This is a genomic window from Caballeronia glebae (genome assembly GCF_001545035.1).
Classification (GTDB): Bacteria; Pseudomonadota; Gammaproteobacteria; order Burkholderiales; family Burkholderiaceae; genus Caballeronia; species Caballeronia glebae.
The window spans coordinates 53,827-111,050 of the sequence record NZ_FCOJ02000013.1 but is presented as its reverse complement, the minus strand read 5'-3'; the positions used below and the strand labels follow the sequence as shown (position 1 = coordinate 111,050).

Here is a 57,224-nt window from a genome sequence, read left to right as displayed (position 1 = left end):
AGGGCGAGGCCGACGGCATGATCTGCGGCACGGTGAGCACGACGCATCGGCATCTGCACTTCATCGATCAGGTGATCGGCAAGAAGGAAGGCACGAAGGTCTACGCGGCAATGAACGCGCTCGTGTTGCCGGGCCGCCAGATTTTCATCGTCGACACGCACGTGAACGTCGATCCGACGCCCGAGCAGCTCGCCGAAATCACGATGCTGGCGGCGGAAGAAGTGAAGCGCTTCGGCATCGCGCCGAAGATCGCGCTGTTGTCGCATTCGAACTTCGGCACGAGCAACGCGCCGACCGCGCAGAAGATGCGCGATGTGCTCGCGATCCTGCGCGAACGCGCGCCCCATCTCGACGTGGACGGCGAAATGCACGGCGATGTCGCGCTCGACGCGCGCTTGCGCAAGGAAGTGCTGCCCGAATCGACGCTCGAAGGCGACGCGAATCTGCTGATCCTGCCGAACATCGACGCGGCGAACATCTCGTACAACCTGCTGAAGACGGCGGCGGGAGGCGGCATTGCAATCGGGCCGATCCTGCTTGGCGCGGCGAAGCCGGTTCATGTGCTGACTTCGTCGGCGACCGTGCGCCGTATCGTGAACATGACGGCATTGCTGGTGGCGGACACGACGGCCGCGCGCTGATCGCGGTTCGATGTGACACACAACGCGGCGGGTTTTCCCGCCGCGTTTTCGTTTGGGCGAAAAAAAAAGCGTGCCGTATCTCCACGGCACGCCGCGAAAAAGCAAACGGGCGTCTGCTTTAGCGCAAAAGTGCGGGATCGTCGGCGGAGCGCGATGCCGGGAAGCTGGCGACGAGTGAGGCGACTCGTCCAGCGGCTTCCAAATCCCACGAGCAAATTATTATCCTGAGCAGGATAAAAATCTCTCAGAGTTAGGCTAATTCTTCGGACGATTTCATCATCAGAAATTGCATGCTTCTGGCAATCTGAGAAAAAATTTCCGATTTTCCGCCGAACGTTGCTTCGCCCTGTCATTAGCGATACCCTTACATCTTTCATGGTCGTCGAATTCTGGTGTACGCGAGGACAACCGTTTGGTGATACGCGCGAGGACGCTCTCCTTTTTCGTCGCCTTGTGCGTCCTGCTGGGCGCGTGCGGCAAGGATGAACCTCGAAGCGGCGTTCAGGATACGGTTGCTTCGGCGAGTCGGGCGCCGGTCCCACCGGCCGAACCGATCCGTGAGGCGCAGGTACGGCAACCGCAAGCGACCGGCGAGCAGGAGCGCGACGGGCTGGCCACCGTCCACATTGCGCAGTTGCCCAAGCAGGCGGTCGCGACCTTGCGGCTGATCGAAGCGGGCGGCCCTTTCCCTTTCGAGAAGGACGGCGTCGTGTTCGGCAATCGCGAGCGTTTGCTTCCGCGGCAAGCACGCGGCTACTACCACGAATACACCGTTCCCACGCCTCGCGCGCGGGATCGCGGTGCGCGCCGGATCGTGTGCGGCGGCCCGAGGAAGCAGCTCGGCGATTGCTACTACTCGGACGACCACTACGCCAGTTTCAAACGCATTGCGGATTAACTACGGGATTAACGGCATGAGCGACAACATCTACGCGCACGACCACAGCGTCGCGGGTGATCTTTTCGCCACCGGCGATGGCAACCTGTTCCAGCGAGTATTGCGGCTACGCATGACAGAACACGACAACAGACCCGACGACGAGACCAGGCCCGAGGAGTTTCATCCGCAAGAGGAACCCGAAGCGCTGTTCGCCACCGTGCGGCCGAACATCGTGCAGTCGATCCGCGCGTTCCGTGTGCAGGAGCTCGCGGACGAAGCGAACCGCCTCGGCCAGCATTTTCTGTATGCGTATCTCGGTCAGGCGCAGAGCAAGCAGGAAGTGCTCGAAACCATCGCTCTTTCGTTTCTCTTTCCGAAGCACTTCGGCAAGAACTACGACGCGCTTTACGATTCGCTCACCGATCTCGTTCACAAGGCCGGCTCGCAACCGGGTTTCGTGATCGTGCTCGAACAACTGCCGATCGCGCAGAAGTTCGACAAGGAAGGCCGCGAAGTGCTGCTCGACGTATTCCGCGACGCGGCGGAATTCTGGGCGGAGAGGAAGGTGGCTTTCCGCGTGTTCTATTCATTCGTCTGAACGCGCGCGGCCCGCGCGAGCACGCGGGTCAGCGGAAACAACAGCCCGATGGCGCGTCCATCGGGCTGTTTTCGTTTGCGGCGACGAAAAAGCCGCGCGCGATCACCAGCCGCCCCAGCGCGCGGCCAGCGCCGCAAGCACCGCGATGCCCGCCGTCTCCGTGCGCAACACGCGCGCGCCGAGCCCGAGCGCGGAAAATCCGGCCTCGATGATCGTGTTTTCTTCCGCGGGCGAGAAACCCGCTTCGGGTCCGATCACCAACGTGACGGGACTCGCCGGCGGATCGGCGGGCAACGACGCGAAGCTGACTTCGGCGCGCGGCGAGAGCAGGAGACGCAGTTCGCCATCGGCGGCGGCGGGGAGGCTTGCGAGCCAGGCGTCGAGATTGCGCGGCGGCGCGACATCGGGCACGCGGTTGCGTCCGCATTGCTCGCATGCCGCGCGCGTGAGCGCCTGCCAGTGCGCCTGACGACGCGCCGCGCGCTCGCCGGCAAGACGCACGACACCGCGTTCGGCCGTGATCGGCGCAATGCCCGACACACCGAGTTCCACCGCCTTCTCGACGAGCCAGTCCATCTTGTCGCCGCCCGCGACGCCTTGCGCGAGCGTCACGCGATACGGCGGCTCGGCTTCGCGATCGTTGTGCTCGTCGATGCGCGCGGTCGCCGCGCGTTTGGCGATATCGACGAGTTCGCCGCGATATTCGCCGCCGCGGCCGTCGAAGAGCGTGATTGCATCGCCCGTTTGCAGGCGCAGGACGTGGACGTGACGCACGACGTCGTCGGGAAGGGTGAGGGTTTGGCCCACGCAAAGCGGGCCGTCGACATGAAAGCGTGGCATGAATGATCGATCGCGAACGTCCGGTCCGCGGATAGTGGTGATGCCTGACGGCGATACGGCGATACGGCTCTTCAGCGCAGATGCCGCGCGATCGCCCAGCGATAGCCGTCCGGGTCTTCGAACTGCGCGAAGCGGTCGCCCCAGAACTGGTCCTGCGGCTCGATGAGCGCCTTCGCGCCGACGGCGAGCGCGTGCTGGAAGGTGGCGTCGACGTCATCGACATAAAGGTAGAAGGACTGCGGCGCCATGAGTCCCGCGCTCTTCGGCGTGCGCGCCTGCGAGCCATATGCGCCTTCGGGCGCGAACATCACGATCAACTGCCCGCGATACGTCATCTCGACATGGATGATCGTTCCGTCGTCGTGCACGCTGTCGCGCATCACGAAGCCTAGCGCCTTTTCATAGAACGCGACGCTCACGCGCGCGTCACGCACGGTGAGATAGGGAGTCAGCCAGGGCACGTCGGCGGGGCGAGGGTCGGTCATCGAAAGCACTCCTTGAAGCCTTGCTATGGCACAGTGAGAAACATTTTGCCATGAACCCGTACGAACAATGGACCGGCAAGGAACTTGCACTTCACGCCGCGCGTCGGACCGATTTCGCCAGATGAACGTCCGTCGGCGGCGCGCGTTACCGTGTAGTGTCACGAGTTGTCATCATGTCGTGACAGTGTTGTATCGATTGCGACGCACGCGGCGCGGCGCGGTTCCCGTGAATCGCCGAGGCGTGATTTGCACGGAACATGCCCGCGTCCCGTAACGCCCGGCCGCACCGGATTCGCGCCCTTCCCGGCGCGTGTCCATCGGACCGGTCTGTTAGAATGACGGCCTTCCGATCCTCGTCGTTTCTCGTCGTTTCAAGTCGTTCCGGTCCTGAAAACGCGGTGTCCTGCGGGTCCGGTTCGAGTGAGAAGCACTGCAAGAGAAGCACCGCGGATCATTTCAGGACCTGCCCCAGACCCAACATGACGATCCCGACCTCCAGCCAGACCGCCCTCATGGCCAACGCAATCCGCGCGCTTGCCATGGACGCCGTTCAACAAGCCAACTCCGGCCACCCCGGCATGCCGATGGGCATGGCGGAAATCGGCGTCGCGCTGTGGTCGCGCCATCTGAAGCACAATCCGACGAACCCGCACTGGTTCGATCGCGACCGTTTCGTGTTGTCGAACGGTCACGGCTCGATGTTGCTGTATTCGCTTCTGCACCTCACCGGCTACGACCTGCCGATGAGCGAACTGAAGAACTTCCGCCAACTGCATTCGAAGACGCCGGGCCATCCGGAAGTCGGCATGACGCCGGGCGTCGAGACGACCACCGGTCCGCTCGGACAGGGCATCGGCAATGCGGTCGGCATGGCGCTCGCCGAGGCGCTGCTCGCCGCCGAGTTCAACAAGGCGGACGCGAAGATCGTCGATCACCACACGTATGTGTTCCTCGGCGACGGCTGCCTGATGGAAGGCATTTCGCACGAAGCCTGCTCGCTCGCCGGCACGCTCAAGCTGAACAAGCTGATCGCGCTGTACGACGATAACGGCATTTCGATCGACGGCCACGTCGAGCACTGGTTCCACGACGACACGCCGAAGCGCTTCGAAGCCTACGGCTGGAACGTGATCCGCGCGGTGGACGGCCACAACGTCGAAGCGGTCGACGCAGCCATCGCGCAAGCGAAGAAGTCGGACAAGCCGACGCTGATCTGCTGCCGCACGGTTATCGGCAAGGGCGCGCCGACCAAGGCGGGCGGTCACGACGCGCACGGCGCGCCGCTCGGCGACAAGGAAATCGCGGCGACGCGCGCGGCCATCGGCTGGAACTATGGCCCGTTCGAGATTCCGCAGGAAGTGTACGCGGCGTGGGACGCCAAGGAACAGGGCACGCACGCCGAAGCCGCGTGGAACAAGGCGTTCGACGCGTACAAGGCGAAGTACGCCAGCGAAGGCGCCGAATTCGCGCGCCGCATGAGCGGTGAGTTGCCCGCGGACTGGGCGCAAGCAGCGGCGAAGATCATCGAGGACGCGAACCAGCGCGCCGAAACCATCGCGTCGCGCAAGGCATCGCAGAACACCATCGAAGGTCTCGCGGCGGCGCTGCCCGAACTGCTCGGCGGCTCGGCCGACCTGACTGGCTCGAACCTCACCAACTGGAAGGCGTCGAAAGCCGTTCGCGCGGCGGGCGACGCGGAAAACGCGAACCCGGAACACGCCGGTATCCAGTGGGGCAATCACATCAACTACGGCGTGCGCGAGTTCGGCATGAGCACGGCCATCAACGGCATTGCGCTGCACGGCGGCTATCGTCCGTTCGGCGGCACGTTCCTGACGTTCTCGGATTACAGCCGCAACGCGCTGCGCGTCGCCGCGCTGATGAAATCCCGCTCGATCTTCGTGTTCACGCACGATTCCATCGGCCTCGGTGAAGACGGCCCGACGCACCAGTCAATCGAACATGTTTCGAGCCTCCGACTGATCCCGAATCTGCAAACGTGGCGTCCGGCGGATACGGTCGAAACCGCAGTCGCATGGACGCACGCGATCGCGCATCACGGCCCGTCGACGCTCATTTTCAGCCGCCAGAACCTGCAATTCTCGTCGCGCGACGACATCCAGATCGCCAACATCGCGAAGGGCGGCTACGTGCTGCGCGACTGGAACGACGACATCCCCGCGCGCAAGATCATCCTCCTCGCGACCGGCTCGGAAGTGCAGCTCGCGATGGAAGCCGTCGAAGCGCTGGCGAAGGAAGGCATCGGCGCACGCATCGTGTCGATGCCCTGCACGAACGTGTTCGACAAGCAGGACGCCGAGTATCGCGAGCGCGTGTTGCCGAAGGGCGTGGCGCGCGTGGCGATCGAGGCGGGTGTGACGGATTTCTGGCGCAAATATGTGGGCCTCGAAGGCGGCGTGGTCGGCATCGACACGTTCGGCGAGTCGGCGCCGGCCGGCGCGCTGTTCAAGCATTTCGGCTTCACGGTGGAGCATGTTGTCGCGACGGCGAAAGCCGTCCTCGCCGCGCAGTAAAATCGCGGTCAGCGAAGCAGGTTTTTTTAGCCATCAGGAGATAGACCATGACGATTCGCGTTGCAATCAACGGCTATGGCCGTATCGGCCGCAACACGCTGCGCGCCCTCTATGAAAACGGCAAGAAGCACGACATCGAGATCGTCGCCATCAACGACCTCGGCGACGCCAAGACCAACGCGCACCTGACGCAGTACGACACGGCGCACGGCAAGTTCCCGGGCCAGGTGTCGGTCGACGGCGACTACCTCGTCGTCAACGGCGACAAGATCCGCGTGCTGGCGAACCGCAACCCGGCCGAACTGCCGTGGGGCGAGCTGAAGGTCGACGTGGTGCTGGAGTGCACGGGCTTCTTCACGACCAAGGAAAAGGCGAGCGCGCACATCAAGGGCGGGGCGAAGAAGGTCATCATCTCGGCGCCCGGCGGCAAGGACGTGGACGCGACCATCGTGTACGGCGTGAACCACAAAGTGCTGAAGGCTTCCGACACGGTCATCTCGAATGCATCGTGCACGACGAACTGCCTCGCGCCGCTCGTCAAGCCGCTGAACGACAAGATCGGTCTGGTGAACGGTCTGATGACCACGATCCACGCGTACACGAACGACCAGGTTCTGACGGACGTGTATCACGAAGACCTGCGCCGCGCGCGCTCGGCCACGCACAGCCAGATCCCGACGAAGACCGGCGCGGCGTCCGCGGTCGGCCTCGTGCTGCCGGAACTGAACGGCAAGCTGGACGGTTACGCGATCCGCGTCCCGACCATCAACGTATCGGTCGTCGATCTGTCGTTCATCGCCGCGCGCGACACGACGGTCGAAGAGATCAACAAAATCATGAAGGAAGCGTCGGAAGGCGAGCTGAAGGGCGTGCTCGGCTACAACGATGCGCCGCTGGTCTCGATCGACTACAACCACAATCCGGCTTCGTCCACTTTCGATTCGACGCTCACGAAGGTGTCGGGCCGTCTCGTGAAGGTGTCGAGCTGGTACGACAACGAATGGGGTTTCTCGAACCGCATGCTGGATACGGCCGTGGCTCTCGCCAATGCCAAGTAAGGCGAAATAAGCTTCAGCGCCTCTCGAAATGAACAAAGCCGCTCCTCGGAGCGGCTTTGTTTTTGGTGCTACAGGTTGTCTTACGCAAGCTTCTCGCGCAGAAACGCCACGACGTAAGGCGTAGCCGCTGCCGCGACCGTCGACGCCGTGCCGGGATCGATGCCCATGCGCCCGGCGATCGATTCGGCGATGCGTCCCGTCAGGATGCCTTCGCCGCCTTCCTCCATCGATTTAAGAAAGCCGTCGCCGCGCACGAGTCCGGCGGCGAACGCGGCGAAAAAGCTCTTGCCGGGATGATTTCCCATCAGGCCCGCGTTCTGTTCCTCGGCGTGCGCATGCGCGGTTTCCGCTGCGGTGCCGAGCATCTGCTGGCTGTCTTCGGTGCTGAAGCCCTGATTGGTCAGTGCTTGCGTGGCTTGCGCGCCGTGTTCCGACGCCAGAAATTCCGATACCAGTTGTTGCATGTCCATCGACGCTGCTCCTCTTGATGTTCGCTAATTGCAGGGCAGCGCAAGCGGATAGAAAACTCCATCACGCCCGGCCCTTGCTGAGACTGCGAACGCTTCGAGAAGTGCCGCGTTTTACCTGTGCGGGATCGGAAAATGCACGCCCGCGCGCTGGGCCGCATTGACGATGTGGCCTTCGATCGCGCGGCCAGCCTTTTCGCCGTCGCGCGCCTTCAACGCCTCGATGATCACCGCGTGCTCGTGATACGTCGACAGCACCAGTTCACGCCGGTAGAACGGCAGACGCTGGCTCTCCTTCATGATGTCGGCGCTGCCGCGCAGGATCGATTCGATCGCCGCGTTGCCCGCGAGATTCACGATGCGCATGTGGAACGCGAAGTCGAGTTGCGCGGCTTCTTCCAGCGCGGATTCCGTCAAGGCGGCGTGCAGCGAGCCGAGGTTGTCGTCGAGCCAGTCGATGTCCGCGTCGCCGATCGAATAGGCCGCGAGCCGCGCGACGAATCCTTCCAGCGCGAAGCGCATCTGATACGTGTCGGGCAGCGACGCCTGATCGGCGAAACGCCACGGATGCGCGTTGCTCGCCTGCGCGCCGCTCACATACACGCCCTTGCCCGGCCTGATAAGCAACATGCCGAGCGCTTCGAGCGTCGAGAGCGCCTCGCGCAGCGACGCCCGGCTGATCGACAGTTCCTCCGATAGTTGCCGCTGCGCCGGCAGCAAACTCCCAACCGGATATACGCTCGATTCGATGCGTTCGCGAATCGTCGCGATAGCGGCGTCGGTCACGGTATGCGGGACGTTTTTCATAAGAAGAAAACAGTATTGGCCGGTCTGACCGCCATTGTATGCGCGTGCCGGACCCGCGTGTGAACGACCGTGTTTCGGCCTTTTTCGTGCCCGCGCCGAACAGGGTAAACCGGTACGAACGCTTTCTTGACGGCGCTATATCGGCTTTCTAATATTCCCCATCACAGCACTGGTCCGACCAGTCGGAACAGTTGCTCGGGTCCTGAGACATTACACGAGGAGACGGTCGTGTCGAGATTTCTGAATTCGTTGTTCGGCAGGGTGATGATCGCGCTGGTCATCGGCGTCGTGGTCGGCGCGCTATTTCCGCATTTCGGCCAGTCGTTGCGGCCTCTGGGCGACGGTTTCCTGAAGCTCATCAAGATGGTGATCGGGCCGATCGTGTTCTGCGTCGTCGTGAGCGGCATGGCGAGCGCGGGCGATCTGAAGAAAGTGGGGCGCGTCGGGCTGAAGGCGGTCATCTACTTCGAGATCATGACGACGCTCGCGCTGGTGATCGGCGCGATTCTCGCGTGGGTCACGCGTCCGGGCGTCGGCATGAATATCGATCTGCACACGCTCAACGCCGCCTCGCTCGCGACCTACACGGAGCACGCGAAAAGCCTGAAGGACACCGCGGGCTTTCTGCTGAAGATCATCCCCGATACCGCCATCGATGCCTTCGCGAAAGGCGACATTCTGCAAGTGCTCGTGTTCGCGATCCTGTTCGGCTCGGCGCTCTCGATGCTCGGCGAGAAGGCGCAGCGCGTGACGGTCTTCATCGACGAGTTGTCGCACGTGTTCTTCCGCATCATGGCGTTCATCATCAAGCTCGCGCCGCTCGGCGTGCTCGGCGCGATCGCGTTCACGACCGGCCAGTACGGCGTCGCGTCGCTCAAGCAACTCGGTCTGCTCGTGATCGTGTTCTACGCGAGCTGCTTCCTGTTCGTGTTCGTCGTGCTGGGCATCGTGATGCGTCTCGCGGGCTTCTCGATCTTCAAGCTCGTGCGCTATTTGCGCGAAGAACTGTCGATCGTGCTCGGCACCGCCTCGTCGGACGCTGTGCTGCCGCAAATCATGCGCAAGCTCGAATGGATGGGCATCAAGGATTCGACCGTTGGTCTCGTGATTCCGACCGGCTACTCGTTCAACCTCGACGGCTTCTCGATCTATCTCACGCTCGCGGTGATTTTCATCGCGCAGGCGACCAACACGCCGCTGTCGCTGCATGACCTGATCGTCGTGGTGCTCGTGTCGCTGGTGACGTCGAAGGGCGCGCACGGCATTCCCGGCTCGGCCATCGTGATTCTCGCCGCGACGCTCTCCGCCATTCCCGCGATTCCCGTGCTCGGCCTCGTGTTGATTTTGCCGGTGGACTGGTTCGTCGGCATCGCGCGCGCCGTGACGAATCTGATCGGCAACTGCGTGGCGACGGTGGTCGTCGGGGTTTGGGAGAACGACATCGACCGGGCGCGCGCCAAGCGCGTGCTCGATCAGGACGCCGAGTATCGCTTCGTGCCCGCCGCGCCTCAATCGGGCGAAAGCGCCTCGCACGGCAACGAACACGCACACGCTTGAATCAACGCAACCGAATCAACGCAACTGAATTAAGGCAACTGAAGGACATTGAAATGGCCAACCCGATTCTCGACGCCGACGCACCCGCTTTCACCCGCCGCTACATGAACCTCGCGGACCCGCGCCTCGGCGCGCAGGCGCTCTTCGCCACCGACGAGTTTTTCGCGCCGAAGGAGCGCATGCTGGAGCCGCAACCGGCCGTATTCATTCCCGGCAAATACGACGAACACGGCAAGTGGATGGACGGCTGGGAGACGCGCCGCAAGCGCACGACCGGCTACGACTACTGCATCGTCAAGCTGGCGCGCGCGGGCGTGATTCACGGCATCGACATCGACACGAGTCACTTCACCGGCAATTTTCCGCCGGCGGCGTCGATCGAAGCGTGCAGCAGCGAAAGCGGCAACCCTCGGGAAGATGGCGACTGGCGCGAAATCGTGCCTTCGACGACGCTGCAGGGCAATCGGCATCACTATCTCGACATCGCCGATGCGCGCGCCTACACGCATCTGCGCGTGAACATTTATCCCGATGGCGGCATCGCGCGTTTGCGTGTGTATGGCCAGCCGAAGACGGACTTCTCGCGCGTCGAGCGTGGCACGCTGCTTGATCTCGCGGCCATCGAGAACGGCGCGTATCTCGTCGCGGCGAACAATCAGCATTTCGGTCCGGCGTCGCAAATGCTGATGCCGGGGCGCGGCGTGAACATGGGCGACGGCTGGGAAACGCGCCGGCGACGCGAGCCGGGCAACGACTGGGCGATCGTCGCGTTGGCGCATCCCGGCGTGATCCGCGCGATCGAAGTGGACACCGCGCATTTCAAGGGCAATTATCCGGACCGGTGCTCGGTGCAGGCGGCGCGCGTGGCGGGCGGCACGGACGAATCGCTCGTCACGCAGGCGATGTTCTGGCCCGTCGCGCTCGACGAACAGAAGCTTTCGATGGACAGCGTGCATCGCTTCGAGAAGGAAATCGCGGCGCTCGGGCCGGTGACGCACGTGCGCCTGAACATCTTCCCGGACGGCGGCGTATCGCGGCTGCGCGTCTTCGGAGAAATCGAATGAAGACGCTGACGCTGGAACCGCTCACGCGTGAAGCTTTCGCGCCGTTCGGCGATGTCATCGAGCTCGAAGGCGCGCGTCATTTTCCGATCAACGCGGGCACGACCGAGCGCTTCCACGATCTCGCGAACGTGGACGTCGGCTTCGAGAGCGGCGGGCGTCCGCTCATCAATGTGTTTCGCGGCCAGCCGCGCCCGCAGCCCGTCGCGATATCGATGATGGAGCGGCATCCGCTCGGCAGTCAGGCCTTCGTGCCGCTCGCGGACGTGCGCTATCTTGTGGTCGTCGCGCCGGCGGGCGAGTTCGACGCCGCCGGTCTGCGAGCGTTTTACGCGCGCGGCTGGCAAGGCGTGAACTACGCGCGCGGCGTGTGGCATCACCCGCTGATCGTGCTCGACGCGGCGGGCGATTTCATCGTCGTGGATCGTGGCGGCGATTTGCCGAATTGCGACGAAATCGACTTGCCCGAACGCTATACGCTGATCGAAGCGGCGGCGCGCGCCGCGTGAGCAACCTACGCTAATCGAAATGCAACTGCGAATCGATCGCAGACGCAAAACACAAAACGTACGGACGAAACGAAACCGCCGTCCATCGCGAGATGGACGGCGGTTTTTTCATCCGCTCGCCGAAGGCCGGCGCGCGAACCTCAATGCTTGCGGTGCGGGCAGTTTTCCTTCGTGCATGCGCCGTACAGCGCGAGCGCATGCTCGTGGATCTTGAAACCGCGTTCGCTCGCGATCGATTGCTGACGGCGTTCGATCTCGGCATCGAAGAACTCTTCTACGCGGCCGCAATCGATGCACACCAGGTGATCGTGGTGCGATCCCTCGTTGAGTTCGAAGACGGCCTTGCCCGATTCGAAATTGCTCCGCGACAGCAGTCCGGCTTGCTCGAACTGCGTGAGCACGCGATAAACCGTCGCGAGACCGATATCGAGTTCTTCGTTGAGAAGGCTTCGATACACGTCTTCAGCGGTCAGATGGCGCACCGTGCTGTGCTGAAAGATTTCGAGAATCTTGAGGCGGGGCAGGGTCGCCTTGAGCCCGATATTTTTGAGATCGGCGGGATTGGTCATGGCTAGGCATCCCTAGAGTACAATTCAAGGTTCTCATAGTAATGCGTTTTGCCCATTCCTGACATCCCAAGCGGCGTCAAGGCGAATCGGACGAAAAGAGTGCGGTCTGGGAGCGCCACGCGTGAAAGGTGAAATGTTTTCAGAATCTTTATCGAATTGCAGGGAGAGCCGTCGCATGCGGGGAACCGTAATAGCAGCAACCTTGGTCGCATTGCTCGCCGGCTGCTCGACGTACGACAGCGTCACGCAGAAGATCGCGCAAAGCATCACACCGTATCGAATCACGGTCGTGCAAGGCAACTTCGTTTCGGCGGAAGCCGCGGCGCAGATGCAGGTCGGCATGTCGCGTGACCAGGTGAAACAGATCCTCGGCACGCCACTGTTGTCCGACATGTTCCACGCCGATCGCTGGGACTACGTGTTCTATTTCAAGCGTGGGTCGACATCCGTCGTTCAGCAGCGTGACTTCGTCGTGAACTTCGCGAGCGATCGCGTCGTGAGCTGGTCGGGCGGCGAGAATCTGCCGTCGAATCTCGAATTGCTCGCGGAAATCGACGGCGACAAGGGCGTCAAGGTCGCGAAGGCCGCGACACCCGCGGCGGCATCGGCGGTGGCGTCGGCGTCCGGAGTGAGAGCGCCGGTCGGCGAGCCGTCTACGCAGCCGAACGCGGCGGCCGCATTTGCGGGCGATGCGAACCAGGAGGCCGCGCAGGCCGCGAATCGTGCTACGGCGCAAGTCGAGATGCCGGAGGGGCGTCAGCGCTCCTCGGCATTCAGCAGCGCGCCGACGAGCTCGGGCGGTGCGCCGGGTTCCACCAACAGTTCGGGCACCAACTCGCAGATCCAGCTGCATCGCCGCCCGCAGCCGATCAACATTCCGGACAGCAGCGCGGTTGGCCCGGCGGGTTCGTCGCCGACGCCCGCCAACGCGAGCGGCCAGGCGCAGTTCTATGTGCCGCCGCCGAGCCAGTAAGCAGTTAGCCGAAAAAGGATGAAGCCGCGCCGGGCGTGCCGACCCGGCGCGGCTTCAACCGCACAGCCCATTCGCATCATCCATCGCGCGTGCCGCGCGCGGTTCAACACGAGACTGCCATGAAGATCGCCATTGCCGGCGCGTCGGGCCGCATGGGCCGGATGCTGATCGAAACCGTTCTCAACGATCCCGAAGCGCAACTCGTCGGCGCACTCGACCGCCCCGGCGTGCCGCAACTCGGGCAGGACGCGGGCGCGTTCCTCGGCAAGACCACGGGCGTTGCGCTGACGGACGACATCGAGCGCGTTTTCACCGACGCCGAATACCTCATCGACTTCACGCGTCCCGAAGGCACGATGGCGCATCTCGAAGCGGCGCTGCGCCACGACGTGAAGATGATCGTCGGCACGACCGGCTTTTCGGACGAGCAGAAGGCGCAACTGAAGCAGGCGGGCGAGAAGATCGGCGTCGTGTTCGCGCCGAACATGAGCGTCGGCGTGAACGTCACGCTGAAGCTGCTCGAATTCGCCGCGAAGCATTTCGCGACCGGCTACGACATCGAGATCATCGAGGCGCATCATCGTCACAAGGTGGATGCGCCGTCGGGCACCGCGCTCGGCATGGGCGAGGTGATCGCCCGCGCGCTCGGCCGCGATCTGAAAGACTGCGCCGTGTACGCGCGCGAAGGCGTGACGGGCGAGCGCGATCCCTCGACCATCGGCTTTTCCGCGATTCGCGGCGGCGATATCGTCGGCGATCACACGGTGCTCTTCGCGGGCATCGGCGAGCGCGTCGAGATCACGCACAAGTCGGCGAGCCGCCTGTCTTACGCGCAAGGCGCACTGCGCGCCGCGCGGTTCCTGCAAGGACACGACAAGGGTTTCTTCGACATGCAAGACGTGCTCGGCCTGCGCTGATCATTTATCGACGATGGCGGCAACGGGCGTTCTCCACTATCTGCAATCCGGCGATGCCGTGACGCACGCGGTCGCGGGGCTGCTGCTCGCGATGTCGCTCGCGAGCTGGTGTTTCCTGCTCGTGAAAGCGTGGATTCTCGCGCGCGCCAAGTGGCAAGGTCCGCGCGCATTGCAGCGTTTTTGGCAATCTCCGAGTCTGAAAGACGGTATCGGCGCATTGCAGCGCGCGGATCGCGAGCGTGTGTTTCTGCCGCTCGCCGAGGCTGCGTGGCGCGCATCGGAAGCTGAAATGCCCGGTGCCTTGCTCGCGCGCGTCGAGCGCAGCGAGCGCGTGCTGCGCGCGCTGCGTCATGCATTGCTGCGGTCGCAACGCAGGCTCGAATTCGGTCAGGTTCTGCTCGCATCGGTGGGCAGCACGGCGCCGTTCGTCGGCCTGCTCGGGACGGTCTGGGGCATTTATCACGCGCTTTCGAGCATCGCGGCGAGCGGGCAGGCGATGATCGAGAACGTCGCCGGACCGGTCGGCGAGGCGCTCATCATGACGGCGTTCGGGCTCGTCGTCGCGATTCCCGCCGTGCTCGCGTACAACATTCTCGGTCGCTACGTGCGGCAGATTTCCGAGGAGCTCGACGGCTTCGCGCACGATCTGCATGCATTCGTGTGCGGTCCGTCCGAATAGGCGCGGCGATGGCCTTCGGCGGACTCGACAAGCAATCCAACGGCGCGCCGATGGCGGAGATCAACATGACGCCGCTCATCGACGTCATGCTCGTTCTGCTCGTCATCTTCATCATCACCGCGCCGCTTTTCACGCACGCGATCCGGCTCGATCTGCCGAAAGTCGCGTCGCAACCCGCGCGCGAGACGCCGCAAACCATCACGCTGTCCATCGACGACGCCGGCAAGCTTTTCTGGAACGAGACGCCCGTCACGTTCGATCAGATGCGGGCGCGTTTCTCCGACGCCGGCAAAGGCGCGCAGAAGCCGGAACTGCATTTGCGCGCGTCGAGTGCGACGCGCTATGACGTCATCGCGCAGGTGATGGGCGCGGCGCAGCAAGCGGGTCTCGCGCGCATCGGCTTCGTCACGCAGCCCGCCGCGGCGGCGAAACCGTAGCGCTGACACGCGTTTTCTCAGATTCGGCCTAGGCCGAACGGCCTAATTGCGGTTCGCCCGCGCGATGCGCAAACTTTGCTTCAGTAGCGTGAATCGCGCGTCGCGAAAGGGCGGCAGTGCGCCGGTGCGGGTGAGCAGGACGGTATAATCGCCCTTTGCCCGTCCGGCCAAGCCTTGCAACAGCCAGCAGGCCCGAATCCGACGATGCGCCGTTCGCGTCCTCCGGGAAACCCGGCGCGGCGCGCGGGCCGTCCGCTCGAAGTAGATCGAGTCGAAAGCGGCAGGCCCGAGGTCCGTTTCCAGCATTAGCGTAAAGCCACCACACCATGCACGATAAATACGTACCCGCCGACGTCGAATCCGCCGCGCAGAGCAACTGGCGCGCGAACGACGTCTATCGGTCGATCGAGAAGTCGGACAAGCCCAAGTTCTATTGCGTGTCGATGCTGCCGTATCCGTCGGGCAAGCTGCACATGGGGCACGTGCGCAACTACACCATCAACGACGTGATGTACCGTTATCTGCGCATGAACGGCCACAACACGCTCATGCCGATGGGCTGGGACGCGTTCGGCATGCCCGCCGAAAACGCGGCGATGGCGAACAACGTGCCGCCGGCGAAGTGGACCTACGACAACATCGCGTACATGAAGAAGCAGATGCAGTCGATGGGCCTCGCCATCGACTGGTCGCGCGAAGTCGCCACCTGCTCGCCGGACTACTACAAGTGGAACCAGTGGCTGTTCCTGAAGATGCTGGAAAAGGGCATCGCGTACAAGAAGACCGGCACGGTGAACTGGGACCCGGTCGACCAGACCGTGCTCGCGAACGAGCAGGTTATCGACGGGCGCGGCTGGCGCTCGGGCGCGCTCGTCGAAAAGCGCGAAATCCCGATGTACTACCTGCGCATTACCGATTACGCGGATCAACTGCTCGACGATCTCGAAGGCCTCGGCTGGCCCGAGCGCGTCAAGATCATGCAGCAGAACTGGATCGGCAAGAGCTTCGGCGTGAATTTCGGCTTCCCGTATGAAATCGATGGCGAAGCGAAGCTGCTGCGCGTGTTCACCACGCGCGCCGACACCATCATGGGCGTCACCTTCGCGGCGGTCGCGGCTGAGCATCCGCTCGCCACGCGCCTCGCGCGCGACAACGCGGAGCTTAAGGCGTTCATCGACGAATGCAAGCGCGGCGGCGTGGCGGAAGCCGACGTCGCGACGATGGAAAAGAAGGGCTTGCCGACCGGCTTCTTCGTCACGCATCCGCTGACGGGCGCGCAGGTCGAAGTGTGGATCGGCAATTACGTCCTGATGTCCTACGGCGAAGGCGCGGTCATGGGCGTGCCGTCGCACGACGAGCGCGATTTCGCGTTCGCGAAGAAATACGGCTTGCCGATCAATCAGGTGATCGGCGTCGAGGGCAAGACCTATTCGACCGACGCGTGGGAAGAATGGTACGGCGACAAGACCGCCGGCCGCCTGATTAACAGCGGCAAGTACGACGGTCTGACGACGGAAGAAGCGATCGACGCGATCGCCGCCGATCTGAAAGCGAAGAACTTCGGCGACAAGCAGGTCACGTGGCGTCTGCGCGACTGGGGCATCTCGCGCCAGCGCTACTGGGGCACGCCGATTCCGATCATCCACTGTCCGTCGTGCGGCGACGTGCCGGTGCCGGAAAAAGACCTGCCCGTGGTGCTGCCGGAAGACCTCGTGCCGGACGGCACGGGCAATCCGCTCGCGAAGTCCGAAGCGTTCCTGAACTGCGCGTGCCCGAAGTGCGGCGCGCCGGCGAAGCGCGAAACCGACACGATGGACACCTTCGTCGATTCGTCCTGGTACTTCTCGCGCTACACCGCGCCGGACGCGCAGACGATGGTCGACGAGCGCACCGATTACTGGATGCCGATGGATCAGTACATCGGCGGCATCGAACACGCGATTCTGCACCTCTTGTACTCACGCTTCTGGACCAAGGTCATGCGCGACATGGGCCTCGTCAAGTTCGGCGAGCCGGCGAAGAACCTGCTCACGCAGGGCATGGTGCTGAACGAAACGTTCTATCGCGAGGACGCGAGCGGCAAGAAGACCTGGTACAACCCGCTCGACGTCGCTGTCGCGCACGACGACAAGGGCCGTCCGACCGGCGCGACGCTGAACGCGGACGGTCAGCCGGTCGTGCTCGGCGGCGTGGAGAAGATGTCGAAGTCGAAGAACAACGGCGTCGATCCGCAGACGCTCATCGATCAATACGGCGCGGATACCGCGCGTCTTTTCGTGATGTTCGCCGCGCCGCCCGAGCAGTCGCTCGAATGGTCCGGCGCGGGCGTGGAAGGCGCGAGCCGCTTCCTGCGCCGCGTGTGGCACTTCGCGCACGACAACGCCGATGCGCTGCGCCAGCACGCAAAGCTCGATGCATCGAAGCTCGACGACGCCGGCAAAACGCTGCGCCGCGAGATCTACACCGTGCTGAAGCAGGCCGATTTCGACTACGGCCGTCTGCAGTACAACACGGTCGTGTCCGCCGCGATGAAAATGCTCAACGCGGTCGAAGGCGCGAAGAACGCGGGCGCGGGCGCGCTGAACGAAACCTTCGGTGTGCTCTTGCGCGTGCTGTATCCGGTGGTGCCGCACGTCACGTTCCAGTTGTGGTCGGAACTCGGCTACGAGAAGGAATTCGGCCCGCTGCTCGATGCGCCCTGGCCGAAGGTCGACGAAGCCGCGCTTGAGCAGTCGGAGATCGAACTCGTGCTGCAGGTCAACGGCAAGGTGCGTGGCTCGCTGACGGTCGCGAAGGACGCGTCGCGCGAAGACATCGAAAAGGCCGCGGTCGCGCACGAAATGTTCGAGAAGTTCGCGGAAGGCCGCGCGCCGAAGAAGGTGATCGTCGTGCCGGGGCGTCTCGTCAACGTGGTCGTCTGATGCGCAAAACCAAGGGAGTGGATGTGTCCGGCAAAGTCAGCACGAGCAGGCGCTCGTTTCTCACGCTGCTCGGCGGCGCGGCGATGCTGTCCGCGTGCGGCTTTCAGCTTCGCGGCCAGCAGGACTACGCGTTCAAGCGGCTCGCGATCAGCGGCGGCACGCCGCAGATGGTCGCGCGCCTGGAGCGCATGGTTCAGGGCGGCAGCGACACGGTGATCGTCAAGCCGTTCGAGAAGCCGGACGCGACGCTCAACCTGTCCGAAGGCACAGGATTGCGCACGCTGAGCCTGAACGCGCAGGGCGTCATCCAGGAATACGAACTCGTCCTTACGCTGAACTACATGTTGCTCGGCGCCGACGGCACCTTGCTGATTCCGCCCAGCGTGATCGCGCTGAATCGTTCGATGACCTACAGCGATCAGTACACGCTCGCCAAGGCACAGGAATCGACACTGCTCTACAACGACATGCGCAACGACGCCGTCGACCAGTTGACGCGCCGTCTCGCGACAGTGCGTTCGCTGCATCCGACGCCGAGCGAGCAGACACCGGGCGTCGCGCCGCGCGCGCCGCTGCCGGTGCCGCCGCTTTGATCGTCCGCGTTCGCCCGGCATCATGCAACTGAAGCTCGACGCGCTCGAAGCGCATCTCGCGAAAGGCCTGAAGGGGCTGTACGTCGTCTACGGCGACGAGCATCTGCTCGCGCAGGAAGCGTGCGACCGCATTCGGGCCGCCGCGCGCGCGGGCGGGTTCACGGATCGCTCGGTATTCACCGTGGAGCGCGGTTTCGACTGGAGCGCGCTCATGGGGGCGACGCAGTCGATGTCGCTGTTCGGCGACCGTCAACTGATCGAATTGCGCATTCCCACGGGCAAGCCGGGCAAGGAAGGCGCCGAAGCGCTGAAGACGCTCGCCGATGCCGGCAATCCGGACGTCGTGACGCTCGTCACGCTGCCGCGTCTCGACAGCGCGACGCAAAAGTCGGGCTGGTTCACGGCGTTGCTCGGCGCGGGCGTCGCGATGAAGATCGATCCGGTCGAGCGCGCGCAATTGCCGATGTGGGTCGGCCAGCGGCTCGCGCAACAAGGCCAGCGCGTGGCGCCAGACGAGGAAGGACGGCGCGCGCTGTCGTTCATCGCGGAACGGGTGGAAGGCAATCTGCTCGCCGCGCATCAGGAAATCCAGAAGCTCGGGCTGCTGTATCCCGAGGGCGTGCTGACTTTCGAGCAGATTCACGACGCCGTGCTGAACGTCGCGCGCTACGACGTGTTCAAGCTCAACGAGGCGATGCTGACGGGCGATGTCGGCCGCCTCGCGCGCATGCTCGATGGTCTCAAGGGCGAAGGCGAGGCCGCGGTGCTCGTGCTCTGGGCGCTCGTCGAGGAAGTGCGCACGCTGCTGCGCATCAAGCGCGGCGTCGCATCGGGCAAGCCGCTCGCGACGCTCATGCGCGAGAACCGTGTCTGGGGACCGCGCGAACGGCTGATCGGCCCGGCGCTCTCGCGCGTGACGGACGAAGCGCTGGAAAAGGCGCTGTCGCTCGCGGCGCAACTGGATCGGCAGGTGAAGGGACTTTCGGGCAGCACGGGCAAGCGTGGCAGCGAGCCGCCGCCGGACCCGTGGGCCGGCATGTTCGAACTGGCGATGGCGGTCGCGCACGGCGGCAAGCCAGCGCAATCCGCGCCGGCGCCACGACCTCGTCGCTAGGACGCTTCTGTCACGCGCTGTTGCAATCTTCGCGACAGCTTAGAATGAGCGCATCGACGCTTCGGCCATGAAAGCGGCCCGGAAAGCGCATACGGAAGAGACTCACGATGAACATCGATCAATACATGACCGACCTCGGCCGCCGCGCACGCAAGGCGTCGCGCGCAATGGCGCGGGCGTCGACGGCGGCGAAAAATGCGGCGCTGATCAAGGTGGCCGACGCCATCGAGCGCGAGCGCGAAGTGCTCAAGGAAGCGAATGCCCGCGATCTCGCCCGCGCGCGCGCGAAGGGCCACGACGCGGCGTTCATCGACCGCCTGACGCTCTCCGACAAAGCGCTGCACACGATGGTCGAAGGCTTGCGGCAGGTGGCCGCGCTGGCCGATCCGATCGGCGAGATCAGCGGGCTCAAGTTCCGTCCGAGCGGCATTCAGGTCGGGCAAATGCGCGTGCCGCTCGGCGTGATCGGCATCATCTACGAATCGCGGCCGAACGTGACCATCGACGCCGCCGCGCTGTGTCTCAAATCCGGCAACGCGACCATTTTGCGCGGCGGTTCCGAGGCGCTCGAATGCAACACGGCGCTCGCGAAACTGATCGGCGTCGGGCTCGAAGCGGCGGGCTTGCCGCAGGACGCGGTGCAGGTCGTCGAGACGGCGGATCGCGCGGCGGTCGGCAAGCTCATCACCATGACCGAATTCGTCGACGTCATCGTGCCGCGCGGCGGCAAGAGCCTGATCGCGCGTTTGATGGAAGAAGCGCGCGTGCCGATGATCAAGCATCTCGACGGCATCTGTCACGTCTACGTCGACGACCGCGCCGATTTCGAAAAGGCCGCGGTCATTTGCGACAACTCGAAGACGCATCGCTACGGCACCTGCAACACGATGGAAACGTTGCTTGTCGCGCGCGGCGTCGCGAACGAGGCGCTGCCGCAACTGGCGCGCGCTTTCCAGGCGAAGGACGTCGAGTTGCGCGTGGACGGTCAGGCGCGGGCGGTGCTCGAAGCGGCCAATATCGGCGGGCTCGTCGATGCAACCGAAGCGGACTGGAGCACGGAATATCTCGCGCCGGTGCTGGCGATCAAGGTCGTCGCCGATCTCGACGAGGCGATCGAGCACATCAACAACTTCGGCTCGCATCACACGGACGCGATCGTCACCGAAGACCACGACCGCGCGATGCGCTTTCTGCGCGAAGTGGATTCGGCGAGCGTGATGGTCAACGCGTCGACGCGCTTCGCCGATGGCTTCGAGTTCGGGCTCGGTGCGGAAATCGGCATCTCGAACGACAAATTGCATGCGCGCGGACCGGTCGGGCTGGAAGGCCTGACGTCGCTCAAATACGTCGTGCTCGGGCGCGGCGAAGTGCGCCAATAAGCGAAAACTTACAACAAGAACGATGCTCTGGATCAAATCGCTGCATATCGTGCTCATCGCTTCATGGTTCGCGGGACTGTTTTATCTGCCGCGTATTTTCGTGAACCTCGCGATGGAAACCGACCCTGCCGCCACCGCGCGCCTGCTGCTCATGGCGCGCAAGCTTTTCCGCTTCATGACGTTCATCGCGGTGCCCGCGCTCGCTTGCGGGCTGTGGCTGTGGCTCGTCGTGGGCATCGGCGCGGGGCAGGGCTGGCTGCACGCGAAATTGACCATCGTCGTTTTGCTGATCGCCTATCACGCGTATTGCGGGCGCTTGCTGCACACGTTTCAGCGTGGCGAGAACAAGCGCTCGGACAAGTGGTACCGCATGTTCAATGAACTGCCGGTGCTCGGGCTTCTCGGCGCGACGCTGCTCGCGGTCGTCAAGCCGTTCTGATCGTTTCGCGTGGGCCGCGCAGCCGGCTCACGTTCCCACTCTCCGGCTCTCCAGCACGTCTTTCGCTTCCGCCAGCTTCTCCGCCAGTTCGGGTCCGCGGGCCAAAGCCAGTCCCACCGCCAGAATGTCGCCGATCGCGAGATGCGAAACGCGCGATGTCATCGGCGAAAAAATATCCGTGTCCTCGTCGACGTTCGCAAACAGGCCGACGCTCGCCGCGCGCGCGAGCGGCGAGTTGCCGTGCGTGATCGCGATGACTTTCGCGCCGCCGTTCAGCGCCGATCTGCACGCGTCGAGAATGTCCTTGGTGCGGCCGGTGTTCGAGATGGCCACGACGACATCGCCCGCGCGCAATAGCGCCGCCGACGTCGTGTACGTGTGCGGGTCCGAGTACGCGACGGACGGCACGCCCAGCTTGAAGAATTTGTGCTGCATGTCGAGCGCGACGATGCCCGAGCCGCCCGCGCCGTAGAACTCGATGCGGGTAGCTTCCGCGAGAATCGCGATGGCGGCCGCCACGCTGTCCGACGACAGGCTGTTGCGCACCTGGATCAGCGCGCCGATGGTCCGGTCGAGCACCTTGGCGGCCACGCCGGCGGCCGGCTCGTCGGTGCGCACGTCGCGATAGACGGTGGGAACGTCCGCTGCTACCCCTTGAGCAAGACGGATCTTGAATTCGCGAAAACCCGAAAAGCCGAGCGCCTGACAAAAACGCGCGATGGTCGGCTGGCTCACGCCCGCGCGCGCGGCGAAATCGGTCATCGACAGATCGAGCACCTCGCGCGGCGCTTCCAGCACGTAATCCGCCAGCTTGCGCTCGGACGGGCGCAGTTGCTCGCGCATCGCTTCGACTTGGGACAGCAACATCGGAAATCTCGCCTATGCTGAAAATTGCTTGGGACTATAGCTGATCATCAAGCTTGTACAAATACTACATGACGGTGTTCGAGAGACTTAGGGAAATCCCTGAAAAGCATGATGGAAAGGTGTTTGGTCTAGGTGATCGCTTAATAAACAATGCAAATTCGACGTTGAATCCATGTAGTTTTTCTACTAACATTGCAACGCACGGCTACACGACGAAAAACGATCCGAGACGCCGTTCCTCGCAATATCACAACCCAACCTCGACGGCAGGCGCGCCGGGAGTGAGACGAAGGAGCATCGATGGTTTCCCCGCATTCGCAACTCAAAAAAGTCACCGACCGCATCATCGAGCGTAGCAAGCCGACGCGCGCGGCCTATCTTGCACGAATCGACGCCGCCCACGGCAAGTTCCCGGCGCGCGGCGCGCTGTCCTGTGCGAATCTGGCGCACGGCTTCGCCGGTCTCGAAGGGCAGGAGAAATTCGCGATCAAGGCGGTGCGCGAGCCGAACATCGGCATCGTTTCGTCTTATAACGAGATGCTGTCGGCGCACGCGCCCTACAAGAGCTTCCCGGACATCATCAAGCAGGCGGCGCGCGAGCATGGCGGCATTGCGCAGTTCGCGGGCGGCGTGCCGGCGATGTGCGACGGCATCACGCAGGGCAATGCGGGCATGGAACTGTCGCTGTTTTCGCGCGAAGTCATCGCGATGAGCACGGCGGTCGCGCTCACGCACAACATGTTCGACGCCGCGCTGTGCCTCGGCGTGTGCGACAAGATCGTGCCGGGACTCGCCATCGGCGCGCTGCAGTTCGGCCATTTGCCGACCATTTTCGTCCCCGCCGGTCCGATGACGAGCGGCCTCACCAACGACGAAAAGGCGAAGGTGCGTCAGGAATTCGCGACCGGTCAGTGCGATCGCGGCGCGCTGCTCGAAGCCGAAGCGGCGGCGTACCACGGCCACGGCACCTGTACGTTCTATGGCACGGCCAACAGCAATCAGATGCTGATGGAAGTGATGGGCCTGCATCTGCCGAGCGCGGCGTTCGTGCATCCGCACACGGAATTGCGCGATGCGCTCACCGCCGAGGCGGCGCGCCGCGTGCTCGATCTGACGCTCGAACGCGGCAACTACACGCCGATCGGCCACGTTGTGGACGAGAAAGCCATTGTGAACGGCATCGTCGCGTTGCTCGCAACCGGCGGCTCGACCAATCACACGCTGCACCTCGTGGCGATCGCGCGGGCGGCGGGCATCATCATTGACTGGAACGATTTCGACGTGCTCTCGCAAGCCGTGCCGCTGCTCGCGAAAATCTACCCGAACGGCAAGGCCGACGTGAACCATTTCCACGCGGCGGGCGGCGTCGCGTTCCTGGTGCGCAATCTGCTCGAAGGCGGCCTGCTGCACGAAGACGTGCAAACGGTCGTCGGCAAGGGGCTGTCGCTCTACACCCAAGAGCCGAAGCTCATCGACGGCAAACTCCAATGGGTCGACGGTGCCGCCGAAAGCCACGACACGAAGGTGCTGCGCGGCATCGGCGAGCCGTTCCAGCCGGACGGCGGCTTGCGGCTGATGCAGGGCAAGCTCGGACGCGGCGTCATCAAGATTTCGGCGGTCGCGCCGGAGCATCGTGTCGTGAAGGCGCCGGCTATCGTCTTCAATTCGCAGGAAGAAGTGCAGGAAGCGTTCGACAAGGGCGAGCTGAAGCGCGATTTCGTCGCCGTGGTGCGCTTTCAGGGCGCGCGCGCGAACGGCATGCCGGAACTGCATCGGTTGACGCCGCTCCTGGGCGTGCTGCAGGATCAGGGCTTTCATGTCGCGCTGGTCACGGACGGGCGCATGTCGGGTGCGTCGGGCAAGGTGCCGGCGGTGATTCACGTGTCGCCCGAGGCGCTGTTGCAAGGGCCGCTCGGCAAGGTGCGAACCGGTGACATGCTCGTGATCGACGCGCCCGCGGGCGTGCTCGACATCGAAATCGAGGCGAAGGAATGGGACGCGCGCGAAGTCGAAGCGCCGCTGCATCAGGCCGAGAACGAAGCCGGTTTCGGCCGCGAATTGTTCGGCGTGTTCCGCGCCGCGGCGCTGCCGGCGGAAGAGGGCGCCTCGGTGTTCGGCGCGTTGATCGGCGCGGCGCCTGCCGATGGCAGCGAGACGCACGGCCCGGCCTCGCGCGGAAAAAACCCGCTTCGTGACAATGCACGCGCGGCGGCGTCGGCGCTGAACAAGGCGCATGCGACGCATCACTGAACGAATGGCCGCTGGAGCCTGAGAGAAACCCGCGGACAAATCGAAGAGATGCCGCACAAAAACCAGGAGTTGCATCAAATGAAAACGGTAAGCGAAATCGTGCGTCTGGGACCGGTGATTCCGGTCCTCGCTTTCGAAACGATCGAGCAGGGCGAGCATGTGTCGCGTGCGCTTCACGCGGGCGGCGTGAAGGTGCTGGAGATCACGCTGCGCACGCCGGCGGGCATCGGCGCGATCGAGCGCGCGAGCCAACTGGCGGACGATATCGTCGTCGGCGTCGGCACGATCACGAAGCCCGAGCATTGCGCGCAGGCGAAAAAGGCGGGCGCGCAGTTCGGCGTGTCGCCGGGCCTAACGAAGGACATGCACAAGGCCGCGCAGGATGCCGGATTGCCCTTGTTGCCGGGCGTGATGACCCCTTCCGACATCATCACGGCGCTGGAACTGGGTTACGAGATCGTCAAGTTTTTCCCGGCGCAGCAGGCGGGCGGCATTCCGATGCTGCAAGCGTTCTACGGGCCGTTCCCGAACCTGAAGTTCTGCCCGACGGGCGGCATCACGGCGGAAACCGCGACGCACTTCCTCGCGCAACCGAACGTGGTGTGCGTGGGGGGTTCTTGGCTCACGCCGAAGGCCGCGCTCGCCGCGCAGAACTGGGAAGAAGTCACGCGTCTCGCGCGTGCCGCGAGCGAGCTGGCTCCGCACAAGTAAGACGGTCATTCGTGGCCGGCGCGGGCGGCGATGCGGCCGCCCGTTTCTTCTGGAGATCGTCGAATCCGAAACGACGATTTTCCGCACGCCGGAATTTCTTCGACCGTGCGTTCGCAAATAGCGTTCGCCAGAATCACATAGATTGGTACTCCTATCAATCTGGACGGCGCGACTGACCGTGGCAAGCCCCGGCTCGTGCGGCGAAATCGCGGCTTTCCGCCCGCCGCCTCAATCGACTTTCAGCCACCGCCCGCCCCGCCAGCGGCTTTTGCACACCGGCCGCCCGATTCTCCGCCTTACAAAGTAAAATTCCGTTGCCCACCGCCTTGTGCGCGTTTGCCGGACATTGCCGATGTGTGCAGCGCAGCGACGGCAAACGCGCCCATGGCGCGAAAAACAACCTCAACGAAATCAAAGGAGGCGTCATGCCAGCCGTCCACGGGAGCATGCTTTTGCTCTACGCGGTGATCGCGATCGCAGTTCTGATCCTGATGATCGCGCGCTATAAGGTTTACCCGTTCCTCGTTCTCATGATCGTGTCCGTTTTGCTGGCCCTCGCGGTCGGCATGCCGATGGACAAGATCGTCAAATCGTTCGAAACCGGCAACGGCAACACGCTCGGCCACATTGCCGTGGTCGTCGGTCTGGGCACGATGCTTGGCAAGATGATGGCCGAATCGGGCGGCGCCGAGCGTATCGCCAATACGCTGATCAATCTGTTCGGCGAAAAGAACATTCACTGGGCGATGATGGTCGTCGCGATCATCGTCGGCTTGCCGGTGTTCTTCGAGGTCGGCTTCGTGCTGCTGATTCCGATTGCGTTCAACGTCGCGAAACGCACCGGCAAGTCGCTGCTGCTGATCGGTCTGCCGATGGTCGCCGGCCTTTCGGTCGTGCACGGCCTGATTCCGCCGCACCCGGCCGCGTTGCTCGCGGTGCAGGCGTATCACGCCGATATCGGCAAGACGATCGCCTACGGTCTGATCGTCGGCGTGCCGACGGCAATCGTCGCGGGTCCGCTGTTCGCGCTGCTGATTCACAAATACGTGAAGCTGCCGGACGCCAACGCGCTCGCCGACCAGTTCACCCAAAAGCATGGCGACACCGCGAAGAAGCGCGAACTGCCGAGTTTCGGCGTGACGCTGTTCACCATTTTGCTGCCGGTCATCCTCATGCTGATCGGAAGCTGGGCGGATCTCGTCTTCACGCCGAAAACGCTGCCGAACGATCTGCTGCGCTTTATCGGCCAGTCGGATATGGCGCTGCTGATCGCCGTGCTGGTCAGCTTCTGGACCTTCGGCGCGAAGCAGGGCTTCAACCGCGAGCAGATCCAGAAGTTCTGCGGCGAATGTCTCGCGCCGATCGCGGGCATCACGCTGATCGTGGGCGCGGGCGGCGGCTTCGGCCAGGTTCTGCGCGATAGCGGAATCTCGCAGCAGATCGTGTCGAGCGCGTCGTCCGCGAGCTTGTCGCCGCTGCTGCTCGGCTGGTTCGTCGCCGCGCTGATCCGTCTCGCGACCGGTTCGGCTACGGTCGCCATGACCACGGCCTGCGGCATCGTCGCGCCGATCGCCGCGGCTGCGGGCGGTCACACGAGCCCCGAACTGCTGGTGCTCGCCACCGGCTCCGGCTCGCTGATCTTCTCGCATGTGAACGATGGCGGCTTCTGGCTGATCAAAGAGTATTTCGGGATGACGGTCGGTCAGACGTTCAAGACATGGTCGTTGCTCGAAACGATCATTTCCCTGTTGGGACTGGGTTTGACCTTCGCGCTCGCGGCGGTCGTGTAAGGAGACTTCGATGATTCTGATCGCAATGGGCGTGTCGGGCGCCGGCAAATCCCTCATCGGCGAGATGCTGGCGGAGCGGCTGCACTGCGCCTTCACCGACGGCGACGCGTTCCACAGCGCCGCGAACAAGGAGAAGATGCACAAGGGCATCCCTCTGACCGACGACGACCGCTGGCCGTGGCTCAAAACCATCCGCGCCGCGATTGTGGAGAAGCAGCGCGCGGGCGAGACGGCGGTGTTCACGTGCTCGTCGCTGAAACGCTCATATCGCGACGTGCTGCGCGACGGCGACCGCGACGTGTGCTTCGTCTATCTGCACGGCACGATGGATGTGCTGCGCGAGCGTCTGGGTTCGCGCACCGGACATTTCTTCGATCCGTCGCTGTTGCAGAGCCAGCTGGACACGCTGGAAGAGCCCGGCGACGACGAGGCGATCACGGAAAGCATCGAACTCACGCCCGAGCAGATCGTCGATAACGTGCTTGAGAAATTGAAGACGCGTGGATGAAAAAAAGCCCCGGATTTTCCGGGGCTTTTCACTTCCAGCCGACTTACGCGATGCGCTTCGCCAGCTCCACCGCTTTGCCGATATACGACCCCGGCGTCATGTCCAGCAGCAGCTTCTTCGCGTCGGCCGGAATCGCCAACCCGCCGATGAACGTCTGCAGCGCCTCGCGCGTGATGCCCTTGCCGCGCGTCAGCTCCTTCAACTGCTCGTACGGATTCTCGATGCCGTAACGGCGCATCACGGTCTGCACCGGTTCCGCGAGCACTTCCCAGGTATTGTCGAGATCTTCGTTCAGACGCGCGGCGTTCACTTCGAGCTTGTCGAGGCCGCGAATCAACGCGTCGTATGCGAGCAGCGAGTAGCCGAACGCGACGCCGATATTGCGCAGCACCGTCGAGTCGGTCAGATCGCGCTGCCAGCGCGAGAGCGGCAGCTTGTCGGCGAGATGGCGCAACGTCGCGTTCGCCAAGCCGAGATTGCCTTCCGAATTCTCGAAGTCGATCGGATTGACCTTGTGCGGCATCGTCGACGAGCCGATTTCGCCGGCCTTCGTCCGCTGCTTGAAGTAGCCGAGCGAGATATAGCCCCAGACGTCGCGATCGAGGTCGAGCAGGATCGTGTTCGCGCGCGCGACGGCGTCGAACAGTTCGGCCATGTAGTCGTGCGGCTCGATCTGGATCGTGTACGGATTGAACGTGAGCTTCAGGCGATTCTCGACGACATCCTTCGAGAACGCTTCCCAGTCGAATTCCGGATACGCCGACAGATGCGCGTTGAAGTTGCCGACCGCGCCGTTCATCTTGCCGAGCAGTTCGACCTTCTCGATGCGCTGGATCGCGCGCGCAAGACGCGCCGCGACGTTGGCCATTTCCTTGCCGAGCGTCGTCGGGCTGGCGGGCTGGCCGTGCGTGCGCGAGAGCATGGGCTGCTCGGCGTGCAGGTGCGCGAGCTTCACGAGGCGCTCATACACCGAGCGCAGCGCCGGCAGAATCACGCGTTCGCGCGCGCCGGCGAGCATCAGGCCGTGCGACGTGTTGTTGATGTCTTCCGATGTGCACGCGAAGTGGATGAATTCGCTCGCGCGCTCCAGTTCCGGCTGGCCCTTGACCGATTCCTTGAGCCAGTATTCGACGGCCTTCACGTCGTGATTCGTGACGCGCTCGATGTCCTTGATGCGCGCCGCGTCGTGCGCGGTGAAGCGTTCGGCGAGGCTCAGCAGGAATTGTTCGGACGCCTCGGAGAAGCGCGGCACTTCCGCGAAACCCGCGCGCGACAGCGCGATCAGCCAGTGAATTTCGACCGTCACGCGATGGCGCATGAACGCGGCTTCGGAAAGCCAGTCGCGCAAGGCTTCGGTCTTGGCGGCGTAACGGCCGTCGAGCGGCGAGAGCGCGGTGAGCGCAAAGAGGGTATCGGGACGGATATCGGACATGGTCGAGGCGCAGCCGGAAGGAAAAGACGGAAGAACCGCGCATTTTACCATCGGATGCGTCCCAATCCCTGACGCTCAGCGTGCGCGCAGTTCCTCGTCGAGCGTCCGGAGCTGCGCGGGCGTGCCGACGTTTTCCCAGCGGCCTTCGTAGAGTTCGCCGCTCGCGCGCCCGGCCGCGATGGTTTCGCGATAGTACGGCGTGAGCGCGCGGCGCGAGCCCGGCGCGAGATCGTCGAACATGCGCGTGTCGTAGAGACCGATGTTGCCGAAGGTGTAGCGCGGCTCGCCGTCGAGCGCGAGCGCGCCGTCGTTCAGCGCGAAGTCGCCTCGCGGATGAAACGGCGGATTCGGCACCATCACGAGATGCATGCCGGGCGCGTTCATCGAGGCGAGTTTCGCGGCCCGCTCGCGCAAGCTCGCGTAATCGAAATCGCAGAATACGTCGCCGCTCACCGCGATGAACACGCCGTCGCCGATCAGATGTCGCGCCTGCGCGATACCGCCCGCCGTTTCGAGCGCTTCGGTCTCGGCCGAATAGCGCAAATCGACGCGCCATCGCGAACCGTCGCCCAGCGCGCTTTCGATCTGCTCGCCGAGCCACGCATGATTGATGACGACCGTTTCGACGCCCGCCGCCGCAAGGCGCTCGATCTGCCACACGATGAGCGGCTTGCCGCCGACCGCGAGCAATGGTTTCGGACAGGTGTCGGTGAGCGGGCGCATGCGTTCGCCGCGTCCGGCGGCGAAGATCATCGCCGTGTTCAAAGCGTGCGTCATCGTGGATTAAAAGGTGTAGCCGACTTCGGCCGCGCGGCCTTCGAGCGAATCGAGCAGACGCGCGAACGGAAACAACGGCGCGTAACGCTCCGCGACCTTGCGCGCATAGCCGATGAAGCGCGGCAGGTCGGCGAGATAACGCGGCTTGCCATCGCGATAATGAATGCGCGCGAACAGGCCAAGCACCTTGATGTGCCGCTGCAGGCCCATCCATTCGAGCTGGCGATAGAACTCGCCGAAATCCTCATCGACGGGCAGTCCGGCCTTCCTCGCGCGTTCCCAGTAATAAGCGACGCAATCGAGCTGAAACTCTTCGTCCCAGCTGATGAACGCGTCGCGCATGAGCGAGGCCATGTCGTAGGTGATCGGGCCGTATACCGCGTCCTGAAAATCCAGCACGCCCGGATTCGGCTCGCACACCATCAGATTGCGCGGCATGTAATCGCGCAGCATGAAGGTGCGCGGCTGCGCGAGCGCGCTTTGCGCGAGCAGCGCGAAGGTGCTGTCGAGCGTCTTGCGTTCCTCGGCGGAGACTTCGCGGCCCAGATGGCGGCCGATGAACCACTCGGGCATGAGTTCCATCTCGCGGCGCAGGAACGCCTCGTCGAAGGGCGGCAGCACGCCTTCGCGCGCGGTTTGCTGAAAGCGGATGAGTGTGTCGATTGCGGCGCGCATCATCGGTCGCGCGTTCTTTTCGTCGAGAACCGAGATGTAAGTCGTCGTGCCGAGATCGGTGAGCAGCATGAAACCGGCGTCGAAATCCGTTTCCAGAACTTTCGGCACATGCACGTTCGCCGCTTCCAGCAGCCCGGCGACTTGCGCGAACTCGCGGCACTTTTCGGGCGGCGGCGCGTCGACGGCGATGAGCGTCTTGCCGAACGGCGAATCGCTCTGCACGCGGAAATAGCGGCGAAAGCTGGCATCGGTGGAGGCGGGAGCGAGACTCGCGACGTTCAGCCGGTACGGTCCGGCGACGTTTTCGAGCCAGGAGCGAAGCTGATTGAGGCGTGCGTCGGAAGGAATGTGGGTCATAAATTCGAGAGGCCAAACATCTTGCCATATAATACCCCACGACTTTTTTAAGCAATCCGTTTCACGCCTGGCACCAGGCCCCGACGACTTTGAGCGTCACCGTTCGAGCGCGTTTCGTCCCTGCTTGGCAACGGACCGTCAAGTTCGTGACTGCGCAAAGGCGCGGCTGCCTGCCCGGCGGCATCGGGCGCGTGAGACGCGAACGGGATCGAACCGCCACCCATACATGCCGCCACGACAGTTTCCCGTTTCGAAATTCAAAGGCAACGCTCAGCCACGCAGGCGGCGGCTCGTCGCCGCGCTTCTATCCGTTCCGGGCCTGATGCCCGCTCTTGCGCACGCCCAGCTCGCCGGCTCCGCTGCCGACGCTCAGCCGCTCGACGGCCCGGGCAGCCTGCGTCTCGCGCCGCAACTTGAGGAACGTCCGCTGCAAGGCGGCCAGCAGCCTTCGAGCTTCCTTCTGGGCGACAAGGCGACGGGCACGACCGACCAGGACATGGCGGCGAAGGGCTCGGCGGAGATCCGGCGCACGGTCACGGTCATCAAGGGCGACGCGCTGCACTACGATCAGGACACGGACATGGCCGATGCTTTCGGCCATGTCAGGTTGATCAACAACGGCGTGTCGTTCGTCGGTCCGGAAGCGCATCTGAAGGTGGAGGCGAACGAAGGGTTCATGACGAACCCGAAGTACCGCTTCAACCTGACGGGCGGCTCGGGCAGCGCCGCGCGCGCCGACATGATCGACGACGAGCGGGCGCGGATCGATCACGGCACGTACACGGCCTGCCAGTGCGAGTCCGATCCGGCGTGGTACATCAAGGGCTCGTCGTTCGATTTCGACACCGGCGCCGAAGAGGGCATCGCGCACAACGGTGTGCTGTTCTTCCAGGGCGTGCCGGTTTTCGCGAGCCCGTGGTTGTCGTTTCCGCTGACGGGCGATCGTCGCAGCGGCCTGTTGCCGCCGACCTTTTCGGTCGGCTCGACAACCGGCGTCGAAGCGACGATCCCGTACTACATCAACATCGCGCCCAATCGCGATCTGACCATCACGCCGCGCATCATGAGCAAGCGCGGCGTGCTGGGCGAGGCGACGTTCCGCTATCTGTCGCCGACGTACTCGGGCTCGCTCGACGTCAACTACCTGCCCGACGACCGCGTAACGCACTCGAACCGCTACGCGATCTTCTGGCAGCACCGTCAGAATTTCGGCAGCGGTTTCGGCGGCTACGTCAATTACAACAAGGTTTCGGACAATCAGTATCCGGAAGACCTGGGCAACGCGTCGAACCAGTTCCTGAACGGCACGCAGTTGCTGTATCAGCAGGAAGCGGGGCTCACGTACAACAACGGCCCGTGGACGGTGCTCGCGCGCGAACAGCGCTGGCAGACGCTGGCGCCCTCGACGCCGCCGTATGCCCGCGAGCCGCAGGTCAACGTTCAGTACAACAAGTACAACGTCGGCGGTTTCGACTACGGCGCGGAACTGGACGCCACGCGCTTTACGATCACGCAGACCGGCGCCACCGACGGCAACCGGCTGTACTTCAATCCGTACCTGAGCTACGGCGTCAATGCGCCGGGTTATTTCGTCACGCCGAAAGTGCAGTGGCACTTCGCGTCGTACGATCTGAACCACATCGCCACGAGTCAGGTTGCGGGTTCGTCGCCGCCGGTCGCGGGGCAGCCCAAGAATTTCACCGAATCGATCCCGACGCTCAGCTTCGACACGGGACTCGTGTTCGACCGCTCGGTGCGGCTTTTCGGCCAAGATTACATCCAGACGCTGGAGCCACGGCTCTACTACGTCTACACGCCGTATCACAATCAGGACTTCGCGCCGATCTTCGATACCTCCGAAGCCGACTTCGGCCTCGCGGAGATCTACACGCCGAACACGTTCGTCGGCAACGACCGCATCGCGGACGCAAATCGCGTCACGGCGGGCCTGACCACGCGCTTCATCAACCCGGCGACGGGCGACGAGCGCGCGCGTTTCGTCATCGCGCAGCAGTATTATTTCCAGAGCCAGCGCGTCACGATCACGCCGGGGCAACTGCCCGATCAGGCGAAGCACTCCGACCTGATCGCCGGCGCGGCCATCAAGCTGGGCGCTGGTTTCGCCTCGGAAACTGCGTTCCAATATAATGTGGACAACAACCAGCTCGTGCGTTCGAGCGTCGGTTTCGCGTTCAGCCCCGGCGAACGCAAGGTGATCAACGTCGGTTATCGCTACACGCGTTCGAATCAGACGACGCTGGTGAACGAGCCGATCAACCAGGTTCTGTTGTCGGCCGAGTGGCCGCTCTCGAACCGGCTCTACGCGGTCGGCCGCGTGAATTACGATCTCGCGAGCCATCGTCTCGTCGACGGGCTTCTGGGCTTCCAGTACGATGCCGACTGCTGGGCGTTCGGCTTCGGCATGCAGCGTTATGCCAACGGCGTGAACACGCAGGGCCAGCCGTCCTCGGGCACGCGCGTGCTCGCGCAACTGACGTTCAAGGGCTTGTCGAACGTCGACAACGGGCTCGTCAGTGCGTTCCGCGCGAGCGTGCAGGGTTATCAGCCGCCGCCGCCAGCGGCAGCGCCGCTCTCCCGGTACAGCGATTACGAGTGAGAACGGAACGGGCGCGCGCGGCATCTCGCGACGAGCAGCGAAGAGCGGCGTCGGTGGCCGCGCGGAGCGCACACACAAGCAGGACACGAACGGGTGAAGTCCGTATTTGATGGAGTATCTGTGGCAAACATGAATATGTTTCGATCGACGGCAATTGCAGCGGGCGTACTCGTCGGCGCACTGATCCTGAGTTCGCCGGCCGGTGCGCAGGCGTTGTCGAATAGCCGTGCGCAGGTCGTGGATTCCGTCGTCGCGGTGGTGAACGATGGCGTCATCACGCGGCGCGAACTGGAAGAACGCACCGCGCTCATCGTCAAGCGTCTCCAGCAGCAAAACGCGCCGGTGCCGCCCGGCGACCAGATGCAGCGGCAAGTGCTCGATCAGATGGTGCTTGAGCGCATCCAGCTTCAGAAGGCGAAGGACGACGGCATCGTCATCGACGACGCCACCGTGAACCGCACGCTCGCGCGTCTCGCGCAGCAAAACCAGATGACGCTCGACGTCTACCGCTCGCGCATCGAAGCGCAGGGCGTGCCCTGGTCCACCTTCATGCGCGACGCCCGCACGGAGCTTACGCTCTCGAAGCTGCGCGAAAAGGAAGTGGATAGCAAGATCACCGTGTCCGACGGCGAAGTGGCGAACTACATCGCCAGCCAGCGCGGTCCGGGCGCACGCAATACGAGCGATCTGCATCTGCAGCACATCATGTTCAAGGTTCCCGCTGACGCGCCGGACAGCGACGTCGCGAAGGTCCAGGCGCAGGCCGAGGCCGTGCTCAAGCAGGCGCAAGGCGGCGATGACTTCGCCAGGCTCGCGAAGCAGAACTCGCAGGACACGGACGCAGCCAAGGGCGGCGATCTCGGTTTCCGCGCGCCCGCCTCGCTGCCGGCGGGCATCGTAACGGCGGTGTCGACGCTGCGTCCCGGCCAGGTTGTGCCGTCGCTGCTGCGCACCAGCGGTGGTTTCGAGATCATCAAGCTGGTGGATCGCCGCGCAAGCCAGGGCACCGCGGCCGATGCGCCCAAGCTCGTGCAAACGCACGTGCGCCACATTCTGCTGCGCGTGTCGGACGGCATGTCGGAACAGGCGGCGCGCCAGAGGCTTCTCGAAATCAAGCAGCAAGTCGCGAACGGCGGCGATTTCGCCAACTTCGCGCGCACGTATTCGCAGGACGGTTCGGCCTCGCAAGGCGGCGATCTCGGCTGGATCAGCCCGGGCGAGACCGTGCCCGAGTTCGAGCGCGCGATGAACAACCTCCAGGACGGCGAGGTAAGCGATCCGGTGCGAAGCGAGTACGGCTATCACCTGATTCAGGTGCTCGCCCGTCGTGACGCGGAAGGATCGGCGTCGCAGCAGCTCGACATCGCGCGGCAGGCGATCGGCCAGCGCAAGGCAGAGCAGGCCTATTCCGACTGGCTGCGCGAACTGCGCGACACCGCTTACGTGCAGTACAAGGGCATCGCTGCCCCGCAGGAGTAAGCGCATGAGCGCCGCCGACGTCCGACCGCTCGCCATCGCCATTACGACCGGCGAGCCGGCCGGCGTCGGCCCGGAGCTGACGGCGGCGGCGCTCAGACAGACAATCGGGCAGACGCGCGAGCGCTGGCCATCGGCGCACTTCACGGTGCTCGGCGATCGCGATCTACTGAGCTCACGCGCGGGCGGCGCATGGCCCGACGCGGTGGACATCGAGCATCACGCGCTCGCTACGCCCGCCGAGCCGGGCAAACTGAACGCGGCCAACGGGCGCTATGTGCTCGATCTGCTCGATGCCGCCATCGACGGCGCGGTCTCCGGCCGCTTCGACGCCATCGTCACCGCGCCGTTGCAAAAGAGCACGATCAACGATGCCGGCGTGCCCTTCACCGGCCACACCGAATATCTCGCCGAGCGCACGCACACGCCGCGCGTCGTAATGATGCTGGCGGGTTCGGGCGAGCGTCCGTTGCGCGTGGCGCTTGCGACCACGCATCTGCCGCTCAAGGACGTCTCCGCCGCGCTCAGTATCGACGGAATCGTTGAAACGCTGACGATCATCGATCACGATCTACGCGCGCATTTCGGCTTGCCCGCGCCGCGCATTCTCGTGACCGGACTCAACCCGCACGCGGGCGAAAACGGTTATCTCGGCCGCGAGGAAATCGACGTCATCGCGCCAGCGCTCGAACGCGCCCGCGCGCTCGGCATCGACGCGCCCGGCCCGTATCCCGCCGATACCCTGTTCCAGCCGCGCTATCTGAAAGACGCCGATTGCGTGCTCGCGATGTTCCACGACCAGGGCTTGCCGGTGCTGAAGTACGCGACCTTTGGCGAGGGCATCAACGTGACGCTCGGCTTGCCGATCATCCGCACGTCGGTGGATCACGGCACCGCGCTCGATCTCGCCGGCACGGGCCGCGCCGATCCGGGCAGCATGATCGCCGCCATCGACGCCGCCGTAAGCATGGCGCGCCACAAGCGCCGCGCCTGAATTCGCGCGCATTCATTCGAACGAGTATGACCACCAAACATCAAGGCCACTTCGCGCGCAAGCGCTTCGGGCAAAACTTCCTCGTCGATCGCGGCGTGATCGATTCCATCGTCGATGTAATCGCGCCGAAGCGCGGCGAGCGCATGGTCGAGATCGGGCCGGGCCTCGCGGCGATCACCGAGCCGCTGATCGAGCGTCTTGCCACGCCCGAGTCGCCGCTGCATGCGGTGGAACTGGACCGCGATCTGATCGGCCGTCTGGAAAAGCGCTTCGGCGACAAACTGGTCGTGCATTCCGCCGATGCGCTCGATTTCGATTTCGCGTCGCTCGCCCTCGTTGGCGAAAAGCCGAGCCTGCGTATCGTCGGGAATCTGCCGTACAACATTTCCAGCCCGCTGCTGTTTCATTTGACGACGTTCGCGCCGAAGGTCATCGATCAGCATTTCATGCTTCAGGACGAAGTGGTCGAACGCATGATCGCGGAGCCGGCGAGCAAGGACTACGGCCGTCTTTCGGTGATGCTGCAATACCGCTACGTGATGGACAAGCTGATCGACGTGCCGCCGGAGTCGTTCAATCCGCCGCCGAAGGTGAATTCCGCGATCGTGCGCATGATTCCGCTCGCGCCGCACGAGTTGCCGGAAGTGGACGAACGCGTATTGAGCGAAGTCGTGAAGGCCGCGTTCGCGCAGCGCCGCAAGGTGTTGCGCAACAATCTGGGCGCGTATCGCGACAGGATCGATTTCGACGCACTCGGCTTCGATCTCACGCGTCGCGCCGAAGAAGTGCCGGTCGCGGAATTCGTCGCGCTGGCGCAAGCGGTTCAGCGCTCGAAAGCCTGAACCCAGCCGGCATCCGACAGCAATCTCATCAGCCGTTCCAGACGCATGCGCTGCTCGCGAAGCAAGCCGCGCGTCGCGCTTACCTGCTGCACGCGAGTACGCCAATAGGTCTGGCCGAACAGCGAATTCGCGCTTTCCGCCGACAGCACGCGCTCCAGATGCCCGATGGCGGCATCGACATTTCCCGGCGTGTAGGGGCTCACGATCATGGCGTGCCGTTCGAGTGTTTCGTTCATCGCTGTCCTCGTGTCGCGTTGAATCCGAGCGACCGATTCTGCTGGCGCGGCGAGACATTCCGCGTCCCGAATACGCCCGCGCGACCGGGACGCAATGTGTCCGGATCGGCTGCTATGATCGTCGTCCCCATCAACGCGGGGCAGCAAGACATCCTTAAAGGGAAGAGAGCATGCGCTTCATACACGCGGCGGATATTCATCTCGACAGCCCGTTGCACGGCCTTTCCGCCTACGCGGACGCACCCGCCGACATGCTGCGCAGCGCCACGCGCGAGGCCTTCTCGAAGCTCGTGTCCGTGGCGGTGGACGAACAAGTCGATTTCATGGTGATTGCCGGCGATCTCTACGACGGCACCTGGCGCGATCACAACACGGGCATCTTCTTTTGCCGCGAAATGGGGCGGCTGCGTCGCGCGGGCATTCCGGTCTACGTGCTGTTCGGCAATCATGACGCCGAAAGCGAAATGACGAGCCAGCTTCAGTTGCCCGACAACGTCCACACGTTCGCGACACGAAAGCCGCAGACGTTTCGCATCGACGATCTGAAGGTCGCGTTGCACGGCCACAGCTTCAAGGAAAAAGCGGTCACGACGAATCTCGTCACCGCGTATCCGCCGCCGGTCGCGGGCTATTTCAATATCGGCGTGCTGCACACCGCGCTCGAAGGCGGCTCCATGCACGCGAGCTACGCGCCGTGCTCGGTCGCCGAACTGCACGCGAAGGAATATCACTACTGGGCGCTCGGCCACGTACACGACTACGCGATCTGGCAGGACGCATCGACCATCGTGTTTCCGGGCAATCTGCAAGGCCGCAATATTCGCGAGACGGGGCGGCGCGGTGCGGTCATCGTCACCGTTTCGGATACGGAAGAGGTGAGCGTCGAGCGGCTTTTCATCGACGTGTTGCGCTGGGAAGCCGTCACGGTCGATGCATCGCAGGCAAGCACGCTCGATGAGGTCGCGCTCGCGGCCGGACGCGCGCTCGAAGCGCTCGTCGAATCTTCGGCGTCGCCGGTGCCGCACGCCGTGCGCGTGACGATCTCCGGCGCGACTAAGGCGCACGGCGAACTCTTCGGCCGGGAAGCGCAATTGCGCGCCGAAGTTCTCGCGCAGATCGCGGCGATCAGCCACGACCGGCTCTGGCTCGAAAAAGTGAAGATCGCGACCGAGCCGCTCGCGCACAGCGAACCCGCCACCGGCCGCACCGATGCGCTCGCCGACCTTCACGGTCTTCTGATCGAAGCCGAGTCCGACCCGGAGTTTCTGAGCATGTTGAAGGAAAGACTCATCGCGCTGGCATCGCAGGCGCCGAGCGAATTGCAGAAGTGCGTGCCGGAACTGGAGCACGTGCGCAACGGCGAACTCGCGAAGCTGGTCGCCGAAGTGCGCTCCGGGCTGATCGCGCAACTGTCGGACGCGGGGTAAGCCATGCGCATCGGCAAGCTCGAACTCATCCGCTACGGCAAGTTCACCGATCACGCCGTCGAATTTCCGGCGGCGGAACATGACTTCCACTTCGTCGTCGGTCCGAACGAGGCCGGCAAGTCGACCATCAAGAACGCGATCTCTGAATTGCTCTTCGGCATGCCGCACAGTTCGCCGCTCGCGTTCGTGCATCCGCAAAGCGACTTGCGCCTCGGCGCGTCCATCGAAGCGGGCGGCGGGGAGGGCGGTGAAGCGTTCGCGTTTCATCGCACGAAGAGCCGCAAGTCGTCGCTCAGCGCGCCGAACGGAGATGCGCTGCCCGCCGACGCATTGGCCACGTTTCTAGGCGCGTCCGACAAGAGCTTCTTCGAGCAGATGTACTGCCTGAATCACGAGGCCTTGCGCCGGGGCGGCGAAGCCATTCTCGATTCATCGAGCGATGTCGGACAGGTGCTGTTTCAGTCGGCGGCGGGCATTGCGAGTCTCGGCGACGTGCGCCAGCGTCTCGCGGATGAAGCCGACCGTCTCTGGGCGAAGCGCAAGTCGGGCGACCGCGCGTATTACATCGGCCTGAAGCAATACGACGAAGCGACCGCCGAACTAAAGACGGCGAGCGTGCGAACGGCGCAGTGGCGTCGCGCGCATGTCGCTGTGGAAGAGGCCGAGGAGAAGCGCCGCGAGCAGGACGCGCATCGCGCGGAACTCGAAACGCAGCGCGGCAAACTGGAACGCGTGCGACGCGTCGCGCCGTATCTGAACGTGTGGCGCGAGAAGGCGGCGGAATTGCGCGAACTGGGCGATGCCGTCGATCTGCCCGCGAACGCCGAATCGACCTTGCAAAACGCGCTCGAACGCCTCGCGACCGCGCAAGGCGCACTCGACGTACACGCGAAAGCGGCCGAGCAGTTGCAGGCCGATCTCGGCGCGATTCGAATCGACGAAGCTATCCTCGCCGCGCAAGCCCGCATTCGCCTGCTCGAAACCACGCGGCAGCGCTGCGCGAATCACGCGAGCGAAATCGCGAGGCTCGAACAGGAAGTCGCCATGCGCCTGCGCCAGATCGCGCAGGACGGCGCGCAACTCGGCTGGCCGCAAGACGAAGCGGGCGTGCGCCGCGCAATGCCCGGCGCGCTTGCGCTCCAGACCGTCACGAGCCTGATGCTGGAGCGTGGCGAACTCGAACTCGCCGCGCGCAATGCGCAGCAGGCAGCCGACGAATGCGCCGCGCAAATCGACACGCTGCAAACAAAACTCGCGGCGATTGCGAACGGCGAAGTATCGCCGGGTCTGCGCGCCGCATTGCGTGCCGCGCAGAAGTATCGCGACGCGAGCGCGACGAAGCAGCGCCTCGAAGACGCGAAGCGCGACGCGGAGCAAACGCTCGAAGCGGGCATGGCGTCGCTCGGCCGATGGTCGCGGCCCATCTCCGAACTGAAGTCGATGACACTGCCGGCCGCCGAACGCATCGCCGCATTGCGCGCGCAGCGGCAGGATCTGTCGGCCCGGCTGACGCTAGCCGTGGATCGCGCGAAAGAAGCGCACGACACGCTCCACGTCGCGCGATCCGAGTTCGACAGCCTGGTCGAAGCGCACGATGTCGTGACGGGCGATCAGGTTCGCGACGCGCGTGCGTCACGCGATGCGGCGTGGAGCGCGATCAAGTCCGGCGACGTCGCGCCCGGCGATGGCGCGTCCGGTTTCGAAACGGCGATGCACGCGGCGGACGGTCTGGCCGACCGTCAGCTAGGTTCGGTGGGTCACGCGACGCAGCTTGCGGCATTGAAGCGGCGCGTCGCGAACGAAGAATCCACGCTCGCGCGACGCGAACAAAGCGTGCGCGAAGCCGAATCGGCGCTCACGACATTCGACGAAACGTGGCGCGCGCTCGCCGCGCAATCGCAGATCGCGGACATGCCGCTCGACGACGCGCCCGCGTGGATCGCATCGCGCGACAAGGCGCTGGCGGCCTCACAGACACTCGATGCGCGCGCCGAAGAACTCGCGCGCGAAGCCGCCGATTCCCGCACGCGCCGCGATGAACTCGCGCGGTATCTCGAAGAAGCGGGCGCGCGTATCGACGCGCAGTCCGGCCTCGATACGCTGTGCGATGTGGCGGAGACGCACATCGGCGCAATCGACGAAGCGGCGGTGTCGCGGCGTCACGTCTCGACCCGGCTCGACGAAGCGCAAACCGAGCGCATCGCAAGGCAAGGCGCGGCGAAAGCGGCCGGCGATGCATTCGAACGCTGGCAACGCGACTGGTCGGCGGCAATCGCGAAAGCGGGCCTCGCGAACGCGGCGCTCTCGCAGGCGGCGGCGGAAGCAGCAATCGATATCGTGAAGAAGATCGGCGAGCAACTCGCGCAGATCGAGACCGTGCGCGGCGGCCAGATCGACGCGATGCGCGCGGCGCTTGCCACGCTCGACGCCGATGCATCGCAACTCGCGCGCGAATTCGACGAATCGCTCGCAACGCGCGGTGCGAACGCGATTGCGACCGAACTCTCGGCGCGCCTCGAACGCGCGTCTTCCGCTCATGCCGAACTTGAGCGCTTGAAGAAGGAACATGCGCTAGCGAGCGATCACGTGCGCCACGCCCGCGCCGATGTGGAAGAAGCGAAGGCCACGCTGCGTCCACTTTACGATCTGGCGGGCGTCGATATGCCGGACGTGCTTCAGGCGCTCATCGCGCAATCGCAGAAAAAGCGCGGGCTGATTGCCGCCGTGGACGACGCGCGCGCCGCGCTCATCAAAGGCGGCGACGGTCTGACGCTCGACGAACTCGTCGCGGAAGTGGAGGGCGCGGACATGGCGAACGTGCAGGCGGAACTGTCGCGCATTGGCGCGGCGCTGTCCGAATCGGTGCGGATCGCGAGCGAAACGGCGACGACGCTCGACGCCGCGCGCCGCGAACTCGACGCGATTTCAGGCGAAGCGAACGCCGCGCGCGCCGAAGCGAAGCGCCAGGAAGCGCTCGCTACGATGGCCGACGCCGCCGAGCGTTTCGTGAAGGTCGAGACGGCATCTACGCTGCTCAAGTGGGCAATCGACCGCTATCGTGAGCGCCGCCAGGGTCCGATGCTCTCGCGCGCGAGCACCATTTTCGCGGAACTCACGCTCGGCACGTTCTCGCGGCTCGCCGTCGATTACGACCGCCAGCCTATGGCGCTCTCGGCGATTCGCGCGAGCGGCGAGCATGTCGATATCGCGGGCATGAGCGAGGGCACGCGCGACCAGTTGTATCTCGCGCTGCGGCTCGCGGCGCTGGAAGAACACGGCGAGAAAGCGTCGGCGCTGCCGTTCGTGGCCGACGATCTCTTCATCAATTTCGACGATGGCCGGGCGCGCGCCGGCTTGCGCGTGCTCGCGCACATCGCGAAACGCACGCAGGTCATTTTTCTGAGCCACCACGATCATCTGGTGGATATCGTGCGCGAGGTGTTCGGGCCGCAGGTCAACGTGCGCTACATGGGGTGACGCGCTTCACGCCGTGCGATAACGGTTCGCGAGCTTGGCGAAATCCTCCGCGAACTCGTCGCGCAAACCTTGCGGCGCGAGAATCTCCACGCCCGCGCCGAGCGCACGCAGCCACCAGCGCAACTTGAGACTCGGCGTGACCGTGCCCGTGACTTTCATGCGGCCATCGGCAAGCGTATCGATTTGCTGATCCTTCGACATGGGCGACTCACGTAGCTGATTGCCCGCGCTGCCTTCGAACGCCAGTTCGAGCAGCACGGGCGGCTCGGGCAGGAAGTCGAACACCTGCTGCGTCTCGATGTACTTGCGCAGCTTGAAATCGTCGGGATAACTGAACGACTCGCCCGATTCCTTCACCGAGCGAATGCGGTCGAGCCGGTACAGCGCGCGCCTCCATTCCGTTTCGCCTTTTTCGGGGCGCGGCGGATGGCTCGGGTCCTGCGCGACCATATACATCACGCCCGCCGATTCGACCAGCGCGAGCGGCCAGAGCGTTTTCGTGCGCGGCTCGCCTTTTTCCTCGTCCTTCTGTTCCTTTTGTTCTTTCTGTTCGCCCTTGTACGCCGCGCGATATTGCACGAGCAGTTCGCGCTCGAAGAACGTCGCCGTTACCACGGTCTGAAAAATTTCCGGACGCAGCTTCGGGCGAATCAGCGTGAACGCGCCATCCACGGAATCGATCTTGTCGCCCCACGCGCGATACACGCGGCTGTCGTCCTGATGATTGTCGTTCTCCTGTGAAAGCCGCGCCTCGGCCGCCTTGAAGAGCGGGTCGATGTCCTTCGTCACCGCGTTCGGCAACTTGTTGCCCGCAAAGCGCTGAAGAATATGAAACGCGACCGCCTCCGACGCGCTCATCAACCCGACGCCTTCCTGCAAACCGTGCAGCCACGGCTTGCGCTGCCACATCAATTCACGACCGTTGATTATGGAGACGACGCGCGCATCGGCTTCGAGCGCGGTGAGATGACGCTGCACCTTTTTCGTATAGCCCACGCGATGCCCGCGCTCTTCGAGACGGCGGCGTATTTCGGGCGTGGAGAGCCACGCGGTGGCGTCGCGCTCGGTGGGCAGCACGCGGAGGATGGCTTCGTCGAGGCTGGAGGTCATGGTGGCGGAAGCCTTCGTGCGTTGTCGTGCGCCTGATTATAAGGACGATTGAGACAGATTGTGTCTCGAAGCAACGATCTCTATCGAAAGCTCTTTCCATTAATTTTCACATTTGTCCTATATCGATAGGACAGGTAATTTGAAAACATACGCTCCGGATGAACTTCGTATTTTAGGGTGGAGCGGGAAATGAGAATTCGCTTATTGATTTTGTCGGCATTTTTGGCTTTTGCCTCTTTGAAAGCCTCTGCGTCTACGCAGGAAGACACGAACACGTTGATTCAACCGGAGCAAAAGTGGATCGCCGCATCTAATGCAGGCGACGTCGACACGCTGAGTGCCATCGTCGACGATTCGTATCAGGCTAATACGCCATACGGAACGCACTCGAAAGCGGACATGCTCAGGCCCGTTACTGGTGCCACGCAATCCGTGCAGAACCTTACCGTGGTGAGCAGTGGCGACCGTGCCACGGTCTCGGGCGAGAACGTTGTAACGGTCGCGAACGGCGTCGTCATGCGCTTCGCTTTTACCGACTCGTTTGCCATGAAAGACGGCCAGTGGCGCGCCGTGAATTCATACGTCACCAAGCAGTAAGACATTTCAGTGCGGCTTTTAAATGGCCGGCCAATATTCGCGCGCATCCAGCCCGCGCGTGATCCATCCGATTGGGCACGCGAGCATTTCGAATCCAATTTGTTCGACGGAATCGCTTGAAACGGATTTTCACTATTGGCACACCCGTCGGGTTTGAACGAAACCCATCGGGCTCCGCAGGCGAGCCCTCGAACAAGGATCATCATCGTGCAAGAACTGCAAGAAAAGCCCGCTGACCTTTTTGCCGCCGCGATGGCGGATTTCCGCGCGGGCAATCGAGTGCAGGCCGCGAGCATTTGCCGTCGAATTCTCGCGAAAACCGCCGCGCACGCTGGCGCGAATCACTTGCTTGGCGTGGTGCAGCTTCTCGATGGCGATCCCGTGAGCGCCGAGTCGCACATCCGCGCTTCGCTTGCGGTTACGCCGAACGCGGAGGCGGAAACGGACCTCTCGCTGGCGCTGCGCCGGCAAAACCGGCTCGACGAGGCCGAAGCCGCGCTGCGCCGCGCAATTGCGCTCGATCCGCAATTTGCGCTGGCCCGCAAGAGCCTCGCGCGCCTGCTGCCCGAAAGAGGCGACCTCGCGGGCGCGGAAGCGGAGTTTCGCGCGGCGCTGGCGCTCGACCCGAACGACGCGGAAATGCATTTCCACTTCGGCCGAATGCTGACGCAGCAGGCGCGTCATGCCGATGCGCTCGCCGCATTCGAACGCGCGGTCGCGCTGCACCCGTCGTGGGCGGAAGCGTCCAACAGCCTGGGCAGCGCGTTCGGCGAACTGAACCGGCGCGACGAAGCCGAAACCGCGTTTCGCCGTGCGCTCGCCCTTCGTCCGCGCTTTGCCGAGGCGCTGTGCAACCTCGGCACACTGTTGTTCGATTCGCGCCGTTTCGACGAGGCGCAAACCGTCTTGCGCGCGGCTTTGGAGGTGAATCCGGACTTCGCGTCGGCGTGCTTCACGCTGGGCAAGACGCTGAACCATCTCGGCCGCAGCGAAGAAGCCATCGAAGCCTATCGCCGCACGGTGAAACTCACGCCCGATGCAGCCGGCGCGCAGAACGCGCTTGGCGCGCTGCTGGCCGAAGCGGGCAGCTTCACCGAAGCTGAAGGTCTGTTGCGCCGCGCGGTCGAGCTGAATCCTGGCTTTGCGGCTGCGCACACCAATCTCGGCAGCCTCCTGCAGGACACGAACAGGCCCGCGGAGGCGGAGCCGCACCTGCGCACCGCCCTGGAACTCGCGCCGGACAACTGGATCGCCGCCCACAATCTCACCAATCTGTTGCGCAACGTGCGCAGGTTCGACGAGGCCGAAGCCATCGCGCGTCGCGCGCTCGCATTGAAGCCCAACTCGGCCGACTCCTATATCGGCCTGGCGAACGTTCTGGTGGGCAAGGCGTCGGGCGACCTTTCCGAGGCGCTGAATCTGTACCGCAAAGCAATCGCGCTCGACCCCGACAGCCTGATGGCGCACGCCAACCTTTGCTACGCGCTGACCTTCGTGTCCTTTGACGGCCGCGACGTGTTCGAGGAAATCGTCCCGGTCTTGGTGTTCGTCAGTGCGCCCGTCGACGAGGCCACGCCCAGTGCCACCGAATTGGCCGTCGTGGCTTGCGCATAGTTGCCGATTGCAGTCGAGTTCGCAGCGTTGGCGTTCGAGTTCACGCCGATTGCGGTCGCGTAGCCTGCGAGTCCGCTCCCGTGCTGTTCGCATGGAAGTACTTCGTGCCCGTGGTGTAGATGTTGTTGACCGAGTTGCTCACGTTGGTCAACTGCGAGTAGTTCACCGCGTCGCCGGCGTTCGAGCCGTCAGCCACGTTGATGATCTTCGTGCCGCCCGTGTGCGTCGAGCTGTTGTACGTGGTGCCGCCCAACGTGATGCTGTTGTGGGTCGAGTTGTCGTACTGAACCGAGTTCTGCGCCAGCACATTGATCGAGTTGATCGAGTTGCTGTTGTTGTTCACCGCAGAATTCGTCGCGAACAGCTGCGAACCGTTGATCGCGTCCGTCGAGTTGGACGTGACCTGGCCCGCGCCCACGTTCGTGATCGTGCGCTCGGCGTTCACGCCAACTGCGATACGTTGACCGCATCTGTGGCGTTGACGCCGGCTGCGAGGCTGACGATCCTGTTGCTGTTCAGGCTCGTCTGGTTCATCAGGTTGATGCCCTTCGGACCATATAGCGAGACAACGCCTTGCGTACCCGTATTGGTTGCACCGACAACAATGGCCGCATTCGTGGAGTCGGGACTGAAATAGTTCCCGTTCTCGCTCAGAGTCACGCCAGTATTATTAGCGCTTCCCCCAACACACGTTGCAGGCCACGAGCCTGTAACCCCATTGTTCTCACCTGTGGACCACTGCCCATTCCAGCCATTGAGTCCACTCGAAAAACTCGCGTAGCTCGTCGGGCCGCAGTTGATAATCGACCCCGCCATGGCGGTCGGAGCAAACGAGAACATGCCGGCCAGCCGCGACCAACGCACCCCCAGCGACCGCCTTCCGCGCCGCTTTGCTCTTGCCCTTGCCACGTCCCTTCGCCACTTCCGGGACGGCAACCCACGTCTCGGTGGATTCGTTCCAAACAACCCGATAATTCTTGTTCATTAAAGAACCTCTGTAACCACGAAATAGAAAAACAACGGCGAGCAACGAGTGCGTTGATCGCGCAATCGGAAAAAACCTAGATACGCAAAACTGAAATGGCGCTGAACTTACATCGGCGTTCAAGCCCGACCTAACAGATAACCTTGCTTGTCAGTCACGACGCTTTCAAAAATTACAAGCGTCTTAGAATTCACCGCACACGATACTTTTCCCGGCGTCTCAATAACATAGAAAAACTCTTAAAAATTGCGACGATGTGCGAGCGAATGCCTGGCTTCGCTTTAAGAATTTTTGAGAAAAGGACTAAATGCGCGCCATGCCTGCCCGCACATGCATGAGATCTGTCAGATGACAACTTCTTAAACGCCGAGAAAGGGCCTTTTAATACTCTTTCTTTCGATTGACGCGGTATTCGACCGGTGATTTCGGATTTATCCTAAATCACCGACCCAATCGCAATTGAAGCTCATTAAAAACCGCCGAGTGGTGCGAAACAGACGTTTTTTATTCAGGCCGTCGCTAGCCAGTCTTTCCACGCTGTGACAAAACCGTGTTCGATTGCGCGCGCAAAGCGAGCGCCATCCATGAGCGCGGAGTCACGCATGCGCTGACGCAATTCCGCGCGAAGCTCGCGCAAACGCGGCCGGTTCAACGAAAGCGCCACCGCCGTCTCGATAAAACCCTGTTCGTTCGCCGCTGCCAGTTCGGAGAGGCCGAGATTGGAAAGCAGCGAATAACCGGCGCGGGCCGCCGGCGTCTTGCCAATGGCTGTGGCCACCGGCACGCCCATCCAGAGCGCGTCCAGGCTCGTGGTGTGGCCGTTGTAGGGGAACGTGTCGAGCACGAGATCGATCTCGCAATACGTGCGCAAGTACTGCTCTCTTTGCTGATATTCGAGAAAATCCAGCCGTGCGGGATCAATGCCGAGCGCCGCGAACTTGCCCCTCACCGCCTCGCGCGCGCCGCCATGCCCGAGAAGGAGTTTCAGCCGAGAATCCGGCACCGCGCGCAAGACCTCCGCCCAAAGGCCGAACGTGTGATCGGTCAGCTTGCACGGGTTGTTCAGGCAGCCGAAGGTGATGTGGCCCGCCGAATCGGCGGGAAGCGGACCGGGTTCGATATCGCCGTTCAGCGGTTCGTAGCACCAGAAGGTATCGGCGAGGCGAATCGACTTTTCGCTGTAGCGGGCGTCCGCGGCGGTGTCGCCAAGCGGATCGAGCCATGAATCGGTGAAGCGGTAGCCAATGGAACTCAGGCCCGTCGTGCCCGGATACGCGAGCCACGCCACCTGCACCGGCGCGGGACGGCGCGCGAAAAGCAGCGGCCGCGCGGTGGACATGTGCATGGTCAGATCGACCAGAATGTCGATGCGGTCTTCCCTGATTTGCGCGGCTAGCTCGTCGTCGTCGAGCTTGTGGACGTCGCGCCAGATGTCGGCGTAACCCTTTAGCTCCTGTGTCACGTTATCCGGCGTCGAAGCGCTCGAATAGCAATACACCTTGACCGCTTCGTGATCGTGGCTCTTCAACAGCGGGCGCATGAACAGCGCCTGACAGTGGTTGCGGAAATCGGGCGAGACATAGCCTACGCGCAGTCGCCGCGCGGGAGAACGGTCGTTCGGATACACCGCTTCGCGCGCGAGGTAAGGCGTCTCGAAATGCTTCGCGAAGCGGCGGCTTGGCGGCAAGGCTTACTCGTACGCAGGCTCGGACGCGACGGGCGTGGTCTCGGTGGGTAAGGGTGCGGACTCGGTTGCAATCGGTACGGGTGCGGTTGCGAACTTCACGAACGACGTAGCGCTGGGTGCAAACTCGACGACGGCGCCGGTGGTGAACACCCCGGGCGCGACGCTCCACGGCAAGTACTACTCGTTCGCGGGTTCGAACGCGCAGAGCACGGTGTCGGTCGGTAGCAAGGGCCAAGAGCGCACGATCACGAACGTTGGAGCGGGCCAGATCACGGCCGACTCGACGGATGCGATCAACGGTTCGCAGCTGTACGCGACGAATCAGGCGCTCGGGAACGCGATCAACGCGTCGGGTGAAGGCGCTGTGAAGTACGACAACACGTCGAACTACAACAGCGTGACGCTGGCGGGTCCGGCGTACAACAGCACGACGCACACGGGCGGCACGAAGATCACGAACCTCGCTGACGGCACGAACGATAGCGACGCAGTGAACTACTCGCAGTTGTCGAATGTTGCGGGCAATGTCACGAACATCAGCAACTCGGTCAACAACATCTACGGTTCGGGCACGAAGTACTTCCATGCGAACAGCACGGGAGCGGACTCGCAAGCGTTGGGTGAGGACTCGGTTGCAATCGGTATGGGCGCCATTGCGAACAACAAGAACGACGTGGCTCTCGGCGCGGGTTCGATTTCGACCCAAGCTGTCGGCACCGTTGGCGATTCGATTGCTGGACAGTACTACGGGTATGCAGGCTCGACCCCGATCGGTACGGTGAGCGTCGGTTCGCCGGGCGCTGAGCGCACGATCACGAACGTGGCGGCAGGACGCGTCTCGGCGGGTTCGACCGATGCTGTGAACGGCTCGCAGTTGTACGCGACCAACTCGGCGGTGAATTCGCTGCAGGGTGAGGTCACGAACATCACCAACAGCGTGAACACGCTGACGAAGAATGCGGTTCAGTACGACGACTCGACGCACAACAGCCTTACGTTGGGCGGCGACACGTACAACACCACGACGCAAACCGGCGGCACGATCATTCACAACGTCGCGAACGGCTCGTCCGCCAGCGATGCGGTGAACTACCAGCAGTTGCAGGATGCACTCGGCAACGTGGTGAATATCGCTGAAGATGCTGCGAACCCGTTCTTCACGGCTCAGGGCGATCGCGATACCGAGGGTGCCGTAGCAACTGGCACGCACGCTACTGCAATGGGCGCCAGCGCTAACGCGTCGGGCAACCAGGCAACGGCGATCGGTGCGGGCGCTACCGCTTCGGCTAACAACGCCGTGGCGCTGGGTGCGAACTCGGTGGCGGATCGTGACAACACCGTGTCGGTTGGTTCGGCGGGCAGCGAACGCCAGATCACCAACGTTGCGGCTGGTACGCAAGGTACGGACGCTGTGAACCTGAATCAGTTGAATCAGGGCATCAGCCAAGCCAACTCCTATACGGACCAGAAGGTCAACGCACTGGGCGATCAGATCAGTTCGACTGCACGTGCTGCCTACTCGGGTGTTGCGGCTGCGACAGCGCTGACGATGATCCCGGATGTCGATCAGGGCAAGACGATCGCCATGGGCATTGCTACCGCCAACTACAAGGGCTACCAGGCTACGGCTATCGGCGCGTCGGCGCGTATCACCCAAAACATCAAGATGAAGGTGGGTGCGGGCTACAGTCAGGCGGGCACGACGGTGGGTATCGGCGCAGCGTATCAGTGGTAAGTTGAGGCGCGGGGCGGCGCAAGCCGCCCCAGTTCGCGATACCTAATTCCATATTTAGTAGAGAAGATTATGTACATTCGAGTACTTATGGCCGCCGTCATTGCGGCGGTTGTAACGGGCTGTACGAGCTATTCCGGCCCCATGCACAACGCGGACGTGGTCACGCTGGCATCCGGCGATCAGGCGTGGCGCGTCCAGTGTCTGGGTTTGCTGGAAACCAGCAAGACCTGCGTCGATGTGGCGAAGAAGATCTGTAAAGATCAGAAAATTCGTCTGATCGGAGCCGTGGATCACATGAACTCCAAGCAAGGCGCCAAGGGAGATCCGAACGAGATCACGTTCAAGTGCGGTGATGAGCCGGCGGCAGCCAAGCCGGTCGTGGCGCCTGTTCCGGTTCCCGCTCCCGTGCCGAAGCAGCTTCGCTCGCTGACCCTTGAGGGCGACGCGAACTTTGCGACGAACAGCGCACAGCTCAGCCCGGTCGCACAACGCAAGCTCGACGAATTCGTGGCAGCGAACAAGGGTTACAGGATTGATCGCCTGGTTATTTCCGGTCACACGGATTCGACGGGTTCGCAGGCTCTGAACCAGCGTCTTTCGACAGCGCGTGCTCGCTCGGCGCAGGAGTATCTCGTTTCCCACGGGTTGACGGCTAACTCCTACGACGTTCGCGGTTTTGCCGCGACCGTGCCTGTCGCGTCGAACGCTACGCCGCAAGGTCGTGCCCAGAATCGACGCGTCGAGATCTCGACGAGCGGCGTCGAAATTCGCTCCGAAGGACAATAATCGAGAATCAGGTTTCGACCTGAACCCGGTTTAAGGCGAAGCAAGGTCCGAGTCCATTTCTGGGCTCGGACCTTTTTTTGTGCGTCAGCTTTGGTGAATCATCTGTCGACCGGGCAGGTTGCCGGTCTCATCGACGCGGCATGCGATTTTTGCAATGAGGATGACGCAGAGAAAGGAAATCGGCGGAAGGCAGGCTTTCGTTCGCTAGTCGGTCGCGGGCTGTCCTGCGGACCATTGCAAAAGCAACGACGGCAAACCCGCGCTATATCGATTCTCGAAACGAAGGCGAATCGTTTTAACGCCTCGCGCAGACGGCCCGAAGCGCTTGCGCGGCGCTTGGGTGATGCGAATCAGATGACGTGGGAGCGCAGGCCAGGGATGAGCGTCCTGGAACGCTGGATAGCGCTCGCCGATCCCGGCGAAGCGTATCCGAAAGAAAGTGACTGACGAGTTTGGCGCGCCGATCAGGCGGCGCAGTGCTTTTCCGCGAGTTCGGCCAGATCGCGCGAAATGCGCTCCATCGGCCCGGTCCAGTCGCCGAAGCGTGTCTGCCGATATAGCGTCGCCGTCGGATACCACGGGCTGTCGGTGCGATCGGTCAGCCAGGTCCAGTGCGGATTCACGTCGAGCAGTACCCACGTGCGTTGCCCGATAGCGCCGCTCAGATGCGCTGCCGACGTGCAAACCGAGATCACGAGGTCGAGCGCGCCAATGAACGCGGCTGTGTCGTCGAACGTGGAAAATTCGCTGGAGTGGTCGGCGATATCTAGCCCCGCCGAACGCGCGGCTGCGACTTCCGCATGCGCGCCCGGTTGCAGCGAATAGAACGCGACATTGCCGAGATCGCGGAAGTAATCAACATATCGCTCAAGCCCGACGCGCCGATACGGATTCCGCTGATGCGTCAGACTCCCTGTCCAGGTCAGACCCACCTTGAGCCGAGGCTCGCTGCCGAGGCGCTTGCGCCATTGTTCGACCGATTGCGGGTCCGGGTGAAGATAGGGCACGTCGGCGGGAATGGTTTCGAGCTGAGTGCCGAAAACGAGCGGCAACGTCACCAGCGACAATTCATAGTCGAAATGCGGCAATGATTCGACACCGCCGCCGAGGGTAAATTCGTCCGCGTGCCGGGCGAGGGAGCGCGCCACCAATCCGCCCATCTGTGGAAACGAATTCCACGCGAGCCGGCCGCCCTGACTATGGACATGCGCGGCGAGCATCGGCACATATCGGCAGAACTGCAGCAGATCGCCCATGCCTTGTTCGCCCCACAGGAGCAGGGTCTTGCCGGCGAGCGGCTCGCCGCGCCATGTGGGTCCGGGGAGCACGGGACGCCTGCCGCGCAGCTCGCTCGATCCGTCCCAGCGCGCTTCGTGTTCGCGCCAACCGTCCGCATAATTTCCTCTCAGCAAGTGAATCATGCCGAGATTCCACAGGTACATCCGGTTGCCCGGGTCGCGTTGGAGTGCCGCGGCCGCATAGCGCTCAGCGTCTTCCCAGCGCTGTGCCTCGCGCAGCGTTTGCGAGCGATTCGACATCAACACGGCACTTTCGGGCTGCATACGCTCGGCCTTTTCCTCGGCCTGCATCGCGGCGTCCAGATCGAAACTTCTCAGATGCACACGCGCGATGTTGATCGTCGCATTGACATCGTCGGGGGCGCGGTCAAGTGCGGCTTCCAGCAATTGTTTCGCTTCCTGATTCGATCGTTTCAGCGTAATGAGCGCGCTTGCGAGATTGTTGCGCAGATTAAGCGCCTCGGGATCGATGGCGAGCGCCGCGCGATAAGGAGCGAGCGCTTCCTCGTGACGATCGAGAAGCTGAAACGTAAGACCGAGGCGAAAGTGACTGCGAGCGTTCGCGGGATATAGCTTCACGAATGCTTCGGCGATGGCGACGGCGTCGTCGCCAGCGCTGAACGAAGTCAGATGAAGGAGCAACGCATCGAGTGCGTCGTCCGAGACCGGATGCAGTTTGGCGGCGGCGGCCAGCCAGATTTCCCGTGCGCGGGCGTCGCCGTCACGATCGGCGGCGACGGCATGGCATACGAATTCCCGGAAGGTGATCAGCTGTGTCTGTGAAGGATATTGGTCAGTTATGCTCATTATTTTATCGTCGGTTGAATGGCTGGCCTAACGCCGCTCAGGGTAAAGCAGGAGCGAGGGGATAGCCCTCGTAGTCCGGAAAGAGTCTTTGCATGAGAAAGCCGGGCATCATGTAGCGCGAGAAGCAACGCGAAGTCGACGCGGGATGCACGAGATGCAGACATGATGCGCCACGATCGTCGACGGCGATCACCTTGTTGTCACTTGCGATCACTTTTCGGATGAAGTGCTCGTCCTCGTACAGGCTCACGTCCTCGAACGGCTGCGCAAGCGCGAGAGTCTTCTCGTACACGTATGAAAAGCCGTAGAACATGATGAAATCCGCACCGATCTGCATCTTCTCGTGAAACTCTATCACTTTGACGCGCGGCCCTGTTAGCGCGAAATGAGTGCCCGTCTTCGCGTTCAGGTCCATGTAGCCGAAGAAGGCCGCGGCCGGCGAGTACACGTAGAACTCGGACAGCTTAACGAGACTTGCCTTCTGCTCGCACATGAGCCGATGCATGTCCGCGAGATAGTGCGGCGCATAGTAATCGTCGTCGTCGAAATGCGCAATGATCGGCGCGCTCGTTTCGCGGATCGAGGCATTGCGCTTGGCTCCGATGGAAAGACGCTTCGCGCCGTCGTGAAAATACCGCACGCGGCTGTCGGCGGCCGATAATGCCTGCATGAAATGACTCGGCTCGGGGCTGTCGTCGTGCACGAGCCACTCCCACGAAACCGTTTGACGCATCACGCAGTGCGCGAGCGCCGGCAGGAACGCATGCCGGTTCGCCGTCGGCGTGATGATGGCAATTGTAGGTGAATCTGCGCTCTTCATATGGACTCCGACGAATGAAGCCTGTTTAAACGCGCGCGGCTTCGTCGGAATCGCACCAGTCCGCCCACGCCGTCCGGATAGCCTGCTCGATGCCGCGAGCGAAACGCGCGCCATCCATGAGCGCCGAGCTTTCCATGCGCGCACGCAGGCCGGCGCGCAATTCGCGCAGGCGGGGCAGGTCGGTCGCGAGCGCCGCGGCTTTCGCGACGAATCCGGCGTCCGAGTCGGCCGCGAGTTCCGGCAGCCCGACGTTGGAGAGCAGCGCATATCCCGCCCGGCTCGCCGGCGTTCTGCCGATGATCGTTACCATCGGCACGCCCATCCACAGTCCGTCGAGGCTCGTCGTGTGGCCGTTGTACGGGAACGTGTCGAGCGCGATGTCGATTTCCCGATAGCTTCGCAGATAAGCATTGCGCGGCTGATAGTCGGTGAAGATCACGCGTTCGGGGTCGATGCCGAGCGCCGCGAACTTCGACGCGACCGACGCCCGCGCCTCGCCGTGCGCCACCAGCAGACGCAGACGCGAGAGCGGGACTTCGCGCAGCACCGCCGCCCAGAGCGCGAACGTGCGATCGGTGAGCTTGTACGGATTATTCAGGCAACCGAAGGTGATGAACCCGGCGTCGTCGGCCGGGAGCGGGCTCACTTGCGGCTCTGTCGTGAGCGGGTCGTAGCACCAGAACGTATCGGGCAGGCGGATCGACTTTTCGCTGTAGCGGGCGTCGCCATTGGACGCATCGACGGGATCGAGCCACGGGTCGGTCAGCCGGTAGCCGATCGCCTTGCTGCCTGTCGTGCCGGGATAAGCGAGCCACGCGATCTGGATCGGCGCGGGGCGAAGCGCGAACAGACGCGGCCGGCACGCCGACATGTGCATGGTCAGATCGAAGAGCACGTCGATTCGATCTGTCTTGATTTGATCGGCGAGTTCGTCGTCGCTCAGACGGTGGACGTCTCGCCATTCGTCGGCGCATGTTTTCAGATGGCGCGTCGTGTCGTCCTCGTTGCGCGAAGTGAAGTAGCAAAACACTTCGACGACATCGTGATCGTGACCGGTCAGAAGCGGAGTCATGAATAGCGACTGACAGTGTTGCCGGAAATCCGGCGACACATACCCCACGCGCAGCCTGCGTGAGCGTGAGCGGTCGTTGTCGAAATGGAGCGGCCCGTGCGGTAATTCCGCCTCGTGATGCGCGTTGAAACGACGGGCTTCGGCGAGCAACTGAAAGCCGTCCTCGCAGTTGAAATAGCGCGAATAGCTGAGGTTGCTGTGCGCGGAGCCTATCGCCGGATCGATTTCCGTTGCCCGGTGGAACGCGCGCAACGCGCCTTCGATATCGCCGCTATTCTTGGCGAGCAGTACATTTCCGAGTTCGACGTGAGCAGCCGCATAGTTCGGCCTGTTGGCGAGCGCGCGGCGAATGGCGGCTTCGGATTCATCGAGCTTGCGCTTGACTCTCAACACGATACCGAGCGCGACCCAGGCGTAATTGATGTCCTCGTCCAGTTCGAGCGCGCGGCGCAAGGGCGGTTCTGCTTCCCCCCATTTCGAGAGGTCGTACAACGCGACGCCGAGCTTGGCGTGCGCATGCGCGTCATCCGGGCTCAGCTCGCACGCTTTCCGCAGCGGGGCGAGCGCTTCGTCGAGCCGATTGCTGTCCAGATACAGCTTGCCGAGCGTGTGATGCGCGTCGGCATTCGTTGGCGCCGATTCCAGAACGATCTGAAGCTGTTCGGCGGCTTCGTCGATGCGACTCATGCGAACGAAGAGCTTCGCGAGCGCAAGACGCGCGCCTTCGAAGCCGGGCGCGGCGTCGAGTGCGTGGCGAAACGCGGTTTCGGCTTCCTGTGGGCGATTCGAATCCGAAAGCAGATTGGCGAGATTGCAATGGGCTTCCGCAAACCCCGGTCGCGCGGCGAGTGCCTGACGCAATGCGGCTTCGGCGGCGTCTCGCTTGCCGTTTCCGATCAGCACGATGGCGAGACTGTTCAGCGCTTCGGGCCAGTCGGCTCGTAGCCGCGTTGCTTTTTCGAGGTGAAGAAGCGCTTCGTCGTGACGGCCGCGCATCGAGAGAAGTTTGCCCAGCTCGTAGTGCGCTTGCGCCGATTCGGGACGAGCCGCGATATCCTGCGCGAGTCTCACCTTCGGATCTTCAATAGAGGCTGACTCAGCGATGGACTTCTCTTGCACGAAACGCTCCTTGTGACGACCTGTTTTCGCCGGACGGCACGCCGCGTGGCCGGCTCGGGTCCGTATCTCAATATCAATCAAATGGATATTAAGGAGGCGAGGCGGTGCGTACTATCGGAGAAGGCCGAAAGTCAGATGGAAGGCAGAGGCTTCTTAGAGAGAGGAGGGCTTCGGCTTGGCGCCTACGAGATCGGCGCGGTACGGCTGACGATGGGCGAACCGGGCGAACGCGAACGTCAGAAAGCAAAAAGCCCAGTCGCGATGACCGGGCTTTTTACTTGATTCTTTGGTAGGCCGTACGGGATTCGAACCTGTGACCAACGGATTAAAAGTCCGCTGCTCTACCAGCTGAGCTAACGACCCAAAAGAGGCGAAATTATAACCTTCGATTCGCGAATCTGTCAACCCGTTCGGCCGAAGAATCCTCGAATCGTCGAAAGAAAAACGCCCGCGGCTTCAATGCCCACGGGCATTCTCCCTGAGAGGCGCGAAACTCGAAAACGCGAAAAGCTTCGCTTACTTCACCTGCGACATCTTGCTCTGCGCCGTCTGCGCGACTTCCGTGCCGGAGTATTGCGAGATGATCTGCTGAAGCGTCTGCTTGGCCGCCGCCTTCTGACCTTGCTCGATCTGGTTGTTCGCGATTGCGAGCAACGCCTCGGGCGCTCGCGGATGCGTCGGATAACTCTTCACCAGTTCCTGCCAGATCGCAGTGGATCCCTTGTAGTCGCGCTGCGCATAGAGCGCATTGCCGAGCCAGTACCGCGCCGTCGGCTGATACGGGCTCTGCGGGTACTTCGCCACGAACGACTTGAACGACGCCGCGGCATTCTTGTAGTCACCGTTACGGAATTGAGTCGACGCTGCGTTGAACGCTTCCGTCTCGCCAGGCTGCACCGAACCGCTCACGCCGTCGATCGTCTCTTGCTGCGGCTCGAATTTCTTCAAGCGCGAATCGAGATCGGCGTAATAGTCCTTCTGCTGCTTTTGCAGCGTCGTGACCTGGTTGGCCAGATCCTCGTTCTGGCCACGAATCGTCGCGACCTGCTGATTGAGCTGGTCGATACGGTTCTGCTGATCGAGGATCGTGCGCTGCGCGGCCTGCAACTGACTCGACAGGCTGTCAGACTTCGTGCGCAGATCGAGCACGGCTTTACGCGCTTCGTTGTCGTCGAAGACGCCGGCGTGCGCGGGCGCACTCAGCATCGTCGAGCCAACCACACACGCGGCTGCGGCCATGCGCAGCAAGGGAAAGCGATACAACATAGAGCGACTCACCCGCAACTGGTTACGTTAAGTTGATTACTGCTGGTACACGAGGTCCGCACGGCGGTTCTGTGCCCACGACGAATCGTCGTGACCCGTCGCCGTCGGCTTTTCCTTGCCGAGGCTCACGGCTTCCATCTGCGAATCGGCGACGCCCATCAGCGACATTGCACGACGCACGGCTTCCGCACGCTTCTGACCCAGCGCCAGGTTGTACTCGCTCGTGCCGCGCTCGTCGGTGTTGCCCTGGATCAGGACATGACGCTCCGGACGGCTCTTCAGGTACGACGAGTGTTGCTGCAGCAGCGGCTGATAGTCGTCCTTCACGGCGTAGCTGTCGAAGTCGAAATAGATGCTGCGCTTCGCGAGCGGGCTATTCGGATCGTTCAGCGGGTCGATGTTGACCTGCTTCACGTCCGTCGGGTTCGGTTGCG

General features: G+C 63.2%; 51 protein-coding genes, 1 tRNA gene and 3 pseudogenes (2 of these 55 only partly in view). 33 read left to right on the top strand and 22 right to left on the bottom strand.

Going from position 1 to position 57,224, the window contains the following annotated elements; genetic code table 11:
* From AWB82_RS11760 to AWB82_RS11750, 3 genes are all read left to right on the top strand, one after another.
* Nucleotides 1-641, top strand: the end of a protein-coding gene (locus AWB82_RS11760) for an NADP-dependent malic enzyme (RefSeq protein ID WP_086967310.1). 1,654 nt of this gene lie to the left of the window's left edge; 641 of the gene's 2,295 nt are visible here — the last part of the coding sequence; its start codon lies beyond the left edge, outside the window; it ends in the stop codon at nt 639-641.
* Between the two features lie 415 nt (nt 642-1,056).
* Nucleotides 1,057-1,539 carry a ribonuclease gene (locus AWB82_RS11755; RefSeq protein ID WP_086967350.1) on the top strand — a complete coding sequence of 161 codons (483 nt, stop codon included), beginning with the start codon at nt 1,057-1,059 and terminating at the stop codon, nt 1,537-1,539.
* 16 nt (nt 1,540-1,555) lie between these two features.
* A complete protein-coding gene (locus tag AWB82_RS11750; protein WP_086967309.1) occupies nt 1,556-2,119 on the top strand; it encodes a barstar family protein in 564 nt (187 codons plus the stop codon).
* Between the two features lie 102 nt (nt 2,120-2,221).
* Here AWB82_RS11750 and AWB82_RS11745 read toward each other — a convergent pair whose 3' ends face one another.
* Both AWB82_RS11745 and AWB82_RS11740 read right to left on the bottom strand, forming a co-directional pair.
* Nucleotides 2,222-2,959, bottom strand: a complete 738-nt coding sequence (locus tag AWB82_RS11745; RefSeq protein WP_086967308.1) for a 16S rRNA (uracil(1498)-N(3))-methyltransferase — start codon at nt 2,957-2,959, stop codon at nt 2,222-2,224.
* Between the two features lie 71 nt (nt 2,960-3,030).
* Entirely contained in the window at nt 3,031-3,444 is a 414-nt protein-coding gene (locus AWB82_RS11740; RefSeq protein WP_086967307.1) for a VOC family protein, read from the bottom strand.
* Between the two features lie 479 nt (nt 3,445-3,923).
* Between AWB82_RS11740 and tkt the strand changes: the two genes are divergently transcribed.
* Together tkt and gap are read left to right on the top strand one after the other, a co-directional pair.
* Complete coding sequence (gene tkt / locus AWB82_RS11735; protein WP_086967306.1) at nt 3,924-5,978, top strand: transketolase; 2,055 nt, start codon at nt 3,924-3,926, stop codon at nt 5,976-5,978.
* A 47-nt stretch (nt 5,979-6,025) separates the two neighbouring features.
* Nucleotides 6,026-7,036, top strand: coding sequence for a type I glyceraldehyde-3-phosphate dehydrogenase (gene gap / locus AWB82_RS11730; RefSeq protein ID WP_086967305.1), 1,011 nt, complete (start codon nt 6,026-6,028; stop codon nt 7,034-7,036).
* A gap of 80 nt (nt 7,037-7,116) precedes the next feature.
* Here the strand turns inward: gap and AWB82_RS11725 are convergent, their stop codons facing one another.
* Together AWB82_RS11725 and AWB82_RS11720 are read right to left on the bottom strand one after the other, a co-directional pair.
* Nucleotides 7,117-7,506, bottom strand: coding sequence for a hypothetical protein (locus tag AWB82_RS11725; RefSeq protein WP_086967304.1), 390 nt, complete (start codon nt 7,504-7,506; stop codon nt 7,117-7,119).
* A gap of 111 nt (nt 7,507-7,617) precedes the next feature.
* A complete protein-coding gene (locus tag AWB82_RS11720; protein WP_086967303.1) occupies nt 7,618-8,310 on the bottom strand; it encodes a FadR/GntR family transcriptional regulator in 693 nt (230 codons plus the stop codon).
* A gap of 228 nt (nt 8,311-8,538) precedes the next feature.
* Between AWB82_RS11720 and AWB82_RS11715 the strand changes: the two genes are divergently transcribed.
* From AWB82_RS11715 to AWB82_RS11705, 3 genes are read left to right on the top strand one after another with little or no spacing between them, the layout of a single operon-like run.
* Entirely contained in the window at nt 8,539-9,867 is a 1,329-nt protein-coding gene (locus AWB82_RS11715) for a C4-dicarboxylate transporter DctA (protein ID WP_086967302.1), read from the top strand.
* A gap of 53 nt (nt 9,868-9,920) precedes the next feature.
* The gene (alc, locus tag AWB82_RS11710) at nt 9,921-10,931 is read left to right on the top strand and encodes an allantoicase (RefSeq protein ID WP_086967301.1); all 1,011 of its coding nucleotides are present in this window, start codon (nt 9,921-9,923) and stop codon (nt 10,929-10,931) included.
* Nucleotides 10,928-11,437, top strand: coding sequence for an ureidoglycolate lyase (locus tag AWB82_RS11705; RefSeq protein ID WP_086967300.1), 510 nt, complete (start codon nt 10,928-10,930; stop codon nt 11,435-11,437). The genes alc and AWB82_RS11705 overlap by 4 nt, the downstream gene beginning before the upstream one ends.
* Nucleotides 11,438-11,577: 140 nt before the next feature.
* Here the strand turns inward: AWB82_RS11705 and fur are convergent, their stop codons facing one another.
* Entirely contained in the window at nt 11,578-12,006 is a 429-nt protein-coding gene (fur, locus tag AWB82_RS11700) for a ferric iron uptake transcriptional regulator (protein ID WP_086967299.1), read from the bottom strand.
* A gap of 175 nt (nt 12,007-12,181) precedes the next feature.
* On the opposite strand from fur, the gene AWB82_RS11695 reads away from it, so the two are divergent.
* The 9 genes from AWB82_RS11695 (at nt 12,182) to AWB82_RS11655 (ending at nt 21,458) form a co-directional block, all read left to right on the top strand.
* Nucleotides 12,182-12,979 (top strand): outer membrane protein assembly factor BamE, encoded by a 798-nt coding sequence (locus tag AWB82_RS11695; protein WP_086967298.1) that lies wholly within the window; start codon nt 12,182-12,184, stop codon nt 12,977-12,979.
* A 119-nt stretch (nt 12,980-13,098) separates the two neighbouring features.
* The gene (gene dapB, locus AWB82_RS11690) at nt 13,099-13,896 is read left to right on the top strand and encodes a 4-hydroxy-tetrahydrodipicolinate reductase (RefSeq protein ID WP_086967297.1); all 798 of its coding nucleotides are present in this window, start codon (nt 13,099-13,101) and stop codon (nt 13,894-13,896) included.
* A 13-nt stretch (nt 13,897-13,909) separates the two neighbouring features.
* A complete protein-coding gene (locus tag AWB82_RS11685; protein WP_086967296.1) occupies nt 13,910-14,575 on the top strand; it encodes a MotA/TolQ/ExbB proton channel family protein in 666 nt (221 codons plus the stop codon).
* A gap of 8 nt (nt 14,576-14,583) precedes the next feature.
* Nucleotides 14,584-15,012 carry an ExbD/TolR family protein gene (locus tag AWB82_RS11680; protein WP_086967295.1) on the top strand — a complete coding sequence of 143 codons (429 nt, stop codon included), beginning with the start codon at nt 14,584-14,586 and terminating at the stop codon, nt 15,010-15,012.
* A 326-nt stretch (nt 15,013-15,338) separates the two neighbouring features.
* Nucleotides 15,339-17,933, top strand: a complete 2,595-nt coding sequence (leuS, locus tag AWB82_RS11675; RefSeq protein ID WP_086967294.1) for a leucine--tRNA ligase — start codon at nt 15,339-15,341, stop codon at nt 17,931-17,933.
* Nucleotides 17,933-18,526 (top strand): LPS-assembly lipoprotein LptE, encoded by a 594-nt coding sequence (locus AWB82_RS11670; protein ID WP_086967293.1) that lies wholly within the window; start codon nt 17,933-17,935, stop codon nt 18,524-18,526. Before leuS ends, AWB82_RS11670 begins: the two co-directional genes overlap by 1 nt.
* A gap of 22 nt (nt 18,527-18,548) precedes the next feature.
* The gene (holA, locus tag AWB82_RS11665; protein WP_086967292.1) at nt 18,549-19,640 is read left to right on the top strand and encodes a DNA polymerase III subunit delta; all 1,092 of its coding nucleotides are present in this window, start codon (nt 18,549-18,551) and stop codon (nt 19,638-19,640) included.
* Between the two features lie 107 nt (nt 19,641-19,747).
* Nucleotides 19,748-21,019, top strand: a complete 1,272-nt coding sequence (locus tag AWB82_RS11660) for a glutamate-5-semialdehyde dehydrogenase (protein ID WP_086967291.1) — start codon at nt 19,748-19,750, stop codon at nt 21,017-21,019.
* Nucleotides 21,020-21,041: 22 nt separating this feature from the next.
* On the top strand, nt 21,042-21,458 hold the full coding sequence (locus tag AWB82_RS11655) for a CopD family protein (RefSeq protein WP_086967290.1): 417 nt from the start codon (nt 21,042-21,044) through the stop codon (nt 21,456-21,458).
* A 27-nt stretch (nt 21,459-21,485) separates the two neighbouring features.
* On the opposite strand, the gene AWB82_RS11650 is transcribed toward AWB82_RS11655, so the two are convergent.
* Complete coding sequence (locus tag AWB82_RS11650; protein ID WP_086967289.1) at nt 21,486-22,325, bottom strand: MurR/RpiR family transcriptional regulator; 840 nt, start codon at nt 22,323-22,325, stop codon at nt 21,486-21,488.
* 300 nt (nt 22,326-22,625) lie between these two features.
* Here AWB82_RS11650 and edd point away from each other — a divergent pair, with 300 nt between their 5' ends.
* The 4 genes from edd to AWB82_RS11630 all read left to right on the top strand — a co-directional run bounded on the left by edd (nt 22,626) and on the right by AWB82_RS11630 (nt 27,584).
* Nucleotides 22,626-24,575 carry a phosphogluconate dehydratase gene (gene edd / locus AWB82_RS11645; RefSeq protein WP_086967288.1) on the top strand — a complete coding sequence of 650 codons (1,950 nt, stop codon included), beginning with the start codon at nt 22,626-22,628 and terminating at the stop codon, nt 24,573-24,575.
* 78 nt (nt 24,576-24,653) lie between these two features.
* Complete coding sequence (gene eda, locus AWB82_RS11640; protein ID WP_086967349.1) at nt 24,654-25,286, top strand: bifunctional 4-hydroxy-2-oxoglutarate aldolase/2-dehydro-3-deoxy-phosphogluconate aldolase; 633 nt, start codon at nt 24,654-24,656, stop codon at nt 25,284-25,286.
* A 425-nt stretch (nt 25,287-25,711) separates the two neighbouring features.
* The gene (locus AWB82_RS11635) at nt 25,712-27,076 is read left to right on the top strand and encodes a GntP family permease (protein WP_086967348.1); all 1,365 of its coding nucleotides are present in this window, start codon (nt 25,712-25,714) and stop codon (nt 27,074-27,076) included.
* 10 nt (nt 27,077-27,086) lie between these two features.
* Nucleotides 27,087-27,584: a gluconokinase gene (locus AWB82_RS11630; protein WP_086967287.1), complete on the top strand. Its 498-nt coding sequence runs from the start codon at nt 27,087-27,089 to the stop codon at nt 27,582-27,584.
* Nucleotides 27,585-27,627: 43 nt separating this feature from the next.
* Here AWB82_RS11630 and purB read toward each other — a convergent pair whose 3' ends face one another.
* From purB to AWB82_RS11615, 3 genes are all read right to left on the bottom strand, one after another.
* Complete coding sequence (gene purB, locus AWB82_RS11625) at nt 27,628-29,016, bottom strand: adenylosuccinate lyase (protein ID WP_200818085.1); 1,389 nt, start codon at nt 29,014-29,016, stop codon at nt 27,628-27,630.
* 75 nt (nt 29,017-29,091) lie between these two features.
* Complete coding sequence (gene murU, locus AWB82_RS11620) at nt 29,092-29,793, bottom strand: N-acetylmuramate alpha-1-phosphate uridylyltransferase MurU (protein WP_086967285.1); 702 nt, start codon at nt 29,791-29,793, stop codon at nt 29,092-29,094.
* Nucleotides 29,794-29,799: 6 nt separating this feature from the next.
* The gene (locus tag AWB82_RS11615) at nt 29,800-30,825 is read right to left on the bottom strand and encodes an aminoglycoside phosphotransferase family protein (protein ID WP_086967284.1); all 1,026 of its coding nucleotides are present in this window, start codon (nt 30,823-30,825) and stop codon (nt 29,800-29,802) included.
* Nucleotides 30,826-31,051: 226 nt separating this feature from the next.
* Between AWB82_RS11615 and AWB82_RS11610 the strand changes: the two genes are divergently transcribed.
* The 4 genes from AWB82_RS11610 (at nt 31,052) to rsmA (ending at nt 36,754) form a co-directional block, all read left to right on the top strand.
* Nucleotides 31,052-33,442 (top strand): LPS-assembly protein LptD, encoded by a 2,391-nt coding sequence (locus AWB82_RS11610; RefSeq protein WP_086967283.1) that lies wholly within the window; start codon nt 31,052-31,054, stop codon nt 33,440-33,442.
* Between the two features lie 135 nt (nt 33,443-33,577).
* Nucleotides 33,578-34,921, top strand: a complete 1,344-nt coding sequence (locus AWB82_RS11605; RefSeq protein ID WP_086967347.1) for a peptidylprolyl isomerase — start codon at nt 33,578-33,580, stop codon at nt 34,919-34,921.
* Between the two features lie 4 nt (nt 34,922-34,925).
* Nucleotides 34,926-35,912 (top strand): 4-hydroxythreonine-4-phosphate dehydrogenase PdxA, encoded by a 987-nt coding sequence (gene pdxA, locus AWB82_RS11600; RefSeq protein WP_086967282.1) that lies wholly within the window; start codon nt 34,926-34,928, stop codon nt 35,910-35,912.
* A gap of 26 nt (nt 35,913-35,938) precedes the next feature.
* Nucleotides 35,939-36,754 carry a 16S rRNA (adenine(1518)-N(6)/adenine(1519)-N(6))-dimethyltransferase RsmA gene (rsmA, locus tag AWB82_RS11595; protein WP_086967281.1) on the top strand — a complete coding sequence of 272 codons (816 nt, stop codon included), beginning with the start codon at nt 35,939-35,941 and terminating at the stop codon, nt 36,752-36,754.
* On the opposite strand, the gene AWB82_RS11590 is transcribed toward rsmA, so the two are convergent.
* On the bottom strand, nt 36,736-36,990 hold the full coding sequence (locus AWB82_RS11590; RefSeq protein ID WP_086967280.1) for a hypothetical protein: 255 nt from the start codon (nt 36,988-36,990) through the stop codon (nt 36,736-36,738). The two genes, rsmA and AWB82_RS11590, sit on opposite strands and share 19 nt — an antisense overlap.
* A 170-nt stretch (nt 36,991-37,160) precedes the next feature.
* On the opposite strand from AWB82_RS11590, the gene AWB82_RS11585 reads away from it, so the two are divergent.
* Complete coding sequence (locus tag AWB82_RS11585; RefSeq protein ID WP_086967279.1) at nt 37,161-38,417, top strand: metallophosphoesterase family protein; 1,257 nt, start codon at nt 37,161-37,163, stop codon at nt 38,415-38,417.
* Nucleotides 38,418-38,420: 3 nt separating this feature from the next.
* Complete coding sequence (locus AWB82_RS11580) at nt 38,421-41,894, top strand: ATP-binding protein (RefSeq protein WP_086967278.1); 3,474 nt, start codon at nt 38,421-38,423, stop codon at nt 41,892-41,894.
* A gap of 6 nt (nt 41,895-41,900) precedes the next feature.
* On the opposite strand, the gene AWB82_RS11575 is transcribed toward AWB82_RS11580, so the two are convergent.
* The gene (locus tag AWB82_RS11575) at nt 41,901-43,004 is read right to left on the bottom strand and encodes a helix-turn-helix transcriptional regulator (RefSeq protein ID WP_086967277.1); all 1,104 of its coding nucleotides are present in this window, start codon (nt 43,002-43,004) and stop codon (nt 41,901-41,903) included.
* Nucleotides 43,005-43,193: 189 nt separating this feature from the next.
* Here AWB82_RS11575 and AWB82_RS11570 point away from each other — a divergent pair, with 189 nt between their 5' ends.
* Both AWB82_RS11570 and AWB82_RS11565 read left to right on the top strand, forming a co-directional pair.
* Nucleotides 43,194-43,601, top strand: a complete 408-nt coding sequence (locus tag AWB82_RS11570) for a nuclear transport factor 2 family protein (RefSeq protein WP_086967276.1) — start codon at nt 43,194-43,196, stop codon at nt 43,599-43,601.
* Nucleotides 43,602-43,853: 252 nt separating this feature from the next.
* Nucleotides 43,854-45,044, top strand: a pseudogene (locus AWB82_RS11565) (tetratricopeptide repeat protein); the annotation flags it as partial.
* 35 nt (nt 45,045-45,079) lie between these two features.
* On the opposite strand, the gene AWB82_RS39155 reads toward AWB82_RS11565, so the two are convergent.
* The 5 genes from AWB82_RS39155 to AWB82_RS11540 form a co-directional block, all read right to left on the bottom strand.
* The gene (locus AWB82_RS39155) at nt 45,080-45,259 is read right to left on the bottom strand and encodes a hypothetical protein (RefSeq protein WP_407642992.1); all 180 of its coding nucleotides are present in this window, start codon (nt 45,257-45,259) and stop codon (nt 45,080-45,082) included.
* Nucleotides 45,256-45,660 carry a hypothetical protein gene (locus AWB82_RS11555; protein WP_159462579.1) on the bottom strand — a complete coding sequence of 135 codons (405 nt, stop codon included), beginning with the start codon at nt 45,658-45,660 and terminating at the stop codon, nt 45,256-45,258. The genes AWB82_RS39155 and AWB82_RS11555 overlap by 4 nt, the downstream gene beginning before the upstream one ends.
* A complete protein-coding gene (locus AWB82_RS37615; RefSeq protein WP_159462578.1) occupies nt 45,657-45,875 on the bottom strand; it encodes a hypothetical protein in 219 nt (72 codons plus the stop codon). Before AWB82_RS37615 ends, AWB82_RS11555 begins: the two co-directional genes overlap by 4 nt.
* Nucleotides 45,876-45,939: 64 nt before the next feature.
* Nucleotides 45,940-46,200, bottom strand: coding sequence for an ESPR domain-containing protein (locus tag AWB82_RS11545; RefSeq protein WP_143756704.1), 261 nt, complete (start codon nt 46,198-46,200; stop codon nt 45,940-45,942).
* Between the two features lie 508 nt (nt 46,201-46,708).
* Nucleotides 46,709-47,887, bottom strand: coding sequence for an O-linked N-acetylglucosamine transferase, SPINDLY family protein (locus AWB82_RS11540; protein ID WP_086967270.1), 1,179 nt, complete (start codon nt 47,885-47,887; stop codon nt 46,709-46,711).
* A gap of 34 nt (nt 47,888-47,921) precedes the next feature.
* Between AWB82_RS11540 and AWB82_RS39150 the strand changes: the two are divergent.
* From AWB82_RS39150 to AWB82_RS11530, 3 genes and pseudogenes are all read left to right on the top strand, one after another.
* Nucleotides 47,922-48,005, top strand: a pseudogene (locus AWB82_RS39150) (hypothetical protein); the annotation flags it as partial.
* A gap of 129 nt (nt 48,006-48,134) precedes the next feature.
* Nucleotides 48,135-49,622 (top strand): annotated as a pseudogene (locus AWB82_RS11535) (YadA family autotransporter adhesin); the annotation flags it as partial.
* A gap of 87 nt (nt 49,623-49,709) precedes the next feature.
* Nucleotides 49,710-50,408, top strand: coding sequence for an OmpA family protein (locus AWB82_RS11530; protein WP_235023263.1), 699 nt, complete (start codon nt 49,710-49,712; stop codon nt 50,406-50,408).
* 464 nt (nt 50,409-50,872) lie between these two features.
* Here AWB82_RS11530 and AWB82_RS11525 read toward each other — a convergent pair whose 3' ends face one another.
* Genes AWB82_RS11525 through AWB82_RS11515 form a run of 3 tightly spaced genes read right to left on the bottom strand, consistent with a single transcriptional unit; the run spans nt 50,873 to nt 55,524 of the window.
* Nucleotides 50,873-52,513, bottom strand: coding sequence for a tetratricopeptide repeat protein (locus AWB82_RS11525; RefSeq protein ID WP_086967267.1), 1,641 nt, complete (start codon nt 52,511-52,513; stop codon nt 50,873-50,875).
* Nucleotides 52,514-52,550: 37 nt separating this feature from the next.
* Entirely contained in the window at nt 52,551-53,333 is a 783-nt protein-coding gene (locus AWB82_RS11520) for a glycosyltransferase family 2 protein (protein WP_086967266.1), read from the bottom strand.
* Nucleotides 53,334-53,358: 25 nt separating this feature from the next.
* Entirely contained in the window at nt 53,359-55,524 is a 2,166-nt protein-coding gene (locus tag AWB82_RS11515; RefSeq protein WP_143756703.1) for an O-linked N-acetylglucosamine transferase, SPINDLY family protein, read from the bottom strand.
* On the opposite strand from AWB82_RS11515, the gene AWB82_RS11510 reads away from it, so the two are divergent.
* Entirely contained in the window at nt 55,519-55,806 is a 288-nt protein-coding gene (locus tag AWB82_RS11510) for a hypothetical protein (protein WP_143756702.1), read from the top strand. The genes AWB82_RS11515 and AWB82_RS11510 overlap by 6 nt on opposite strands.
* A gap of 5 nt (nt 55,807-55,811) precedes the next feature.
* Here the strand turns inward: AWB82_RS11510 and AWB82_RS11505 are convergent.
* From AWB82_RS11505 to pal, 3 genes are all read right to left on the bottom strand, one after another.
* A tRNA-Lys gene (locus AWB82_RS11505) sits at nt 55,812-55,887 on the bottom strand.
* Nucleotides 55,888-56,040: 153 nt separating this feature from the next.
* Nucleotides 56,041-56,790, bottom strand: coding sequence for a tol-pal system protein YbgF (gene ybgF / locus AWB82_RS11500; RefSeq protein WP_086967263.1), 750 nt, complete (start codon nt 56,788-56,790; stop codon nt 56,041-56,043).
* 36 nt (nt 56,791-56,826) lie between these two features.
* Nucleotides 56,827-57,224, bottom strand: the 3' portion of a protein-coding gene (gene pal, locus AWB82_RS11495) for a peptidoglycan-associated lipoprotein Pal (protein WP_086967262.1). Its footprint extends 109 nt past the window's final position; 398 of the gene's 507 nt are visible here — the last part of the coding sequence; its start codon lies beyond the right edge, outside the window; its stop codon occupies nt 56,827-56,829.

Coding starts and splice junctions, on each gene's coding strand:
- AWB82_RS11750 (WP_086967309.1), top strand. CDS start 1,556: ATGAGCGACAACATCTACGCGCACGACCACAGCGTCGCGGGTGATCTT.
- AWB82_RS11745 (WP_086967308.1), bottom strand. CDS start 2,959: ATGCCACGCTTTCATGTCGACGGCCCGCTTTGCGTGGGCCAAACCCTC.
- AWB82_RS11740 (WP_086967307.1), bottom strand. CDS start 3,444: ATGACCGACCCTCGCCCCGCCGACGTGCCCTGGCTGACTCCCTATCTC.
- tkt (WP_086967306.1), top strand. CDS start 3,924: ATGACGATCCCGACCTCCAGCCAGACCGCCCTCATGGCCAACGCAATC.
- gap (WP_086967305.1), top strand. CDS start 6,026: ATGACGATTCGCGTTGCAATCAACGGCTATGGCCGTATCGGCCGCAAC.
- AWB82_RS11725 (WP_086967304.1), bottom strand. CDS start 7,506: ATGGACATGCAACAACTGGTATCGGAATTTCTGGCGTCGGAACACGGC.
- AWB82_RS11720 (WP_086967303.1), bottom strand. CDS start 8,310: ATGAAAAACGTCCCGCATACCGTGACCGACGCCGCTATCGCGACGATT.
- alc (WP_086967301.1), top strand. CDS start 9,921: ATGGCCAACCCGATTCTCGACGCCGACGCACCCGCTTTCACCCGCCGC.
- AWB82_RS11705 (WP_086967300.1), top strand. CDS start 10,928: ATGAAGACGCTGACGCTGGAACCGCTCACGCGTGAAGCTTTCGCGCCG.
- fur (WP_086967299.1), bottom strand. CDS start 12,006: ATGACCAATCCCGCCGATCTCAAAAATATCGGGCTCAAGGCGACCCTG.
- AWB82_RS11695 (WP_086967298.1), top strand. CDS start 12,182: ATGCGGGGAACCGTAATAGCAGCAACCTTGGTCGCATTGCTCGCCGGC.
- dapB (WP_086967297.1), top strand. CDS start 13,099: ATGAAGATCGCCATTGCCGGCGCGTCGGGCCGCATGGGCCGGATGCTG.
- AWB82_RS11685 (WP_086967296.1), top strand. CDS start 13,910: ATGGCGGCAACGGGCGTTCTCCACTATCTGCAATCCGGCGATGCCGTG.
- AWB82_RS11680 (WP_086967295.1), top strand. CDS start 14,584: ATGGCCTTCGGCGGACTCGACAAGCAATCCAACGGCGCGCCGATGGCG.
- leuS (WP_086967294.1), top strand. CDS start 15,339: ATGCACGATAAATACGTACCCGCCGACGTCGAATCCGCCGCGCAGAGC.
- AWB82_RS11670 (WP_086967293.1), top strand. CDS start 17,933: ATGCGCAAAACCAAGGGAGTGGATGTGTCCGGCAAAGTCAGCACGAGC.
- holA (WP_086967292.1), top strand. CDS start 18,549: ATGCAACTGAAGCTCGACGCGCTCGAAGCGCATCTCGCGAAAGGCCTG.
- AWB82_RS11660 (WP_086967291.1), top strand. CDS start 19,748: ATGAACATCGATCAATACATGACCGACCTCGGCCGCCGCGCACGCAAG.
- AWB82_RS11655 (WP_086967290.1), top strand. CDS start 21,042: ATGCTCTGGATCAAATCGCTGCATATCGTGCTCATCGCTTCATGGTTC.
- AWB82_RS11650 (WP_086967289.1), bottom strand. CDS start 22,325: ATGTTGCTGTCCCAAGTCGAAGCGATGCGCGAGCAACTGCGCCCGTCC.
- edd (WP_086967288.1), top strand. CDS start 22,626: ATGGTTTCCCCGCATTCGCAACTCAAAAAAGTCACCGACCGCATCATC.
- eda (WP_086967349.1), top strand. CDS start 24,654: ATGAAAACGGTAAGCGAAATCGTGCGTCTGGGACCGGTGATTCCGGTC.
- AWB82_RS11635 (WP_086967348.1), top strand. CDS start 25,712: ATGCCAGCCGTCCACGGGAGCATGCTTTTGCTCTACGCGGTGATCGCG.
- AWB82_RS11630 (WP_086967287.1), top strand. CDS start 27,087: ATGATTCTGATCGCAATGGGCGTGTCGGGCGCCGGCAAATCCCTCATC.
- purB (WP_200818085.1), bottom strand. CDS start 29,016: ATGTCCGATATCCGTCCCGATACCCTCTTTGCGCTCACCGCGCTCTCG.
- murU (WP_086967285.1), bottom strand. CDS start 29,793: ATGACGCACGCTTTGAACACGGCGATGATCTTCGCCGCCGGACGCGGC.
- AWB82_RS11615 (WP_086967284.1), bottom strand. CDS start 30,825: ATGACCCACATTCCTTCCGACGCACGCCTCAATCAGCTTCGCTCCTGG.
- AWB82_RS11610 (WP_086967283.1), top strand. CDS start 31,052: ATGCCGCCACGACAGTTTCCCGTTTCGAAATTCAAAGGCAACGCTCAG.
- AWB82_RS11605 (WP_086967347.1), top strand. CDS start 33,578: ATGTTTCGATCGACGGCAATTGCAGCGGGCGTACTCGTCGGCGCACTG.
- pdxA (WP_086967282.1), top strand. CDS start 34,926: ATGAGCGCCGCCGACGTCCGACCGCTCGCCATCGCCATTACGACCGGC.
- rsmA (WP_086967281.1), top strand. CDS start 35,939: ATGACCACCAAACATCAAGGCCACTTCGCGCGCAAGCGCTTCGGGCAA.
- AWB82_RS11590 (WP_086967280.1), bottom strand. CDS start 36,990: ATGAACGAAACACTCGAACGGCACGCCATGATCGTGAGCCCCTACACG.
- AWB82_RS11585 (WP_086967279.1), top strand. CDS start 37,161: ATGCGCTTCATACACGCGGCGGATATTCATCTCGACAGCCCGTTGCAC.
- AWB82_RS11580 (WP_086967278.1), top strand. CDS start 38,421: ATGCGCATCGGCAAGCTCGAACTCATCCGCTACGGCAAGTTCACCGAT.
- AWB82_RS11575 (WP_086967277.1), bottom strand. CDS start 43,004: ATGACCTCCAGCCTCGACGAAGCCATCCTCCGCGTGCTGCCCACCGAG.
- AWB82_RS11570 (WP_086967276.1), top strand. CDS start 43,194: ATGAGAATTCGCTTATTGATTTTGTCGGCATTTTTGGCTTTTGCCTCT.
- AWB82_RS11545 (WP_143756704.1), bottom strand. CDS start 46,200: ATGAACAAGAATTATCGGGTTGTTTGGAACGAATCCACCGAGACGTGG.
- AWB82_RS11530 (WP_235023263.1), top strand. CDS start 49,710: ATGGCCGCCGTCATTGCGGCGGTTGTAACGGGCTGTACGAGCTATTCC.
- AWB82_RS11525 (WP_086967267.1), bottom strand. CDS start 52,513: ATGAGCATAACTGACCAATATCCTTCACAGACACAGCTGATCACCTTC.
- AWB82_RS11520 (WP_086967266.1), bottom strand. CDS start 53,333: ATGAAGAGCGCAGATTCACCTACAATTGCCATCATCACGCCGACGGCG.
- ybgF (WP_086967263.1), bottom strand. CDS start 56,790: ATGTTGTATCGCTTTCCCTTGCTGCGCATGGCCGCAGCCGCGTGTGTG.